Genomic DNA, 57671 nt, shown 5'->3' with positions numbered 1-57671 from the left:
TATATAGTTGCTGAGAAAGACGGGTTATTGGTGTCTACATGTACTATTTCAATCATTAAGAATTTAACTAGAGGAATGCGTTTTTATGGATTGATTGAAAATGTAGTCACGCATTCAGAACACAGAAATCGGGGGCTTGGTAAGAGTGTACTTAAGATGGCCGTAGATATAGCAAAGGATAATCATTGTTATAAAGTTATGTTGTTAACTGGTTCGAAGAAAAAAGAAACATTGAATTTTTATAAGAGTGCAGGGTTTAAAGATGATGTGAAAACAGGATTTATAATAAAACTATAGGTAGTTATCTTGGCTTTAGAAGCCAATTAAACAGTTGGAAGCTGTATAAGAAATTGCTGGAAAATTCATCTGTAAAAACATTAATTAGTTGGCAATTCTGCTTGTGCTGATGAACCTCGAAAAAATGAGACTGTAAAATAATTAAATACTGCCATGGCAATGGCAACATATTTTAAGGGAATCTTTAAAGGTTTCTTTTTTTAGTGCAAAATTGGTGTCCCAAGGTCTGTTACTATACACGAAAGGTTGCTTTCGTGAATAATGTGAGGTGATATTTGATGTTACAAGTTAACAAAACAAAACGACATAAGCGAATTAAAGAATTATTAGATATGTATAATCGGGTTGGAATTTATAAAGATGAAATTACGTCATTAGATTACATACAAGGACAATTGATATTAGTAGTAAGTTGGGAATGTCTTAAATGCTCTAACTGTTATTTGTATGGTGGTAAATGTGGTACAAAAGTAACTACAGTTCCATGTTTATTTTCGAAAAGAGATAATGTGAGGTGACATAATTGAAGTGTAAAATATGTGGTCAAGAAATTAATAGAAATAGTGACAATTGGTGGTGCAAGAATCCAGATAATACATGTTATTGTAAGGGCTTAATGTGTATCAGAATACATAGAAGATTAATGAGGTCAAAAGTGAGATGTTTAAAGAGTTAATAAATCAAGAAAATATAAGAATTTCTTTGCCCCCCTCCTTACTAATAGGGGGGGCTGTAACACAAGTAAGGGTTTAAATATGCTGAATAATCAATGTATTTTATAGATAGCTTGTGTTAGCGGGTACCGAATGATGAAAACTTATGGAGTAAATAATACAAAAATGCACATTGAAAACTGAATATAGCGAAAAATAAGATTTCTACAAAACAATGTATATGATATAATAAAATAAAAGTATATATGACATTGATTTGCGATATTAACGCATTATTAGGAGGAATATGGTGAAATGGATAATTGAAAATAAGGAGTGGCTATTTAGTGGGTTGTTAGTAGCTATCCCAATTGCAATAATAGGGTGGAAAAAAAGCACAAAATCTGTTTCCATGAAACAAAAAATAGGTAAAAATTCAAAAGGTTATCAATCTGGTAATGATATGAAGATAAGCTACAGCGATGGGGAGAACGATAATAATGAGATTAAGCCAAAAGGGTGAAGATGGGACAATTAATTATCAAGCTAAAAACTTGACAATTAATAATGGCATATCATATACAGAAGTTCGACAAATTGCATTAGACATCTTTAAATATAATTTTTTAGAGATGCAACATGAAGCAAAAAGTATTGCACAGGAACGTGCAGAAGAAATTACTGAAACATTTCTTAAGAGAATGGTGGACGAATATCCAGAAGGTATGCAATTAGCCAATACACCAGATTTTCAATATTCTTTATATTTAGTACAGAAGCAATATGCTAGATATGGGGATGAGGAATTGGGACATTTATTAGTTGATTTGCTGGTTAATAGGACGAAGTATGATAATAGATCAATTATTCAAATTGTGTTGAATGAATCATTAGAAGTCGTATCACGACTAACTATAGAACAAATATCAGTTCTTAGTATAATATTTGTGTTTAAATATTGCAAGGCAAGTGTTAATAGTTTAGATGATTTATATCATCTATTTGACAAATATTTTAAGCCTTTAGCTGGGTCTTTGGCAAAAAGCTTGATTTGCTATCAACATCTAGAATATGCGGGTTGTGGACAAGATAAAGGCAGCGGGGAATTTTTTGGAACACTGTTATCTGAAAAATATGGCGGTTTATTTAGCAAAGGCATTGAATTGGAAGAATTCTCTCTAGAAGAGATTAGTCCTATGATGATTGATAAATATTTTGATGCTAGTACAAGAGATGAAGACAAATTCCAGTTAAGTGCTATATCGTGGAGAAATTTTGAGAGAGATAATAATGATTCACTAATTAAAGAAGATAGTGATAAAATATTTAGATTATATATGGATAGCAAATTGACAGATATAGAAATTGAAGAAGAGGTTATACAAAAGTGTGAATTTATGAAAAAAGTTATTGATATATGGAACAACTCTACAATGAGAAAATTTGAACTTACGAGCGTAGGGATAGCCATAGGCCATGCAAATATGAAGAAAACAATAGGTAGTTTTGAAGATTTATCAACATGGATATCGTAGTTAATATTCATAGAAGAAAAATATATTTACATTTTTAAAGGAAATCTTAACAGGTTTCCTTTTCTTATGGAAAAAATAAAAATGTGAGGTGTAAATATGGCAAGTATTTTTAATATTGATACATTGATAATATCTTTCGATGTATTGGATTATGAACACGTAATAAAAAAATATATAGGTATATTGGATGAAGCAAAAGAAAAATCAAGAAAGCATTTATATGCCAATTTAGACACGAAAGAGTACATATCTATAAAAGATATGGAATTTGAAATAATGCCTACTGGTGCAAGGGGTTACGCTTATCTATTACACAATGACTTAATCGAATTAAGGCTCGCAATGTATAGGAGCAACACAAAGAGTTTCTATCCTATTGTTGTAAGATTTAAGTCAGGATTACTGTGGGAGAAAGTGATGAATTCATATTCTTATGTTGCTAGTTTTATAAGGTCAGCATTTAATCACATAATCAATACTAAGGTTAACCGATGCGACTTAGCATTACATATGGATGGATTAAGTTTTAATGTAAGTGACGTAGATTCCTTTGTGGGAAGATTTAGAAAAGATAGTTTACATAGATGTGATAGAAATATAGAATCCTTGTACTTTGGATCTAGGACAACAAATAAATGCCTATGTCGAATATACAATAAAACTAGAGAAGTAATCGAAAAGCGTGACAAGTACTGGTTTTTCGATATATGGGACAAGTCTAAGCTAGATATATTTAATGTTTGGAATATAGAATTTGAACTCCATAGGGATTTTCTAAAGGAATGTAATATTGACTCATGGGATGATTTAAGAAACAATATCAACTCATTATGGAACTATCTAACCAATGAGTGGTTAAGATATGTTGATTTAAGTACAGCAACAAGGCGCGAAAATTGTAAGTTAAACCCTTTATGGATTGAGATTCAAAAAGGTTATGATTACCTAGAATTTAATGGTTACATAGAGCGTTCAGTACAACGTCTGAGGGATACTAGTAAATATGTTCCAAGTGCTGTTGGTTATCTTACTTCATTGTCTGCTCTGCTTAATATTGATAATGTTGATGATGCGATATTGTCATTAAAATATTCTATGCTAGAATATCTATCTAAGAATAAAGACAGTACGTTTAAAGAGGAAGTTGAGAAAAAGAAAAAATACTATTCTGAAATAGAAGTAATTTTATAAAGTGAGGGAAAAAATATGACACTAGATTTAGATAAAGCAGTAAACCTATTCTTAAATGAAAAGGAATGTTTTTCAGCAGATAAGACAGTAAAGTATTATAGAGAAAATCTAAGATACTTTTTCGAGTATCTACAAAGGGAATATGGAAAGTCAACTCATGATATGACCATAGATGAAATTAAGCACACTGATTACAATTTCTATGTAAAGGAATTGAGAACAAGAAAGAAACTTTCGGGTAGAGGAGAAGGTAAAGACAAGTTAAGCAGCGCAACAGTAAAATATTATGCTGATCCAGTGAAGTTTTTCTTCAAGTGGCTATATGAACAGGAATACCTTGAAGCAAATATATCTAGAAAAATGAAGGCTGTAAGCAGAGATAAGAAAATATTAGTACCGTTATTCTTAGATGAAATCAAGTCAATCGACGAACACTGCAATTTGAAATGTTCTACAGGCTTAAGGAATTACATAATGATTCACTTAATGCTCGATTGTGGCTTAAGAATATCAGAAACATATAACCTAAAGATTCAAGATGTATACTTTGATAAGGGATTCTTACATATTAAGGATTCAAAACATAACAAAGATAGAATAGTCCCTTTACCAAGTCATTTAAAAAGTATCATGTACAAGTACATCTATCTATATCGTAAACATTGTGACAATGATTATGTTCTGCAAAATATATCGGGTGACCATTATACTTATGAAGGTGCTAAAAATGTTGTAAGGCGTATTAGACTAAAGACAGGAATTGATAGAATGAAGAACCACTTATTTCGACATACCTTTGCAACGAGTTATGTATTATGTGGCGGTGATGTTGCAAGTTTGGCTGTACTCCTAGGTCATAGTGATATAGGCATAACAAATGGATATTTGCACTTAGCCAACACTTATAAATTAATGGGAAAAGACAATTTCTACAAGGTAGATAGGGTCTACCTAAAAAGACTTAACGACACATTAGTTACCTAAAAATGAGCGAAAAAAAGGACAACGACTGCTAGAAAGCTGATAAAATCGTTGTCTTTTTTTGTGCGCACGCAATAGGACTTGAACCCACAACCCTCCGGTCCGAAGCCGGATGCTCTATCCAATTGAGCTATACGTGCAAAAAATATGATGTTGCTAAAAAACTAATTATATTTCTGGAGTCTAATATCGTCTCCGATTAACTGCAAAGCTGCAAAATCACCTAGGATTCTCGATACGATTCGATCGGAATAGTACTTCGATAAGCCTGATGGGTGAAGATTTGTTGAAATAACTGTTGGTTTTTTTGTTAACAAGCGAGTATTTAAACAGCTGAATAATTCTGAGCTTGTGAAAGAGTTGATTACTTCCGAACCAAGGTCGTCGATTATTAGTAAGTCACAAGTGTAGATATCGTCTATATCATCAAAAGATATTTCTTGATCATCATTTTTGAAGCGATAGGTTTCAAGAAGCTTAAACAATTTAAAAGCCGACAAATACAGCACAGTATAGGAAGAATCTAGTAATTCCTTAGCAATGCAATTGCAAAGAAAGGTTTTTCCGAGGCCTGTTTGCCCAAAAAGAATTAAATTTGAGAACTCTTGATCAAAGCTTTCAACAAATTTCTTACATCTGTGATAAACGCCCTTCATGTTTTCTAAAGGAGAGGTGCCTACACCTTGAAGCTTATCTGAGGAATAATAATCAAAGGAGAAAGTGGAAAAATTCTCTTTTAACAAGATGTCTTTTAAATTAGATTGTTCATAGGCGATATCAACTAAGGATTGTTTTAAGCATAAGCACTTCTTGCTTTCTACATAACCAGTATCTTTGCATATTTCACAATCGTAAATAGGATCTAAGTAAAACTTATTATATCCATATTTTTCTAATAAATTCTGTTTTTCTTCTTTGAGTACTTGAAGTTCAGTTTTTAATGTTTGTAAATGCAAATCTCTATTTTGAGGTTCTTTTATAATAAGCTTAGAGGCGTCAATTCCTCTAGTTGCTATTTTAGCGTCTAATACTTCTATTTTGCTAATTTTTTCTTTAATCTCAATGTGCCTATCGCGTAGTGTTTGCGCATTTTTTGTTCTTTTATAATCATATTCTCGTAATATTGATTTAAATTGAGAAGAAGATAAGGGCATTATTTATAACCCCCTTCAGTATTTTCTTTTAAAACCATTTCCATAGCTTTCTTTTCGATTTTGTCGAAGTCATAATCCCTTTGTTCAAAGTTAATAAACTTGTTATTTGAAGTTATAGGTGTTATAGAACCTTTTGCCTGCGTGGATTTTGAGTTATGTTCTTGATCTAGTAGTTTAATATCTTGTAATGTATGTACTTTCTTTTTATACCATTGGGTTAAGATTTTATCTGTATAGTTAAAAGAACCATTTGGAGCTTGTTTCATAGTACGATTACAAGCCTCAAGAATAATTTCTAAATCGAAGCGATATTCTTCAATCCATTTATCCATTGTTTTGATTTCAAAAAGGACTGGATTTCTATTTGCAAAGCCCAGCGCTTTTTTTATAGCATAGTATTTCTTGTTATAGGTTTCTGTATGTACCTTTGCTTTATCTAATGAATCAATATTATTATCAGCCCATTCTATAGCAACTTTTTCTATATAACGCATATTTCTATGATCATTTGATGCGCAATATTCAATGAGCCATTCTATAACGTCTATAGGTAAGCCTAGCCAATCATGAAAACTAATTAAAGTACCCAAATCTTGTTGATTTAAAATTTTACCTAAGTATCTACCAGTAACATATATTAAGTCCTTATAAGCTGTTGCAGCTACAAAGGCGGATAATTCTTCCATGTTGTATTGAGGCTTTGTTGATAGATCTAAATGAAGAGTATCAACTTCAAGAGGTTTCGATTCAAGTGCAATTGCTACTTCGCTTTCAGGTTGATTGGGTTCTAAAAAAGAAATTGCAGTGATTTCTTTGCCCTTCTCTTCAAGACTCAGGATCTTCATTGAAGCCCAATATTTCAGTGCTCTTATGATGTCAGAATCTGTTAAATGGAGCTGATCAGCGAAATTTGTCGTAGAGAACTCGCTGGTATCATTAGAATCATAACGAAGCAATAGAAGGTAAACTTTAACAAAATCACCATTTGAGTTTGCCATATAGTCGTCGACAAACCAATTAGGAACAAATATGTAGTTTTTATTTGAAGATGGATTGATTTTTATCGTATTCATGCTTTACAAATCCTTTTTCTTAGTGATTATGTTAACCAAATAGCTTGATCATCAAGTAATAAATTAATTATACCATAAATTTTTCGCCTTGTGCTAAATAAAATGACGGATTAAAAATAAAATGTTTGGGCAAGGATTTTATGAATGAAATAAGTCATAACTGATCGGATTAGTATATTTTATAAGAAAAAATACATAAAAAGGACGAATTTTGGCTGTTAATAAGTATGTGCATAATGTGGATAGCATTTTACATAAAATGCCATAATTAAAAATGCTTGAAAATAATGAGCTTATTTTCAAGCATTTTGCTGATAAAGTTGATTTTTTTGGGTGTTTTTATGTAAACCAAGTTATTCACATAAAAAAATACGAACATATGTTAATAAGTATGTGGATAGTGTGGAAAACTATCCATTAAGGAGATCTTCGCCAACAATATAAATATTTCCAGCTCCCATAGTTATCAACACATCGTTAGGAACAAGATTCTCTAATAAAAATATTTCAATGTCATCAAAAGAAGCAAAATAATGACAGTTTTCATTTATATCTTTCATTTGTACTAATAAGTCAGTTGAATGAATATCACCTGGATCTTTTTCTCTTGCAGCATAAATATCCGTGATTATGACATGGTCAGCTATTGACAATGCTTTTGCAAAGTTATTTAGAAAAGCTTTTGTTCTAGAATAAGTATGAGGTTGAAATACAATCCATAACTTATTATATTCAAGTTTTTGTGCTGCTTTAATAGTAGCTTCAATTTCGGTAGGGTGATGAGCATAATCATCGATAACAGTTACTCCCTTTAAAGAACCTTTATACTCAAATCGTCTTTTAGGCCCAGAAAAATTTTCAAGAGAGCTTTTTGATGAGGTGATGTCTATTCCAATCGTATGGGCAGCTGCTATAGCAGCAATTGAGTTATATACATTATGGATTCCAGTTGAGTTAATTTGAATATGATCAACTAGCTTTGCCTTATAATATAAGTCATAGTTGCCGCAACCTTTTTCGTTAAAGCTTACGTTTTTACATGTCCAATCGGAGATAGCTTCATTTGTACCATAGGTAATGATATTGCAATTAAGTCCTTCTAATAAACCTAAATAGTTTTCGATATCACTATTCATAATGATATAACCATTTTCGGGTACATTATTTAAATATCCAGCAAAGGAGCTTCTAATATCATTGATATCCTTGAAAAAATCTAGATGATCTTCTTCCACATTTAGAACAATTGCTATAAGTGGTGAAAATTTTAAAAAACTATTGGCATATTCGCAAGCTTCTGTAATAAAATAATTAGAGCTACCAACTCGAATATTACCATCAAGTATATCAAGTATGCCCCCAACAGTTATTGTAGGATCTAAATTTGCATCTAGCAGGATTTGAGACATCATAGAAGTCGTTGTTGTCTTACCATGAGTACCTGCAACACCAATAGAATGGGTATAATTAGCCATTATTTGGCCAAGAAGTTCAGCCCTATCCATAGTTGGAATTGACAATGCCTTTGCCGACAATAGCTCGGGATTATCTTTAGAAATAGCAGCCGTATAAACGATTAAATCTAAAGAGTTCGTTAAGTTTTCTGCATGGTGACCTATATAAACAGTTATACCTATGCTTTGTAAGTGTTCTGTCATTTTTGAATGTGCTATATCGGAACCGGAAATAGTAAAGTGATTGTTAATTAGTATTTCTGCAAGACCACTCATACTAATGCCACCGATGCCAATGAAATGTACGTTCAAAGGTTTATTAAAATCAATTTTATACATTCTATAATCTCCTAACAATATATATTATGAATCGTTTATCATTTACGAAACAAACATTAATTGTATTATAACCATTATTCATTTATTTTTAAAGGGTTTTCCTTAAAATCCGAACATTTTTTTGAAAAGTAGTTAAATAATTCGTGGAAATAGAGTATAATGTAATTAATTATTAATTGTGAGGAAGTAAAAGGTGAAAATTGTGAATAATAAACTTAACAAGGCAGAAAGACTATCCTATATAACCAAAATACTTGTAGAAAATCCATCAAAGGTTTTTACTCTTCAATACTTTTCTGAAATATTAGATTGTGCAAAATCAACCTTAAGTGAAGATGTAGATGTTATAGGGAAGCTTTTAAAAAGTACTAATCAAGGAGAAATATATTCACTAGCTGGAGCTTCCGGGGGAGTTTACTATGCACCCACTTTTACGAAAGAACAAATGGAAGATGAAAAAATTGAGTTATGTAAAAACTTAAATGATAAAAAAAGAATAATAACCGGTGGATATTTGTATATGAACGACATTTTCTATGATCCTAGAAAGCTTAAAAAGATTGCCAGAGCCATGGTTACTTCTTTTTTGCATCAAGAAATTGATTATGTTGTTACTATAGAAACAAAGGGCATTCCTCTTGCAACTGTGCTTGCAGGGATGCTGAATAAGCCAATCATTATAGTAAGAAAATCAGCCAGACTTACGGAAGGGCCAACTATTCAGATGAATTACTTGGCTGGTTCATCAAGAACAATTAAGACAATGGCATTGCCAATTAGAGCATTAGAAAGAGGAAGCAAAGTATTGTTTGTAGATGACTTCATGAAGGCGGGAGGGACAGCGAAGGGTGTAATTGATTTGATGAAGGAATTTGATGTAAAGGTAGTGGGTGTTTCAGTGGTAATGGCAACGAAGGAGCCGGTAAAAAAGCTTGTTGAGAACTATTATTCACTTATAGAACTAGAAGATATTGATGAGGAAAGAAAAACAATAAAGATATATCCAAAAAAATAGATAATTGTTTATAGTTTGATTGAATAGGCATTCGTGTGATAAAAAGACAGAGTATAAACATTCAATGGGAGGAAAAGGCGTGCAAAAAAAAGAGATTGTTGCAATGTTGTTAGCTGGAGGGCAAGGAAGTAGACTGGGAATTTTGACAAAACATATTGCCAAGCCCGCAGTTGCCTTTGGAGGCAAGTATAAAATAATCGATTTTCCATTAAGCAATTGTATCAATTCAGGAATTGATACGGTAGGAGTTTTAACTCAATATCAACCCTTAAAGTTGAATCGTCATATTGGCATTGGAATTCCGTGGGATTTGGATAGAAGTTATGGTGGGGTAACAATACTACCACCGTATGTAAGCGATGCAAGTGGTGCGTGGTATTCGGGTACTGCAAATGCAGTATTTCAAAATATACCTTTTATGGACTATTATGATCCAGAATATGTTCTAATATTATCTGGTGATCATATATATAAAATGGATTACGAAATGATGTTAAATTGTCACAAGAAAAAAAATGCAGATGCAACGATAGCAGTGCTTAAAGTGCCGTTGGATGAAGCACATAGATTTGGTATTATGAATACTGGGGAAGATAATAAGATTGTTGAATTTGAAGAGAAACCTAAAAACCCAAAAAACGACTTGGCTTCTATGGGTATTTATATATTTAATTGGAAAGTTCTTAAACAAGCACTATTGGCCAATGAAAAAAGACATGATGACAGTGATTTTGGTAAACATATTATTCCATCTTTATTAAAAAAGGGCAATAGTCTATATGCTTATGAATTTGATGGCTTTTGGAAAGACGTAGGAACACTAGAGGCGTATTGGCAAGCAAATATGGAGCTAATCAATATCGTTCCTGAGTTTAATTTATACGAGCCATATTGGAAAATTTACACTAAAAATGCAATTCAACCGCCTCAATTTATAGGATCTGATGCAAATCTGGAAACGTGCATATTAGGTGATGGTACTGAAATATATGGCGAAGTCTATAATTCTGTTATTGGTTCTAATGTAACCATTGGAAAAGGAACAGTCATTAAAAATTCTATCATTATGAGCGATACAAAAATATCTGACAATTGTTATATTGATCGTACCATTATTGCGGAAGAATGCAACATCGGTGATGGAGTAAAGCTTGGTTATGGTGATTATTCTATCAATAAAGAATTACCGAATATCTATGAATCAGGATTGACAGTGATTGGAGAAAAAACATTTATACCTAACAATGTAGTTGTAGGAAAAAATTGTGCTCTTTATGGAAAATTAAACAGTGCTAATTTCTTAAACAATAGATTAGAAAGTGGAGAAAATTTAATATTAGAGGAGGTTGAAGAATGAGAGCCTTAGGTATTATTTTAGCGGGTGGTAAAAATGAAAGACTTAAGGAATTGACATATCAGAGAGCTCTTGCTGCAATGCCAGTAGCTGGAAGTTATCGAGCAATTGATTTCGCATTAAGCAATATGGCAAATTCAGGAGTTAATAAGGTTGCTGTTGTAACGCAGTATAATTCAAGACCTTTAGTAGAACATTTAAGTTCATCAAAATGGTGGGATTTTGGAAGAAAGCATGGTGGCCTATTTGTTTTCACGCCATATATTACTCATGATAATAGCATGTGGTATAGAGGAACAGCGGATGCAATCTATCAAAATATGGAATATTTAAAAAGTAGCCATGAGCCCTATGCAATTATTGCTTCAGGAGATGGCATTTGCAAAATAGATTACAATGAAGTTTTAGCATATCATGTTGATAAAAGAGCTGACATTACAATTATTTGTAAAGAGATCAAAGATGAGAATTTGCATAGATTTGGAGTAGTACAAGTTGATGATGATAACCGTATCATTGAGCTTGAAGAAAAGCCGATTACACCACAAGGAAATATTGTATCTACTGGAATTTACATTATTAGAAGAAGACTTTTAATTGAACTGATCGAAGAAATTGCAAAAGAAGAACGTTACGATTTTGTAAATGATATTATTATTAGATATAGAAAACAAAAGAAGATCTATGCATATATTCATGAGGGCTATTGGAGAAGTATAGCTAGTCTAGAAGCATACTTTAAAACAAATATGGACTTTTTAGAAAAGAGCATAAGAGATACCTTTTTTAGAACTGAGCCAACTATCATGTCCAAGGTTGAAGACGAACCACCAGCTAAATTTAATGTTGGTGCAAGAGTAAGAAACAGTCTATCCTCTAGTGGTTGCATCATTAATGGTCAAGTTGAAGATTCTATGTTATTTAGAAAAGTTTTTATAGGTAAGAATACAATTGTTCGAAATTCAATTATATTAAATGGAACATATGTGGGTGATAACTGCTTAATTGAAAATTGCATTGTTGATAGTAGATCCAACATACCAAATGATTCAGTACACAAAGCCAATGCAGGTGAAATAGAAATTGTTATAAAGCGAGAACCGTTTTATTTGTAAAAAAATCCAATAATAGAAGAAAAAAATTGCTATATGCGGACTCTTGTCGAATGAAGTAAAATAATACCCTAATGACAAAACAATATGTTAAAATTTATTGCTCTCTCATAAAATATCGATTAAAATTGGTGAGAATATACAAAAAAGCATTGATAAAATATTAAGGTTATACTATAATTAAATTGAGAAGTATTTATTTTTAACCTTAGTAAAACAAAGAGAATGTGAAAGGGCACAAGAGGGTTTTAAACCTCGAACATCAAGTTACAGAAAGGGGTTAGCTTATGGAGATTACAGATGTAAGAGTACGTAAAGTTGCAAAAGATGGTAAAATGAAAGCTGTGGTATCGGTAACTTTCGAAAATGAATTTGTAGTACATGATATTAAGATTATCGAAGGGGAAAAAGGGTTATTTATTGCTATGCCAAGTAGAAAAGCTCTAGATGGTGAATTCAGAGACATAGCGCATCCTATTAATTCTGAAACTAGGGATAGAATCCAAAAGTCCATATTAGAAAAATATCAAGCCATCTTATTAACCGACAATGCAATTGATGAAATTGCAATTTCCGAAGATGTAGATTAACTTTTTTTAGGCACTTCTATGCAGAAGTGCCTTTTTTATCAGCGAAGAAAGTTCCGCATAAGGTATAAGAAAAGCGGCTGAAGCCGATTTTCTTTTCCAGTGGAAAGCTTAGATTTCTCACGAAGTATAGAACAAGGAGAGCAAAGATGTTATGTAATACGACGACAAGCGCGTTGTTCTCTAAAGTTTTTTTGTAATTTTTTAACATTGATAATTATGGATAATTATTGTACAATGGGTAAGGCAAAAAAAGTAGAATAAGGAGGAGCTGTTAATGAGTAAGCTAAAAGCAGTGATTTTGGCAGCTGGTGCAGGAACGAGAATGGTATCTGAAATACCAAAAGTTTTGCATAAAGTACTTGATCGATCGATGCTTGTCTATGTTATTGAAGCGGCTAAAGAAGCAGGAGCCGAAGAAGTTTGTGTTGTTGTTGGACACAAAGCGGAAACAGTAATCAATGAAACACCTTGTGAAGTAGAGTTTGTTGAACAAAAGGAACAGCTTGGAACAGGTCATGCAGTGATGCAAGCTGACAAATTTATTGGCGATGAAGGCAATGTGTTAATTCTTTTCGGAGATACGCCACTCATTACGGGAAATACTCTTAAAGGTATGGTGGATTACCATAACACAAATGGGAATTCTGTTACTGTACTGTCTACGTTGGTTTCAAATCCAGAAGGATACGGAAGGATTATTAGAGATAATAATAACACTTTTATAAAAAGTATAGAACATAAAGATGCAACCCTTGAAGAACTAAAAGTAAATGAAATAAATTCAGGTATGTACTGCTTTGATGCAGCCGTTCTTAAAGAAGCCTTAAAGACAATTACACCTCACAATGCCCAGGGAGAATATTATTTACCTGATGCAGTCCTTTACGTTATAGAGAAAAAATTAAAAGCTGATGCATTAATAATTGATTCATATGAAGAGATTATTGGAGTTAACTCTAGAGTGCAATTGGCAGAAGTCTCAAAAATCATGCAAAAGCGAATTAATGAACAGCATATGTTAAGTGGAGTTACAATGATCAATCCTGAGCAAGCCTATATTGGGAAAGATGTAGTAATAGGTATGGATACGGTTATTTATCCTAACTCCTTTCTTGAAGGCAAAACATCTATTGGAGTAAATTGTACGATAGGTCCAAATGCCAAGCTCATTAGTAGTGTAGTGAATGATTATTCTACAATAGATCAATCCACAGTGATTAAAAGTTCAATAGGCGAGCATACAAATGTTGGTCCATATGCATATGTTAGACCTGATTGTACAATAGGTGATCATGTGAAGATTGGCGATTTTGTGGAAATAAAGAATGCCATGATTGGTAACAATACAAAAGTGTCCCATTTGACTTATATCGGCGATGCTGATGTAGGTGAATATGTTAATTTTGGTTGTGGAACAGTAGTGGTAAATTATGATGGCGTTCATAAACATAGAACATCAATTAAAGATTATGCATTTATTGGATGCAATACAAATCTGATATCTCCGGTTAATGTTGAAGAAAAAGCTTATACGGCTGCAGGATCAACAATTACAAAAGACGTTCCTGCCTATAGTTTGGGAATTGCTAGAGCACAACAAGTTAATATAGAAGATTGGGTTAAACGTAAACGAAATAAGCCTTTTTAGTTTTGCATAGGTAATTGGAAAAGCAAGAATGTTTTGCATAGTAATTGGAAAAGCGGCAGTTGTGTAACGAGGATTGTATTTTTACCTAGCCGATTTTCTTGAATAGATTATAGGAGGAATTATCAAAATGACGAGTACTATCAAAAACACAGAAGGCATTAAGATTTTTGCAGGAAGTGCACACAAGGAATTAGCTAAGAATATAGCAAGGTTCTTGGGGTTAGAGTTATCACAATCAGAAGCGGGTCATTTTAGTGATGGAGAAACTTATGTTAAGGTGAATGAAATGGTACGTGGTGTAGATTGCTTTATCATTCAGCCAACTTCTCAACCAGGAAATGATAATTTAATGGAATTACTCATTATGATTGATGCTTTAAGAAGGGCATCAGCGGGTAGAATTACAGCAGTAATGCCTTACTATGGATATGCTAGACAAGATAGAAAAGCTAGAGCGAGAGATCCAATCAGTGCAAGAATGGTAGCTGATTTAATTCAATCAGCAGGTGCAGACAGAATTTTAACTATGGATTTACATTGTGCGCAAATTGAAGGATTCTTTACGATACCAGTTGATCATATGAGAGGAACACCTTTACTCGTCAAATATTATTCTGATAAATTCTCCGAAGATAAAGACACAATTGCAGTAGTAGCTCCAGATGTGGGTAGTGTTAAAAGAACTCGCGCATTTGCTGAAAAGTTAGATGTTCCAATGGCAATTATAGATAAAAGAAGAGCAGAAGCAAACGTAAGTGAAGTAATGCATATAATAGGTAACGTACAAGGCAAAAAGGTAATCTTAGTAGATGATATGATAGATACAGCTGGAACCATCTGTAATGCTGCAAATGCATTAAAGGATCATGGCGCGATAGAGGTTTTTGCCTGTTGTACCCATGGGGTATTATCGGGGCCAGCCCTTGAACGAATTGAAAAATCAGCTATAAAAGAGTTGGTTATACTAGATACCATTGCGTTACCTGAAGAAAAAAAATCTGATAAAATTAAGCAGCTCTCAGTTGCACAAATTTTAGCAGAATCCATACATAGCATTCACTACAATGAATCTGTGTCAAAGCTATTTCACTAAATGATAGATTAAGCCTATTTATAGCCATTGAGTTGCTACAAATAGGCTTTTGTTTTACTATAAAAGTGATTTTGTAAAGCTGTTGGCGTTCACTTGTATTATCATTGAAAGCCGTCGGGAACTATGATATACTACGTTATAATTGTAGAGTTTAATTGGAGATGGTCGAATTATGAATATTCTTGTAGTTGAAGACAATGAAGTAACTAGAAAAAGCCTTGTAAAAACTTTGCAAAAAAACCTTGAAAATTGTAGAGTATTAGAAGCTGCAACAGGCAATAGAGCCATGGAATTATTAGAAAATAATTATATTGATATGTTTTTATTGGATATTGAGCTGCCAGACTTTAGCGGAATGGATATAGCCCAAAATATTCGAGGAATAGAACGATACGAATTAATCCCAATTATTTTTATAACAACCCATATTACTTTCTTGCCTAAAGCATTACACGAGTATCATTGTTATGATTTTATTGAGAAGCCTTTTAAAATGGAAGAGGTTATTGAGGTTATCAAAAGGCTTGCAAAAGGCATAAGTAAAGAGGAAGTATTAGATAAAAGAAAATACCTTACCATCACCAATGGTAATATAACGAATAAAATTCTATTATCTGATCTCTATTTTATCGAAGCACAAGGGAGATTCATTTACTATCATTCCAAACTTGGCTTATACAAGGAAACGAAGACTTCGTTAAAAAAGGTAATGACTCAAATAGAATCCCTACTAGCTAACACCTTTGTTCGATCTCATAAAGCATACATAGTGAATACACAATATGTAAGTAGTATCATTCGTAATAAGCGAAGTGCAAGTAGTATAATATTCGATAGTTATGATAAGGTTGCGTTAATTGGAGAAACATTCAAAGATGAATTGAAAAAGAAATTTGAATGGGGTGACTGGTATTGAAATTATGGAGAATGGTTATCTTTGCTTCCTTAAAAGGTATAGATCAAGCTAATCATTGGAGATATATATTATTAGGATTGACCTTGATTATTATCTGGACGTTAATGGTTATAATTGTTTTTTTTGTGATAGTGAAAGTCAAAGAAGGAAGAAAAATAAATAAAATTTATACGGATTACAATCCTATATTAGAAAGATTAATTGACGAAACAAGAACCAAGCAACATGATTTTAAAAATCACATTCAAGCAATATACAGTATTGCGGAAATGGATAAACACACTAAAATTATCAAATATATTGATGATATTATACTAACCTCAACCAAAAAAAATGAAAATTTTTTAAATACAAATAACGGCATAATAAGCTCTCTGTTATTTAGTAAAAGCTGTGAAATGAATAGTATGGGAATTGAATTTGAGTTTAAATATGATATGCCATTGCCTGTATATCCATTAAAGGATAACGAAATGGTCAAGGTATTGTGTAATCTTGTTGATCATGCAAGAGACGCTACTCTTTTTGCTGAAAATAGCAATAAAAAAATATCGATAACCATGAAGAAGAAAGATCATAATAAAATGATTATGATAACCAATACTGGAATCCCCATATCTCAAGAAATCATTAGCAATATCCTTAAGAAAGGATACTCTACTAGAAGCAAAAATAGTGGATACAAATTATACAATGTAAATAAAATAATAAAAAAATATGGTGGAAAAATCGAAATTGTTAACTCTATCAATATGATTACAGTTATAGTGATGCTTCCGTAAAATGAGTGGGTGAAATGGTCTTTCTAGAGTATGAAAATGTTTTTAAAACATTTTTATACTCTAAAAATACAGTTTTACCCACTTTCTATTGTTTTCATTTTGAAAATGTTGTATAAATGAATGGCGATATGATTTGCTATTGTAATGGATGAGGGTAATAAGAGTATAAATGCGTGATTAGAATCGAAAAGATCGGTCCCGTAAAGTGCGAATTAAAAGCGGGGGAATAGCTTTCGCACAATAATGTTAATGAGGAAGCCTTCAATGTAATGTTTGGGGCTTCTTTAATTTGTACCTTTTACTCATGTGAAGCGAATCTTTAATCCCAGAATAACATTGAACAAACAGTCGCTTTCAAGTATAATAATAATATATTTTTATAAATGACAAATTTGAAGGGTGAAACAACATGTATTTTGTAATAGGACTTGGAAATCCGGGATCACAGTATGATTCTACTAGACATAATATTGGCTTTGAGGTTGTAGAACGCTTTGCCTACGATAACGGAATTAAAATCAATATTAAAAAGCATAGAGCATTGATTGGACAAGGGATTGTTTGCGGCGAAAAGGTAATGGTTGTTAAACCACAAACTTATATGAACCTTAGCGGAGAATGTGTTAATGAGCTACTAAGCTTTTATAAAGAAGAAATAAAGAACATCATCATAATTTATGATGATACAAGCCTTGATCTTGGAGCCTTAAGAATTCGTAGCAAAGGTAGCGCGGGTGGCCACAATGGAATCAAGAGCATTATTAGTCATTTGGGCACAAATGAATTCAATAGAATAAAATTTGGCGTTGGAGAAAAGCCGCCAGGATGGGATTTGGCAAACTATGTGTTGTCGAGATTTAATAAGAATGAACTGCCAACAGTAATTGATGGTGTTGAAAAAGCATCAAAGGCTGTAGAAAAGATTATTGCAAGTGATGTTGAGGCTGCTATGAATGTTTTCAATTAAAGGAGCATTGAAATGGATGATGATAAAGTGAAAACGGAAAGTAACCTAGAAGTATCTGTTAAAAAGAATATACGAAAGCGCCATCTAGGCTCTTTGCTTATTATAGCGGGTATCCTTATTATTGCCATTCCGATCGTAGGAAAGTTCATTACAAATAAGAAGCAACAGGACATGCTTGAGAGCTTTTATCTTGAACTTGAAAATAGAGACATGACACAAGCTGATGCTAATAACAATTTAGATGAAGTGCTTGCGTGGGGAGCAGATAGTGGTAACCAAGAGGAGATTGTTGTTAATGCGGAGAATATTGAACAAGGACAACCAAAGAGCACTACAATAAAGAAAATGCCTAAGACGATTGGAACCATTTTTATTGATAAAATAAATATCAAACTACCTATTGCAGATGGTGTGAATCTTGAAACTTTAAAATTTGCAGTCGGACATATGACTGAATCAGCATCCTTAGGAGATGTCGGAAATGCAGTGTTAGCAGGGCATAGAAGCCATACCTTTGGTACTTTTTTTAATAGATTAGATGAGTTGGATGTAGGTGATTTTATAGTGATTCAAAAGGGAGATGGCACTAAAGTTAATTATGAGGTATATGAAAAGCTTTTTGTAAAACCAAACGATACCTCAGTGTTAAACGGAAGTTCAGAGCATAGGGTATTAACTCTCATTACTTGTCATCCGGAAATAAATCCAGATAGCAGATTGATTATCCATGCTGTAAGTAAAGGCGAATAAAGTGGAAATTTATGGTATATTGAAAAAATTTATGGTATATTGAAAAATATACTTGCATAAAGTTACAATCTGTGGTACACTGATACTGTCAATAAATATAATAATTTAATATAAGCAAATTTTGGTACTTTCACCGATAATAGCAAACCAATCGAAAGGTTGGGACGCAAAGCTACAGGGCCTTTAATATGGCAGCCTAGCTACCGAAAGGGAGTTTTTTTATTTGTTACTTACCGATAAGGGCAAACCTATTGAAAGATAGGGACGCAAAACCATAGGACCTTTCATTTATTTGAATTGTAGCCGGTTGCCGAAGGAGTGTTCTTATGAAAAGCAAGATCAATGTATTTTTATTGACAATTGTATTCATAACAAGCATATTTAATGTTGACATCGTAGCGAAAGATGTTTTGGCGTATGACGTTGACTTTAGTTATAGTAGTAATGGTATTGTCAAAGTTCTAATGAATACTGGGATTAAGATTAAATCAAAGCTAGTTATACAAAGTGGAGAGAAAAAGTACACTTATAATGTTGCCAATGGTAAAGACTATGTGAACTATCCATTACAATTAGGAAACGGTAAATATACAGTAAAAATATACGAAAATACAACTGGTTCTAAATATAAAAATGTTTATTCAGAATCTGGTGACGTTGTAGTGAAAGCTGCAAACGATGTTTTTCTTGCTTCAACCCAACAAGTTCAATGGTTCTCAGATGATGCTGCAATTATTCTAGCTAAAAAGTTGATAGATGATGCTGGGAAGAAAAAAATAGCGAAAACAAAAAACAATTCAAGTAAATTAACTGAAAAAGAAAAAATTGATGTGTTATATTCCTATGTTGTAAAAAATGTAGATTATGATTATAAAAAAATTGAAGAGTTATCCTATGATTACTTGCCAGATATTGATCAGATATTACGGGATGAAAAAGGTATTTGTTTTGATTATTCGGTACTTCTAGCGGCTATGTTAAGAAGCCAAGGGATACCTACGAAACTAATTAAGGGTGAATCAACAACAACTGATGTTTATCATGCGTGGAATGAAATATATATTTCCGGTGAGAAAAGATGGATTACAGTAGATACAACTTATGATGCATATATGTATGATCATCAAAAGAAGTACTCAATGGAAAAATCCAAAAATCAATATACTACCGATTTAGAGTTTTAATTTAATTAGGCCCCAAGCTCTTTGGCATTCCTCAAGTGCCTTGGAGCTTTTTTTTGGGTTGAAATATTTTTTCAATAGACTATAATAGGAATGAGATAGCATAGTTAGATGAATAAGGAGTGACAAGATGAATGGATTGATTAGTCCGTTAATGAAATTAGAGGCTTTTGAAAGTGCTACAAAGAAAATCAAATACGATAAAGAGCCAACATGTATTTCGGGCGTGGCAGATTCAGCAAAAAGTCACTTAATGCACGCACTAGGAAATAAAAACATAAAACTCATAATAACCTATAATGACATTAGAGCAAAAGAAATCGAAGAGGATATGAAGTTCTTTGAAGGAGAGCAGGTAATGCTGTATCCATCAAAGGATATCATTTTTTATAGCGCAGATGTTCATAGCAACGATATTGTTAGAGAGAGGCTTAAAGTAATCAAAAGGATATTAGATGGAGACAAGATTACTGTAGTAATTTCTATTGAAGCATTGATGGATCCCATTATTCATAAGGATATTTTTTTGGAGAATACACTTAGCTTTAAGGTGGGAGGCACTTTAAATATACCTAGTCTTTCGAAACAACTTACCTATATGGGATACGAAAGAAATGATCAGGTTGATGCAAAAGGTCAATTTTCTGTTAGGGGAGGTATTATTGATATTTACCCAGTTAATGAAGATAATCTGTTTAGAATAGAATTATTTGATGATGAAATCGATTCCATTAGATTGGTAAATCCTGAAAGTCAAAGGTCAATAGAAAACAAAGAATTGATTATGGTTTTACCTGCAAGAGAAATCGTTGTAACAGATGAATCCATCAGTTTAGCAATTTCAAGAATAAAATTAGACTCTGAGGAAATGATAAGAAATTTTTCTAAATTAGGACAAGACGAGGAAGCAAATAGACTTAAAAAAGTGACCAACGAAGTATTGGCTAAGGTTGAAAACCTCGGAAACTTTAATGGTATCGAAGGGTATATGAATTATTACTACGAGGAACTTTGCTCAATCATTGATTATTTTATTGATCCAATGGTTTTTGTTGACGAACCCGTTAGAATTAAAGAACGATGGGATTCTATTAAACATGAATTAGAGGAAAGCATTAAAGGCAGATTTGAAAAAGGATACTTGCTAAAGAGGCAGTTAGAGGTAGTTCATGATCTGAATGCAGTCGTTACGAAATTGGAAACGCATAAAAGGGTGCTTATGAGTACTTTAATGCAAAAAATACATTTTATGAAATGGCATACACCGATAGAATTTTCTATGAAGACGATAAGCCCTTATCACAATAACTTTGAAATGCTTAAAAATGACTTGAATTATTTTGTGAAAAATGAGTATCAAATCGTACTTTTGAGTGCTTCTTATACGCGGGCAGAAAGAATGAGCAATCTACTCCTGGAAAATAATATTCAAGCAAAGTTCTCAAAATCCTTAGATGAACCCCTTAAAAATGGGATTGTAACGGTAAGCTATGGAAGTCTTCATAAGGGATTTGAATACCCACAGGCTAAATTTGTAGTTCTTTCAGAAACTGAAATTGGTGGTAAGAAAAAGAAAAAAGCAAGACAAAAGAAATTCAAAGAGGGAAGGAAGTTAGATAGCTTTACTGACCTTAAGGTTGGAGATTATATTGTTCATGAAAATCACGGAATAGGTGTATTTAGAGGGATTGAAAAAATTGAAATAGATGGGATTAGTAAGGACTTCATTAAGATTTCTTATCAAGATGGAGGAAATTTATATATAACCACAAATCAGCTTAATGCAATACAAAAATATATTGGCGTAGAGGGAAAAAAACCAAAGCTTAATAAGCTTGGAACAAATGAGTGGAAAAAAACCAAGGCAAGAGTAAAATCAGAGGTTGAGGTGCTTGCTAAAGATTTGATTGAGCTTTATGCAAAGAGAGAGATCGGAAAAGGTTTTATTTATAGCAAGGATACCTTATGGCAAAGAGAGTTCGAAGAAATGTTTCCATATGACGAAACAGACGACCAAATAAGTGCAATTGAAGATACGAAGAGGGACATGGAAAGCAATAAAATAATGGATCGATTAATTTGTGGTGATGTTGGGTATGGTAAGACAGAAGTTGCAATTAGAGCTGCTTTCAAAGCTGTTCAGGATGGCAAGCAAGTGGCCTATTTGGTACCTACTACGATATTAGCACAACAACATTTTAATAATTTTCTACAACGTATGAAGGATTTTCCGGTAAGGGTAGAAATGCTTTCTAGATTCAAGAGTCCAAAAGATCAAAAGGTGATCATTGAGGATTTAAATAAGGGCTTAGTTGATATTGTAATTGGGACACATAGAATTATTTCTATGGATGTAAAATTTAAAAACCTTGGGTTACTTATTGTTGATGAAGAACAACGTTTTGGAGTATCTCATAAAGAAAAGATTAAGAAGCTTAAAGAAAATATTGATGTTTTAACTTTAACGGCTACACCTATTCCTAGAACTCTACATATGAGTATGGTGGGAATTAGAGATATGAGTACGTTAGAAGAACCACCGGAAGAAAGACATCCGATACAAACCTATGTGTTAGAGCACAACGAACAATTGATTAAAGATGCCATTTATCGTGAAATTGGTAGGAATGGGCAAGTATATTACGTTTACAATCGAGTAAAGAATATTGATGAGATTGCGCATCATATTTCTATGCTCGTGCCTGAAGCGAAGGTTGCATATGCCCATGGACAAATGAGTGAGCGAGAACTGGAAAATATGATGGTAGAATTTATCAATGGAGAAATTGATGTGCTAGTATCTACTACGATTATTGAAACGGGCTTAGATATACAAAATGTAAACACGATCATTATTCAGGATGCTGATAGAATGGGATTATCACAACTTTATCAGTTAAGAGGACGGGTTGGAAGGTCAAATAGAGTGGCATATGCCTATTTAATGTATAAGAAAGATAAAGTTCTTCAAGAGGTTGCAGAAAAAAGACTACAAGCAATTAAACAATTTACTGAATTCGGTTCAGGCTTTAAGATTGCCATGAGAGACTTAGAAATAAGAGGGGCAGGCAATATATTAGGAGAAAAACAGCACGGTCATTTAGATGCAGTTGGATATGATTTGTATTGTAGGTTATTAGAGCAAGCACTTCATAAAATGAGCGATCATCCTGATAAAGAAAAAATTGAAACCACGATTAATATTGATGTGGATGCTTACATTCCTAAAAAGTACATTAAGGACGAAATTAGGAAAATTGAAGCATATAAAAAGATTGCATCCATAGAAAAAGAAGAGGATTATATGGATGTACATGACGAATTGACCGACAGATATGGTGAATTACCAAGAGTTGTAGTTAATTTATTAGAGATAGCGCTCATTAAGGCGTTGGCAAATGAGCTTGATATGATGTCAGTTGAACAAAAAGGGGAAGAATATATTTTTGAGATTAGTAAAGATGCAACACTTAATCCAGAAAAGATTCCGGAATTGGTTAAAGAGTATGGTAAAAAACTTAAATTTACCGTCAATGAAAAGATATGCTTTATACTGTCAGTTAAAAAGGACGAAAAGAAGCAAGTATTCAGACAGATTAAGAATTTATTACAGCGTATAAAAAGTTTGAATGATTAATGAAAGAAAAGTATAATAGTATATGTACAAAGATGTCAATTGTAATGGAATTAAAAAATTGGAGTGTGTAGTATGAAGGCGCAAAAGCATTGGACTAAATGGATTATTGTATTGATCATCATGATAGTTTTTTCTGGCTGTAATGTCACAAAAAATAGTCAAAAGTCCCAAGCTATTGTTGTCATCGACGGTGAGAAGATAATAGCTGCTGAAGTGATGATATATTTTTTACAGGTCAAAGAGGATTTTGAAGAATTAGGAGGAACTGAAGTTTGGGAGATTCCAAAAGAGGATTTTACTGGAGGAATACCACCTGATCAGGTTGCGAAGAAACAGGCATATGATAATCTAATAAAAAATAAGATTCTTGGAAAAAAATCGAGTACCTTAGGAATTAAGTTAGAAGATGCAGTAGTTGAAGATACTAAAAAAATTGCAATAGATTATTATGAAGAAATTCCCGAAGAGATTGTTGATAAGTACGGCATTACAAAACAAATTGTTGAAAATGTTTTTTTGGATTTTAGATTGGCTACAGAGGTTTCTGATTCGATAAATAGTAAGTATGTACCGAGTGAAGAACAAATTGTTGAAACTATGCTATTGGATGCAAATTATTCTAAGCTAATCAATTATGATACAAAAGAAATATTAACCTTATCAGTAGTTCAACATATTCTTGCGAATACGGCAGAATTAAATACAAATGATGAACTGGTACCTTTACCAGAAGAAGCGCAGAAAAAAGCTTATGAAAAAGCACAAGAAGCTTATAAATTGGCAAAAGATGGCCATGATTTTAGTGCATTAATCAACCAATATTCCGAAGAGGCTGAAAAAGACTCAAATGGAGAATATAAGATTTCGATAGTATTGTTAAGTGATGAACTTAAAGCTTCACTTGAAAATCTAAAAATTGGGCAAATTAGTGAGGTAATTAAAACAGAGTATGGATATCATATCTTTAAGTTATTAGCGATAGAGACACCCACAGAGCAAGAGATTTCTGATTATGAAGCCGAATTTAAGCTTTGGGAGGAAACATTAAGAGAAGATGCTATCGCAACCTTAAAACAACAAGCTTTTAATGAGATTTATGAAGAATGGATAAAAGAAACAAAAATAGAATTAAAAAATGAACCATGGGAAACATTGAGTTTATTTTAAAGTTAACAACAAAAAGCGTTCATTTGAACGCTTTTATTATTGTATGGAAAAACCGCGATTAAATATTTTAAACTATAACATGTTTCTTTTGGTAATTATTATATTAGTGTGTCTTCCTCCAAAATGAATATTTTAGTATTTTTGACACATAATAATTATGGACAGTTTAGTAAGACAAATAAGGAGGAAATCACTATGAAAGCTACAGGAATCGTACGAAGAATAGATGATTTAGGAAGAGTAGTTGTTCCTAAAGAAATAAGAAGAACTTTGAGGATAAGAGAAGGTGACCCATTAGAAATTTTTACTGATAAGGACGGCGAAATTATACTAAAGAAATACTCTCCAATTGGTGAGTTGGGTTCCTTTGCAAAACAATATGCGGAGGCATTAGCCCAAACAACAGGACACATTATTTGTATATCTGATAAGGATCAAATAATAGCTGTTTCTGGGGGTTCTAAAAGAGAATTTTTAGAGAAACAGATTAGTAAAGAGTTAGAAGTAGCCATAAATGATAGAGAAACGATAGTTGCAAGTGTTGATGAAAAGAAATTCATTGATATTTTGTTTGATACAAGTGAGAGAGATTATACTTCTGAGGTTATTACGCCGATCATTTCAGAAGGTGATGCAATTGGTGCGGTTGTTTTCTTAAGTAAGGATAATAAGTTGAGGATGGGTGAAGTAGAAACTAAACTGGCTCATTCGGCAGCGGGATTTTTAGGCAAGCAAATGGAACAATAAAGGAGTAGATAAAGCGACGAATACAAGTTGCTTTATTTTTTTATTAAAGGGGATTGCGGCATTCTTGTGAAGATGGTATTATAATTTAACGAATGGAATGCGTAGGTTTTGCAACCTTGACTAAAAGTAAAGTGTAGAGTGGTGAATACGAGTGGAAATAGAAAAATGGCAGTCAAATAAAGAGAAATATGAATTTGATGACTTAAGAAAAATCATTGATATTTTAAGAGGTGAAGGTGGATGTCCTTGGGATATGGAGCAAACGCATGAGTCCTTAAAAAGTGGTACGCTGGAAGAAGCTTATGAAGTTATCGAAGCAATTGATAATAAGGATGTTGCTAATTTAAAAGAAGAGCTTGGAGATGTGTTGCTACATGTTTTGTTTCATAGTAAAATTGCTGAAGATCTTGGAAATTTCAACTTAGATGATGTGATTCATGGAATTTCAGAGAAACTGATTAGAAGACATCCTCATGTATTTTTGAAGGAGAAAGTAGAAACGGCAGATCAAGTTATGTTGCAGTGGGAAGAACTAAAAAAGTCAGAAAAACAGTATTTATCCCATGGACATAAGCTTGAAAGTGTTCCGAAGGCAATGCCTGCACTTCTTAGGGCCTACAAAGTTCAAAAAAAAGCAGCAGAAGTAGGCTTTGATTTTCCGGATTATAAGGCTGCATATGAAAAAGTATATGAAGAATTGAAGGAATTTGAAGAAGCATTAGAGGGTGGGGATAGAAATGAAATTGAGGGTGAATATGGGGATATATTGTTCTCAATCGTCAATATTTCAAGGTTTTTTGAAATAAATCCCGAAATTTCCTTGACAAATGGCATAGAAAAGTTTATAAATAGATTTAAGGGCATTGAAGAAATGGCTCAAAATAAAGGATTTGAATTGGACAAGCTCTCAATAATTGAAATGGATCAGTTGTGGGATGAGTTCAAAATAACACAATAATTATTTATAGAGGAGGAGTTATTCAATGAACAAGGCTGAATTAATAACTGCTATGGCATCAAAGGCTGAATTAAGTAAAAAAGACGTGGAAGCTGCATTAAAGGCATTTATCGATGTAGTATCTGAAGAACTTAAAAACGGCGAGAAAATTCAATTGGTGGGATTCGGAACTTTTGAAACATCTGAAAGAGCTGCTAGAGAAGGTAGAAACCCTCAAACTGGCGAACCTATGAAAATAGCTGCATCAAAAGCACCTAGATTTAAAGCCGGTAAAGCTTTAAAGGATTCTATTAACGCACGTTAATCAAAGCAAAGAAAACAAAGGGGATGTCTCACAGTAGAATTTTTATTCTACTACGGGATATCTCCTTTTTTCATTTATTAGGAAAGTTCTGCATAAGCAATTGGAAAAGCGGCAAATAGGAAACGAGGGTTTTAACTCGGCGTATAAATAACAAAGTTCTTTAACGCGGCGCAGCCTATTTTCTTGTAATTAGGAAATTAAATACAAAAGTCGACAAAAAAATGAAGAAGGTGATAGGATGAGATTAGATAAATATTTAAAGGTATCAAGATTGATAAAAAGAAGAACTGTTGCGAACGAAGCTTGTGATGGTGGCAGAGTATTTATAAACGATAGGGTTGCAAAGGCAAGTGCTACAGTTAGTGAGGGAGATATCATTGAAATTCACTTTGGAAATAAGGTAGTTAAGGTTGAAGTAGTAACAGTTAAAGAAACGGTTAGAAAAGAAGAGACTAAGGAAATGTTTAAGTATATCTAATGACACCGGGATAACACTCTTTATGCATATTTACTTAAAGTTGTCATAAAATATGAAGGAGAGGAGGTTATCAAATATGGAAGATCGCTCATATACCAACCATAGAATAGTTGTAACCAATAGAGACGAAATGTCTATTACAGGGGTATCAGACGTTGTATCCTTTGACGAAACCCTCGTTGTTGTTGAGACGGATATGGGAATGTTGGAAATTAAAGGTGAAGCATTACATGTAAATCAATTAAACTTAGAAAACGGAGAGATGAGTTTAACGGGTGATATAGGGGGAATCGAATACGATGATAAAACAGCATACAAAAGGGGGGGCAAATCCATAATAAGTCGATTATTTGGTTGAGAGTATGAATATATTTGTTATTGATCAATTATACATATTCACATGGGCAGTAATATTTGGTGGATTGCTAGGGCTGTTTTATGATTTTATTCGAATATTTAGAAGACTTTTGCCTCATGAGAAACTAGCTATTGGCATAGAAGACTTGTTATTTTGGTTTGTTGCTGGAATCATTATATTTGGTTATGTATTCAATACGAATGATGGAATCATGAGAGGGTTCATATTTATTGGCTTAAGCCTAGGTGCAATACTTTATTTTGGACTATTAAGCTCTCTAATTGTTAATAAGGTAACTCGTATCATTTCCAAAGTTATCAAACTTATACTTAGCCCCATACGAATACTTACTAAACCCATTCATATTTTTATTAAAAATACAACTAAGGGCTTGAAAAAAAGGGAAAAATGGTTAATAATAAAGACGAAAGCATTTCTAAAAGAAATTCGTTTTATTATTAATAAAATATAATGTAGGTGATGTAATGCAAAAGAGAAGAGTTAAGAAAAGTAATAGGAAGCCTATAGGATTTTTAATATTTGTATTAGTTTTATTAATTGGAGTTGTTTCTGTTGAAGTGTCGGAGCTTTATAAAAGAAATCGGGTGCTTGAAAATGAAGCAAGCTCAATTGAAACAGAGAAGCAAAAGGAATTGGATAAACAAGATTATTTATTAGACTTTAAAGAATCCATGAACTCCACGGAGTACATAGAACAATTGGCACGGGAAAAATTCGGTTTAATTAAACCCAATGAGACCTTGTTTATCATAAAGCCAGAATAAAAAAGTGAATATATAGTAAATACGAAGCTGTTCAGGTTGAACGGCTTCATTTTTATTTTATGGAAGTAGTATTATTTTATTGCCATTGAATTGCGAATGAATATGTTCATGGGAAAAAATGTCTGTAAATTTTTATTATTCATGTTCATGTTTTGACAAATAACCATGTAGATATGTGATTATAATATAAAACACAACTAAACAATAAAATAGTGTAAAGTGTTAAGGGGGTATTACAAATGAATAAGTCAGTCAGCAATACAATGGAAAAAAGAAGAATCAATACAGAAAGAATTGGTTATCTTGCCAAAGGTGCGATTATATGCATTTTGGGATTTATGATTGGAAGGGGGGTAATAGAAGGGATAAGCCCAATGCTTGTAGCTTATTATGGGTGTGTGTTTGAAAATAAAAAGATGCGAATATGGGGATTTTTATCTACGGTACTAGGTCTTGTTTCTGCCCAGACGGTACCTAATATTTTTAAATATTTAGCTATCATAATTTCGATAACTGTATTGGGCACCATAATTGAATTTTTGTATAAGAAAAATATTGGGAATCTAATGGGTGTGATTTGCACAGTAAGTACAATCATTGTGGCAATTGGTGCTCCGTTTTATTTTAAATTTGATCACTTATCGGGTATTACAATCATACTTGAAGGAGCAAGTGTTTTTCTTTTGACTATTCTTTTTAGAAAAGGGATGAGTTTCTTAACAGATATGAATAAAGAGGGAGTAGTGAAAGAAACCTTTATTAGTTTTTCTATTCTTGCATGTGCTGCGACATTAGGTATGATGGGTATTACAGTGATTCAAATATCTTTGCTACAACTAATTGCATTAAATTTACTTCTTCATATTGGATTTCAATATGGAGTTGAAGCATCATCAATTATGGGAGTTGCAATTGGATTAGCAGCTTATTATGCAAAAGCAGAAGGAGTTGTTGATGAGTTTATTATTTGGAGCATTTTAGGCGTTGTTGCAGGGCTTTTTAGAGAGATTGGCAAGGTTGGAACAGCCATTGCATACTTTAGTGCATTTTTGGTGCTAACGCTCTTATATGGGCCAAAGGGTGTAGATTTGAAAACTATGGAAATGCTGATCCTTACGATTGGTCTATTCCTAATATTGCCAACACATAAAAAAGAAAGAATCATACAAAAAGATGCCGTTGAGGAAAATGAATTAGAAAAAATGATTCATCTGAGATTAAATAGGTTTGCACTAACCTATGAAAATATTGCAAAAAGATTTGTTAGAGTAAAGCCACTTCAAGAGCAGCTAACAAATAATGAAATTAATCAATTGATAGATCACGTAGCCGATAAAGTGTGCAAGGATTGTAGTATGTGCAATATGTGCTGGCAGAAGGATTTTTATGATACCTACCGAGCTGTATATAGCGTTTTATCTGCCGTTGAAAGTAAGGGCGAGGTGATGGTGGAGGATATTCCTGTTGAATTTTATAAGCAATGCTTAAAGGTTGATGAATTTGTAATTATGGTAAACAGAGTTTTTGAGATCTATAAAACGAATCTTAGATGGGAAAATAAAATGATAGAGCATAGAGGTTTGTTTGCAGATCAATTTTTGAATATATCAAATATCATTAAAGATTTATCAGAAAGTGTTTCTAAAAGTAGGGAAGAGCAAGGAACATTTCTCAAACGAATTAAAAGTGAGCTAGGTCATTTAGATGTTGTAAATGTACTGATGGATTATAGTGCGAATGAGCGTGAAGAAATAGTGATTGATGTAAAATCAGGAAAGGACATGGGATTTATTAAGGAGCTTCTCAAAACCATTAATAAAATAGGTCCCAATAGGTTTTCGATAAAAGAGGTTGAAAGTATTCCACAAATTGGTATAAAGAGATGTGTATTTACAGAGAAGGAAACCTATAGACTGGTGAAAGGATATGCGAGTATTCATAAAAACGAGCAACCTGTTTCTGGAGATTGTTTTACCTTTATTGACCTTGAAGGTGGACGAGATATTATAGCGTTATCAGATGGCATGGGTAGCGGGGAGCAAGCATTGGTTGAAAGTAAGGCGACGATTGAAATGCTTGAGCAATTAGTAGAAGGTGGTTTTGATATAGATGTTGCGATTAAGACCGTCAATAGTATTCTCGGAATAAGAAACAATCATCAAGCCTTTGCAACCTTAGACATTAGTATGGTTGATAGGTATACTGGAGAATGTAGCTTTATAAAAAATGGAGCAGTGTCCACATATTTAAAGAGAGGCCAACATATAGAAAAAATCAAAACAGATACTCTACCGCTAGGTATGTTTAAGGAGATTGAATTTAGTGCGCTTAAACGTCGATTAAAGGGTGATGATATTGTTATTATGATGTCAGATGGTATTAGTGATTTGCCATATGATAAGGATGATAACACATTATGGTTAGAAGAGCTGATTGAACAGGTTGATTCCTTGAATCCACAAAAAATAGCAGACTTGATTTTAGATGTTGCAAAAGACAGAGCAGGGGGAAGTGCGCCCGATGATATGACTGTATTGGTATTTAGGGTATGGGAAAAGGGAGGGAATTGACAAACATCAATTCCTCTACCGAGTTTTTTGCATATACAATTTGAAAAGCGGCAGTTTTCTTTTCTTGTTGCTTTTTGGATTAAGTATAGTATAATAAGCATACGTATAGTTTGAAAAGGAAAGGGCGCAGTCTATGCTAGATAAGGTGCTTAGAACGATTAAGAAATTTAATATGATAGAGGTTAAGGATCACGTTATAGTTGGACTATCTGGTGGTGCTGATTCTGTATGCTTACTATGGATATTAAATCAACTTAAAGATGTTCTAGATATCCAAGTCCATGCAATCCATGTACACCATGGGTTAAGGGGAGAGGCAGCAGATGATGATGCAAAATTTACCAAGAAGCTATGCGAAGAGTTAAACATTCCGATCGAGATAATATATCGAGAGATTGGTGAAGAGGCTAAGAAAAACAAGATTTCAGTTGAAGAAGCAGGTAGAGTAGCAAGATATGAATGCTTTTATAAAAAAAGAGAAGCTTTAGGCTCTGGCAAAATTGCAATTGGACATCATATGAATGATCAAGCAGAGACTATTTTATTTAATATGATGAGAGGAAGTGGATTGAAAGGTTTAGGTGGAATCAATCCAGTCAGAGGCTATATTATTAGACCTTTGATAGAATGTACAAGGTTTGAGCTAGAGGATTTTTGCAGAGAACATAAGCTTCCCTTTGTGAATGATTTAACCAATGATCTGGAGGTATATACAAGAAATAAAATAAGACTGAACCTAATTCCTTATATAGAGCAAAACTTTAATACTTCATTTGTAAAGCAAATGAATGGGATGGGTGAGCTGATAAGAGATGAGGATGCATATTTAGATAAGCAAGCAGATTGTTTTATTAGCATGATTCCTAATCAAAAGGATAATCATACAATTCATATTGATATTGACCAATTAACTAAACTGGATAGGGTGATCAGAAAAAGAGTATATAGAAAACTCATTTTTAATTTAAGTAAGGGTTTGAAAAACTATGAGAATAAACATATACTTCTTATTGAGGACTTGCTAAGTAAAGACACAGGAAAAAAGCTTTCATTACCTTACGGCATTGTTGTTGAAAGGGTTTATAATGAGCTGTGCTTTAGAATGATCGAAGAAAATTTAGAGCAGTGGGAATATGTAGTGGAAAAAGAGACTACAATTGTTGAGATTAAAGAGATAAATGGTCAATTTGAATTTATAAAATTTGACAATCAGAATTACCATCAATTTTCCCAAAACAGGTATACGAAATGGTTTGACTATGATAAAATAAAATGTAATTTAACAATAAGAAACCGCAGAATAGGAGATTTCATTTGGTTAAATGGAATAAACGGAAAAAAGAAATTGAAGGATTTTTTTATTGATGAAAAAATATCTAGAAATATGAGGGACAAGATCCCCCTTTTAGCAGATGGGTCAAGCATTTTGTGGATCGTTGGGCATCGAATGAGCGAGTTCTACAAAATTACAGAGGACACAAAACGAATATTAGAGGTTAATTACATAAAGGAGGACTAGAATATGCACAATTTAAGAATACTAATTTCAGAAAATGAATTGAAAAATAGAGTTAAAGATTTGGGAGAGCAAATATCAAGGGATTATGAAGGCAAGAAAGTTTGTGTAATATGTGTTTTAAAAGGTGGAGTTATGTTTATGGTGGATCTAGCAAAAGAAATTTCGGTTCCTGTAACAATGGACTTCATGGCAGTTTCTTCATATGGCAGTGAAACAAGTAGTACAGGTGTTGTTAAAATAGTAAAGGATTTAGATGAAAGTATTGAAGGTAAGGACGTTATCATTGTTGAGGATATTATTGACTCTGGAAGGACACTTAGCTATTTAGTACAAATACTAAAAGATAGGAGTCCAAAGAGTCTTAAAATATGTACTTTGCTAGACAAGCCAGAAAGAAGAGTTGTTGATGTACATGTAGATTATGTAGGGTTTTCAATTCCTGATGAATTTGTTGTTGGATTTGGTTTAGACTATAAACAGCTTTATAGAAATCTTCCTTACATAGCAATTGTAGAAGGAACAGAATAATTTTTCATTTTACTATAGCAAGCATTGAAATTTTATATAAAGTATGATAACATAGATAACTATATTAAAAGAATGAATTTCAATGCTGCATGAGACAAATGCTCATTGAGAGGAGGATGAAAGTGAAAAAAAATTTAAAAGGATTTAGTTTTTATGCAATAATCTTAATTGTTTTGCTCCTGGTTCTTTTTTGGACAGAGCAAACGAAAGAACCGATGAAAGAGGATTTCGGATATAACGATTTAATCGAAAAGATAGATCAAGTACAGCGTATTGAGGTATTTCAAAACACAGAAATCCCTACAGGCAAAGTAACGGTTTATTTTAAAGCCGCGGAAGTTGGCGAAGTACCAACAAAAGTCTTTTTTGTACCTAGTACAGCATTATTCGAAGAAAGTATGAAGCAGTATGAAGATGTAAAGGTTGTAACGTCTGACATACAAAAACCAGGAGTATTATGGACTATTTTACCATGGATCGTAATTCTAGGTGCTTCAGTAATATTGTTCTTCTTTATCTTTAGTCAATCTCAAGGTGGTGGTGCTAATCGTGCTATGGCCTTTGGTAAAAGCAAGGCTAAAATGGTAATTGACGATAAGAAAAAAGTAACCTTTAAAAACGTAGCAGGACTTCAAGAGGAAAAAGAAGAATTAGAAGAAGTGGTCGATTTCCTTAAGAGCCCGAGAAAGTTTGTTGAACTTGGAGCTAGAATTCCTAAGGGTGTTATTTTGGTAGGGCCTCCAGGAACTGGTAAAACGTTGTTAGCAAAAGCAGTAGCAGGTGAAGCTGGAGTACCATTTTTTAGCATTTCTGGTTCTGACTTTGTTGAAATGTTTGTAGGTGTTGGTGCATCTAGAGTTAGAGATTTGTTTGAACAAGCGAAGAAAAATGCACCATGTATTATTTTTATTGATGAAATTGATGCAGTTGGTAGAAGAAGAGGCGCAGGTCTTGGTGGTGGACATGATGAAAGAGAGCAAACCCTTAACCAATTGTTAGTTGAAATGGATGGTTTCGGTAACAACGAGGGCGTAATCGTTCTTGCTGCTACAAACCGTGCAGATATATTAGATCCAGCAATACTTCGTCCGGGTCGTTTTGACAGAAGGGTATATGTAGGGAAACCAGACGTAAGAGGCAGGGAAGAAATTTTAAAAGTACATTCAAAAGGTAAACCATTATCTGATGATATCAATTTAAAAGAATTGGCACAAACTACTGCAGGATTTACTGGTGCAGATTTAGAAAATCTATTAAATGAGGCTGCAATTTTTGCGGCTAGAACAAATAGCAAGGTAATCAAACAAGAGGACCTTAGAAGATCCTTCGTAAAGGTTGGCATCGGTACTGAAAAGAGAAGCCGTGTCATCTCTGATAAAGAAAAACGTATTACTGCATTCCATGAAGCTGGGCATGCAATAGTGCAACATGTTTTACCTGATGTAGATAGTGTTCATAGCATCTCTATTATACCAACTGGTATGGCTGGTGGGTATACAATGTCCATTCCTGAAAAAGATGAGATGTACATGACAAAGAAAAAAATGGAACAAGAAATAGTAATCCTATTAAGTGGACGAGTATCTGAAAAGCTTGTTTTAGATGATATTACAACGGGTGCTTCAAATGATATCGAGCGTGCGACTACTATAGCAAGGAATATGGTTGTTCGTTATGGTATGTCTGATGTGCTTGGACCAATACAGTTCGGTGAAGACGATAGCCAAGTCTTTATTGGTAGAGATTGGGGACACACAAGAAATTACGGCGAGAATGTTGCTGGATTAATAGATAGCGAAATAAGACGTATTGTAGAAGATGCATATGAAAAAGCTATGGAACTTCTAGAAAATAATAAAGAAGCTCTTCATCGAGTTGCTGAAGAGTTGCTCAAAAGAGAGAAAATTACTAGAGAGCAATTTGAAAAGGCATTTAGGGGTGAAGTAATTGAGGATGACGTTGATGTTGTAGAGGAAAAATCCAAGAATGTTGAGGAAGCTACAACTGATGCAACGATCATTCCTGAGAGCATAGAGGACAAAGATCCTTCTAAAGAGGATAATCCTTTGAAGTAAATGTAAAACAAAATAATGCTTATAGAACAGGATTAGGATTATTGTAGAAAAATAAATAGTAAAGCATTGAATAAAATATAAACTCAAAAGAGGCTACCAATATAAGGTAACCTCTTTTCTAATCCAGTTGGAAAGTTCTACTTTCCACGAAACATAGAACAAAGCGTAAGATAGCATAAATTATTATGTAACGCGCTGACAAGCGCTTTGTTCTTAGACTATGCCAGTTGAATTGCTTTTAAGAATAGATTCTATAGTTTCATAAAATCTTTCATTGTTGTCTGCTGTGCGTTTTTTGTTTTTTGTATATCCTTTTCCTGCACGTCGAGCTTTATGAGCAATATGACGCTTAAATAACAACTCATCAATGTTTTTGAGGGTATATTTAAACCCGAGGGGATTAATCACATAATTTGTTTTGGTAAGCGCCATAGAGGCCAAACCATAATCTTGGGTAATAATCAAGTCACCCTTATCCATAAAATTTACTAAAGCAATGTCAACAGCATCATTACCCTTTGAAACAACATGAATTTCGAAAAATTCATCTTCAAAGTAATGAGAAGAGTCAACAAAAATATGCACTGCAATATTGTATTTCTTGGCAAGTTCTTTTATGAGTTCCTTTGCCGGACATGCATCTCCGTCAACAACTATTTTCAAAGTTATTCCCTCCAATTTTTTCTTAGCCTGACTTCATCAGGAAGTATTTATATAAGTATAACAAATAACTTTTAGATTTGGTATAATAACATTGTTAGTAAACGAAGTAAGGTATTGTTAAATGTAAATGAAGGGAGCTGCCAGAAATGCAGCAAATAAAAATATCAGTAAGGGAATTAATTGAATATGTCTTGCGTACAGGCGATATTAATGCTGTATTTTTAAGCTCAAAACGCATGTCAGATGGTGTTAAGGCTCATCAAAGATTCCAAAAACAAACAAAAGAGGATTACGAAGAAGAGGTTACAATCTCCTTAGAGACGGAATGTGATGAAACAAAAATCCTTTTGAGTGGGCGAATTGATGGAGTAGTTCATAGAGAAGGTCAGATTATCATTGATGAAATCAAATCTACTTCTAGAAATCTTGAGGATATTGAAATTGGGAATTCGCTTCATTGGGCTCAGGTCTGGATGTACGCATATATGTATGCTATTAAATATGACCTTAAAGAGGTTGGAACCAGATTAACCTATATTGAACTTGAAACCTATAAAATAAAGCAGTTTGAACATATGAAAACAATAAACGAACTTCATAAATTTTTTGAAGAGGTTATGAAAAAATATATCGTATGGGCTAGGAAACAAAATGCATTTAAGGAAGTAAGCAGAGAAACGATAAATAATATAGAATTTCCTTTTGGTCATTATAGAAAAGGTCAAAAGAAATTAATGTCATCTGTCTACAACGCTATTGAAGATAAAAAAGTGTTATTTTCAAGAGCGCCAACAGGTACGGGGAAAACAGTAGCAACCTTGTTTCCAGCTATTAAGGCTCTAGGAAATCAAAAATGTGACAAGCTATTTTATCTGACAGCCAAAACCATAGGCAAGGAGGTTGTTGTTGATACGTTGCAGTTGCTAGAATTACAAGGTCTATTGGTAAAGAGGGTTGTAATTACTGCAAAGGATAAAATCTGCACAAACGATAAAAAAGCTTGTAATCCTGAGGAGTGTATCTATGCCAAAGGGCATTATGATAGAGTTAATAAGGTGCTTGAAGTAATGTATGCAGAACATCATTTATTTGATAGAGAGACGATTGTAAAATATGCGTTGGAATTTTTGGTGTGTCCTTATGAATTGTCGTTAGACTTAGCGCTATTTAGTGATATTGTAGTTTGTGATTATAATTATGTATTTGACCCAAGCGCAGTATTAAAGAGATTTTTCATAGAAGATACCGGAAAATATGTCTTGTTAATAGATGAAGCACATAATTTAATAGATCGAGCAAGAGATATGTATTCAGCAGTACTCGATAAGCAGCGTGTTATGTCTTTGAAAAGAAAAGTAAAGGACTTGGATCAACGATTATATAAGTACTTTACGCTACTTAATAAAGGCTTATTAGCAAGGAAAAAGCTATGTAGTGAGTATGAAGCTGAACGTTATTGTGAAGCTGAAATGCCTACAGATTTAGAAGAGGCTATGAGAGGTATTATCTTTAGAACTGAAAAAATCTTTTCGTTGCATAAGTCTTGGGAACATATGAATGAGCTTTTAGAATTCTATTTTGATAGTTATGACTTTATTAAAAAAATGGAGTTATATGATGAAAGATATGTTACTTATTATGAAGAGACTTCAAAGGGTCTTATTGTAAAATTGTTTTGTATGGATCCAAGCAATAATCTTAAAAGAATGCTTGAAGGGATGCAGGGAGTGGTGTTTTTTTCTGCAACCTTATTACCGATGGAGTATTATGTTAATATGTTAGGCGGAGATAAAAAAAGTTATGGTCTTATTCTAGATACCCCGTTTAGTCGAAATAACCTATGTCTTATTGTTGACCAAACTATATCGACAAAGTTTGTTGATAGAGAAATTTCTATTAAACCTATCGTTGAACGTATATTGCAAATCACACAGCCCAAGAGAGGCAATTACATGGTATTCTTTCCATCCTATAAATATATGGAGGATGTATATTATGCGTTTGAACCTAGATGTGATTCATCACAAGTAGAGGTTTTGATACAAGGACGCGGAATGGATGAAGGAGAGAAGGAGGCATTTATCGGAGCCTTTCATGTTGAAAGAGATAAAACGCTGATTTCTTTTGTAGTATTAGGGGGAATGTTTGGAGAGGGAATAGATTTAGTTGGGGAAAAACTAAGTGGTGCAATTATTATAAGTGTTGGATTACCCCAATTAGGATATGAAAGAGATTTAATTAAAAGACACTTTGAACAAATCAGTGGGATCGGGTTTGAATATGCTTATGTTTTTCCAGGAATGAACAAGGTGATGCAAAGTGCTGGAAGAGTAATTCGAACCCCATCTGATAGAGGGGTAGTGGTATTAATTGATGAACGATTTAATCGACCATATTATTCCCAACTATTCCCAGATGAATGGAGTAGCCCAAAGGTGTTATTGAAGGGCGACAGCATTACAGATATTATTTGTGATTTTTGGGGTGAAAAGTAAGGAAATTAGGGTATTATAAAGAAATGTGTTATATTTGGAGGGATTTTGTACACATTTTTATGTAATATTAAGTAAGGGCTGATTTTCATTGTTTATTTTATACAACTATTTCTTGAAATTTTATAAAAGTTTAGGCACACTTATTTGATAAATGCTGTTATAATAATACTTGTAACCCCCCCCCAATATAAAATATATAGTTTTTGTTACACACATAAGAAGAAGTATTCTCCTTACCCCCCCCAAGGACAGCGGACCGAAAAAGCTGTCCTTTTTTATTTTCTAGGAAACATCTATGTATAAGCAATTGGAAAATCGGCAGATAAGTAACTAAGATTGTAATGCAGCGTAACCGATTTTCTTGTTGAAAAGGAAAGTTCTGCATAAGCAATTGGAAAAGCGGCAGATAGGTAACGAGAGTTTTAACTCAGCGCAGCCGATTTTCGCGTGTTAACATAGTGCTACATGAGCAAGTTTTAAAATTGGTTACATTCTTGTATTGTCAACAGATAAAATATAATATAGAATAGTAATGAATACTAATGAAGGAGGGAAGAAGGTTATTACCTATTGTAGTAACCAATAAAACAAATATGCAAATTGCCTTTGAGCAACTATCTAAAACGCAAAAAATATTAGCTTACGTATCCTTAAGGGAACAAATATTAGACGAAAGAGCAATCTTTTCTGATGAAAGCATTCAATATAGAGAACCTTTAGAACCAAAAGTGAATGAACTTACTAAAGTTAGAATTAGAACAGCTAAATCAAACATAGACGAGGTTTATTTATGCTACTCCGGACGAAGAATTAAAATTGAGGTGGAATATTCAGATGATCTATTTGATTATTATACTGGAACGATCATACCGCTTGATAAACAACTTGAATATTACTTTGAACTTAATGTTGCAAAACTTAAGTGCTATTATAATAAAAAGGGAGTTACAAGAGAACCTGATTCATTTTATAATTTTAAAATAGTACCTGGCTTTAAAACTCCTGACTGGGCTAAGGGTGCTATTATGTATCAAATATTTGCAGATCGTTTTTACAATGGTGACAGTACAAACGATGTGGTAAACAACGAATATATGTACGTTGGTAAACTTGCGAAAAAAGTCGATCAGTGGGAAAAAATTCCTAGTACTGACGGTATACGCGAATTTTATGGGGGCGATCTTCAAGGAATCATTGATAAAATGGATTATTTACAAGACCTTGGAGTTGAAGTTCTATATCTAAACCCTATTTTTGTCTCACCCTCAAATCATAAGTATGATACCCAGGATTATGACTCAATTGACCCTCATTTAGGAAAAATTGTTATAGATGAAGGCGATGTGCTAAATGATAAAAAGATGGACAATGCATTTGCCACAAAGTATATGATAAGAACAACAAAAAAAGAAAATCTAGACGCAAGTAATGAATTGTTTGCAAGCCTTGTAGAAGAAGCCCATAAGAGAAATATGAAGGTTATTTTAGATGGAGTATTCAATCATTGCGGTTCGTTTAATAAATGGTTAGATAAAGAAAAGTTTTATGAAAACTCACATGAGTATGAAATGGGCGCTTTTTCAGTTGCGGATAGTCCTTATTCATCCTTCTTTTATTTTCACAATAAGAGCGGATGGCCAAATAACGGTAATTATGATGGATGGTGGGGTTATGATACGCTGCCGAAGCTAAATTATGAAGGTTCACCTAAGTTATATGATTATATCCTTAAGATTGCAAAAAAATGGGTATCACCACCATACAACGCAGATGGATGGAGACTTGATGTTGCTGCAGATTTAGGGTATACAAAGGAATTTAATCATCAGTTTTGGAAGGACTTTAGAAATGCAGTAAAGACTGCCAATCCTGAGGCATTGATTTTAGCAGAGCATTACGGAGACCCTCACGATTGGATTCAAGGAGATCAATGGGATTCCGTTATGAACTATGACGCATTTATGGAGCCACTAACTTGGTTTCTAACAGGGATGGAAAAGCATAGTGATGAATTTAGACTGGATTTACTGGGTAACCATAGAGCGTTTTTTGATGCAATGACGCATAATATGTCTAGATTTCATTATCAATCGTTACAGGTTGCGATGAATGAATTGTCTAATCATGATCATTCTAGATTCCTAACGAGAACAAATAATAAGGTTGGTAGAATTCATACAATGGGATCTAATGGTGCCAGTGATGGAATTAATTTAGGGGTTATGAAGGAAGCAATCGTTGTTCAAATGACTTGGCCTGGCGCACCAACTATTTATTATGGTGATGAAGTAGGGCTATGTGGATGGACAGATCCTGATAATAGAAGAGCTTTCCCTTGGGGAAATGAGAATGAAGAGATCTTAGATGTTCACAAGACACTCATTCGTTTCAGAAAAGAGTATCCTTGCTTGAAGAGTGGATCAATTAAGTTTCTCTATGGTGAGAATAATGTAATTAGTTATGGAAGATGGGATAAACAACATGAAATTATCATTGCTGTGAACAATTCCAAGGAAGAGAAAACAGTAAAGATTCCAGTTTGGGAAATTGGTATTAGGAACTCGGATACGTTAGAGCAGATGTTTGAGTCGAATGTAGATGGGTTTTCTACAGAGGATAAGTTGCATTTTGTTTATAATGAGAAGTTGATATTGAAGATGATGCCTTATAGTGGGGTTATTTTGAAGAAGAAGGTGTATTAGGGGTAGGAAAGTTAGGGACGGGAATCGTTAGGCGGGTTGTCGTTGGCGGTTGGTAGTTGGTAGTTAAGAGGTAAGTAGATTTGTAAAAATGAAAAAAAAATGATATATACTACCACTAGGATCATAGTGGTAGATTATGGAGAGATGTCCGAGCGGCTTATGGTGACAGTCTCGAAAACTGTTGTGGGTTTATAGCCCACCTGGGGTTCAAATCCCCATCTCTCCGTTAAAAAAGGGTTTAATTCAAAGCAACTCTAAAATGGGCTATGGCAAGATTTATATTCTTGTACAGTCCATTTATATTTTGTGAATATGAACAAAATTAGTTTTCGAACAGTTCTTCTATGGAGAAGCTTAAATCTTTAAAATAATAAGATTTCAAAACATCCTTCAAATTATATACATGATATTCATCAATTTCATTGTCCAAAAACCCATACTGTATAAGGGAATGTTTCTTAGGGTCAATAATCCAATATTCCTTTACACCTGAGAGCATAAAGGTATTAAGTTTATCAATCATATCCTTTGAACGGGTGGCACGTGATAGAATCTCAACGGTCAGTGTAGGCGTACCCATATATAGATCCTTGTCTGTTACTGTTTCATTAAAATCGCAGGCAATTAGTAAATCAGGCTGCATTACATCCGGTGTATCAAATCCTTGTTTAAAAAGATGTACATCAAAAGGGGCGTAAAAAACTTTGCATTTTTTGCCTTTTAAGTAGTTCCTTAAAAGGACATATAAGTTTCCGGAAATATCCTGATGGAAGGTACTTGGAGAAGAAAGAAGATATATTTCGCCATTGATGTATTCCATTCTTAAATCGCTTTTTTCATAAATCTCCATAAATTCTTCATAGGAAACCTTTTTACCGCCATATTGATAATCCTGAGCGGTTTCCTTTGCTGTATAGTAACGTTCAATATCGTTAATATAAGGCGTTAAACGAGCCGCTTTTTTACCATTTTTCAGAATTACAACATCATGATTGTCAATTGCATAGTCTAAATATTTTCCTAAATTTTTTTTGAATTCCGTCGCCGTAATAACCTTCGTTAAATCTTCCATGATATTCTCCTAATAAAAATTTACACAATAAATAAAATCGCACTAATTTATAAAACCACCATAACATATCGAACTAAAAAATGCAATATATAAAATATCGCACGATATGCTTGCTGATATTGGATCGTTAATCCGATGGAAGCATCTGCAATGGTTTATGGTTTTAAGGATTTCGAAATTGTTTTCCATAAGAGCCTAAAAACAGAGGAAGCCACGGAGAGCTAAATGCTTGATGGAAAACTGTTGTGGGCTTGCAGCCACCTGGTTCGAATCCCCAAATATCTGTTAAAATAAAGGGCTTAATTCATAGAAACTCTAAAATGGGCTATAGCAGCATTTGAATATTCTGCTACAGTCCATTTTTATTTGAGCGAATATGAATAAATTAGTTTTTAAACAGTTCTTCTATGGGGAAGTTTAAAGCTTTATTTGCTACTAAAAAGTATGATATAATAGATTTAGCAGAGTTCTAGAAATTTATGAAAAGGCTCGAAGTGTTTAAATGATGTAGGAGAAGTATCTGACAATTATGAACAATCCATGTTAGGGATAATGTGGAAATACTGAGAAGTAATGATACCTTAACAGTCTTTTGGAGGAACAATTTATGACTTTAATGGGCAATGCTGTTTTGAACATGTATTCTATTTTGCTACTCTGTTTGATTTTTTTTCAAGTTTTCAAAAGTATTGACAAGAAAGGCCTTCAACATAGGGTTTTTGTCTGGATTATTATAACGACTATTTTAGCGCTCATTATTGACACTTTCAGTAGATTTGATGGATATCCAGGAACGATCTATTCGGCATTCAATTTTGTTGGTAATTTTGGGGTATACCTTTTAAATCCAATTTTAGGGTCGCTTTGGTTGGTTTATTCACATCTACAGATATTTCATCTTGAAAAGCGCGCTTTGCGTATGGTGCCAATCCTAGTGGGGGTTTCATTGATAAATGCATTGATCGTAATAGGTTCTCAAATTTGGGGATGGTACTATTATATTGACGCAAACAATATATATCATAGAGGCGATTACTTTATGATTTCAGCTTTTATTCCACTCATCTTGATTGGTATTGCGTTTTTCATGGTGATTATGAATCGAGAAAAGATTGAGAAAAAATATTTTTATTCGCTCGTTTTTTTTCCGATATTCCCGATTGTTTTTGTAACACTACAAATCTTGATTTATGGAATCTCTATGGTACTAAATGGTTTAACCATTTCTTTGCTGGTTGTATTTTTAAACATCCAGAATCGAAGTATGGATATTGATTATCTTACAGGGGTGTACAACCGAAAAAGCCTTGAAACGTATATGAGAGATAAAATAAACACATGCACAGGAAAAAAGACCTTTTCTGCAATTCTTCTTGACATTGACCGTTTCAAATTGATAAACGATCAATTCGGACATGGTGTTGGTGATGAAGCGCTAGAAGAAACCGCGAAATTGCTGCGAAACTGTCTTGAATTCTCGGATTTTATTGCGAGGTATGGTGGAGATGAGTTTTATATTATTTTAGATAGATCTAACCAAGAAGAATTAAATGCTACAATCAACAAAATTCGCGAGGCTACCCACCGATTTAATACGCTTAGGGCAAGACTTTATCAGTTGAATTTTAGTATGGGGTTTGCAGTATATGACTTCGAGGCAAAAATGAACGTAAAAGAATTTCAGGCTTATATTGATCAATTGATGTACGATAGCAAAAAAATAGTAGCATAGGCAATAATCAAATCCCCATCTCTCCGTTTGTTGGGAAACGTTGAATATACGCCATTTAAAAGTGCTTATTGAGGATTAATCAATAGGTACTTTTGTATTGTTATTTAAGATGGATTTACAGCAATGAGTATAGTCAAATCAACGATAGTATAAGAATTAAATTGTTAAAAGTAGCAGATGATAGAGTTATATATGACAGTAAAGAAGATATACAAAAGTAGTATGGGATTACAAAATACAATTTTTTTCATGAATAATTGTTTTACAGGGTTTATTGTTTCACAACATATGATATAATTAAGATTACTAAATAATAATGATTATCAGTTGTGATAGCTAGAAACTTTCAAATTATTTGCAAATGCGTGAGCAGAAAAGATAACCAGAGAGGTGATAATTACACACTTATTACAGTAGAAGTAACCATTAACAGCACGATCCGAAAAGCAAGGAGGCGTTTTTATGCAAATAATAATTCCACATTTATGGTTTGATAAAGAAGCGTTAGAAGCCGCTACATGGTATGTTAGTTTGTTCGAAAATTCAAGTATCACTAACGTTGCCACGATTTATGATACACCATCAGGTGACGCGGAATTAGTTGATTTTCAGCTTGAAAATTTTAAATTTTCTGCAATTAGTGCAGGACCTTATTTTTCTCTCAATGCTTCTATTTCGCTCATGGTTGCTTGTAGTACAAAAGAGGAAGTAGATAGATTACATTCAGAGTTTGCTAGCCATGGTTCAGAGCTTATGCCTTTAGATGAGTATCCGTTTAGTAAACGATATGCTTGGGTTAAAGACAAATATGGCTTGAATTGGCAGCTAATGTTAGTTGAAAATGTGGAAGAACATCAAAGGATAAGACCATCACTTTTATTTGGAAGTGATGTTTGCGGCAAAGCGGAAGAGGCAATCGCTTATTACCTTTCTACTTTTAAACAATCCACTAAAGGTTTTGTAAATCATTATACTCCTGAAGATGAAATGAATGAAAAAGCAAAAATCAATTATGCAGAAATCAATATACAAGATACTCAATTAATCTTAATGGATCATGGTGATGGTGGTGATTTTTCTTTTAATGAAGCTTTCTCGCTTATGGTATTATGTGAAAATCAAGAGGAAATTGATTATTATTGGGAAAAACTATCCTTTGTTCCAGAGGCTGAACAGTGTGGATGGGTGAAAGATCAATTTGGATTATCTTGGCAGATTGTACCAAAAGATTTGAATGAAGTACTGATGAAAGGTACAAAAGAAGAAGTAGAGCGTGTCACAAAAGCATTTCAAAATATGAAGAAATTTGATTTAGAAGCTTTAGAAAAGGCACGTCTAAGGTAGAGTTTGTAGGATGTTGATATATCGTATTTGGCTAAGTAGAGTCTTATAAAATATTATGAAGTCTATCGTTTTTATAGTAAAGTTAAATGGATGTAGTCATTGGACATCTATTGAAGATAATACAATACTATTAGATTAATTTAGTAGGAGTCCCTATGTTATTAAAAGATGTAAAAATTGCATTTGCCCTTACTGGTTCTTTTTGTGTGTTTGACAAAGTATTTCCTCAAATTGAGTTACTTGTTAAAGAAGGGGCACTGGTTTATCCGGTAGTATCAGGCGCAGTTGCGAGCACTGATTCAAGGTTTGGTAAAGCATCTGATTTCCTAGAAAGATTAACAAAGATTACTGGAAACCCAGTGATTGAAAACATGGTAGAAGCTGAACCATTAGGTGTGGTTTATCCTGTTGACATTACTATTATCTCACCCTGTACTGGTAATACACTTTCAAAATTAAGTGATGGTGCAACAGATTCAGCGCCTTTAATGGTGGCAAAAGGTCAATTTAGAAATAGTAAGCCAGTTGTTATTGGCATAGCGACCAATGATGGGTTGGGTATTAATGGAAAAAGTCTTGGTATTTTACTTGCTACAAAGAATGTCTACTTTATTCCATTTGGGCAAGATAATTATAAAGATAAACCTAATTCACTGGTATCTAAGTTTGATTTAACCCTACCAACAATTTTAGAAGCACTAAAAGGTAGTCAAATACAGCCCATACTAGAAAAGTATTAAAGGAGGTTATATTATGCCAATTGTTAACATTTCATTATGGCCAGGTAGGACGAAGGAGCAAAAAAGTCAATTGGTTCAGGCTATAACTGACGATTTTGTACATATACTAAATGCTAAGCCGGAATCCGTCCAAATCATATTTAATGAAGTTGATAAAGATAACTGGGCTATTATGGGTAAGCTACAAAAAGACAACTAAAAAATGTGGAGGACGTATTCATTATTATCTTATGTGTGTTGAAGATGCAAGAGCAGTTAGTAAAGGGTTTGTTGAATATCAACAGGCTCTTTTTTTGGTGCTTAAACTAAGAGCCTCAGTATAATCCCCTTACATGAGTCATATTGAAAGCTTTCAAAGCAAAGTTAATAAATATGACTACTATTGAAACAATATGAATTGGAAAAAGCCAATACATATTTAATTAATCAATAAAAGCCTAAATATATGAATAACAATGGATGTAAATGAAATATTATAAACGGTATTGACAAAAGATGAATCTTTATGTATAATCTATTAATGTTAGACGTTTGATATTGAACAGCAACTAATCATATATTCAAAAAAATTCATAAGTAATTGAAAGGAGGGATTAAATGAAATTAGCTACAAGAATAAATTCATTTGCTGGTAAGGGAAAGAACATAATAGAAATTTTGCAACAGATTGCTTCGATTGACGGTATAAATTATGTGGACTTGAATTATCCTGAACACTTTGTTGACGTAGATTTTAGCTTGCTTAAAACGACCCTTGAAGAATTGAATTTGAAGGTAAATGGAATTGCCTTGAGATTTAGAGATGAGTTTATTAATGGCGAGCTTGGAAATCAATCAGATGATATTTCAAAAAACGCGTTGAAGTTGTGTGAAGAGGCAGTACATATGTGTAAAGCTTTGAATGGAAGTTTGGTTACGATTTGGCTTGGGTATGATGGATTTGATTATTCTTTTCAACTGAATTATGCAAATGCATGGCGTAAAGTAGTTGAAAATATGAAAATCATAACCAACATTGATCCAACAATTAATATCAGTATTGAATATAAGCCATTTCAACCAAGAGCATACAGTCTTGTACCAGATATTGGATCAACATTGTTATTAACGAATGATGTGAAAAGTGATAATATAGGAGTAACACTTGATTTTTGTCACATGTTAATGAAGGGTGAAAATCCAGCATATGGGTTATGCCAAACCTTTGAGCGAAATAAGCTATTTGGTGTTCACCTAAATGATGGACAAAGAATGAATGATGATGGATTAATAATTGGTTCTGTTAATTTTATTCAGACCTTAGAATTTATTTATTATCTTAAAAAATACCAATACGATGGTGTCATTTATTTTGACACATTTCCAGTAAGGGAAGACCCGACAATAGAATGTAGAACAAATATTAAAATGCTTAATAAACTCTATAATACAATTGATTCAATAGGTATGGTGGAAATACAAAAAATAATTGATGATAATGATGCGATTTCTGCGCAAGATATTTTGATGAAATGTCTTAAATAATCCAATTAAAAATTTGATGAAAATTAAGGAGGAAGTTAAAATGAAGAGAAAAGGTAATTTGGTTTTTCTTATGGGGATGTTATTGGCTTTAGCACTAGTAGTTGGGTGTACTCAAAAAGTCGATCAACCAGTTAATACGGAAGCGTTTAATCCAGATACAGCCGATGGAATAGATTATAAAGATTTAAGGACTGAGTTTGGTGCGGTTCCTGAAGTGAAAGAAACATTAACTTTAGGTGCAGTGTCAAAGGCGTTTGAAAATGAATATTGGAGAACCCTCAAAGAAGGAATGGAAACTGCACAAAGCAAATTACAGGCTAGAAACTATGATATTACAGTTGACGTTCAATCCGCTCAAGGTGAAGGTGACGAAGAAGGACAATTAGCAGTAGTTAATAATATGGTTAACAAAAAATATTCAGCACTTTTATTGTCTCCTATTTCCGATGGAAATTTAACACCGGGTGTTGAAGCGGCTAAAAAGGCAGGAATACCTGTTATTAATGTAAATGATGGTATTATCGAAGCAGCTGATATATTTGTAGGTCCAAGAGCTATTCAAAATGGAGAATTGGCTGCTGCATGGATTGCTGAAAAACTTGGGAACAAAGGTGAAGTTGCTATTGTGATTGGTATGCCAAAAGCATTTGCTGCTCGTCAGAGAACCTCAGGCTTTGAAAGCTGGATGGCAGCTAATGCACCAGATATCAAAATAGTTGAGAAACAAAATGCTGACTGGGATCGTGCAAAGGCAAAAGACTTAGCAGATACATGGATCAAAAAGAATCCTGATCTAAAGGCTATTTTCTGTAATAACGACACGATGGCATTAGGTGTACAAGAGGCTGTAAATGCTTCTGGAAAAGACATTATCGTTGTAGGCGTAGACGGAATTGGTGAAGCTTATGATTCAATTAGAAAAGGTGAAATGGATGCTACTGTAGATTCCTTCCCTCTTTACAAAGGACAAGTAGCAGTTGAAGTTGCATTAAGATCCTTAGGAGGCCAAAAAATGCCAAGAGTAATTTGGACACCTCAAGCTCTTATTGATGCTACGAATGTAGATGTTCCGGCTGAAACAATCATTGGTTGGGAAGAAATGGAATTTACGAAGTAATTCACATTAGAATAAGGGTAGTTTTCCACTTTGGATGACTACCCTATTTTAAAAAGGAGATAATCTATGAGTAATATTGCTGTTGAATTTAAAAATATTTCTAAAAGTTTCCCCGGTGTGAAAGCCTTAGAGGATGTATCCTTTCAAATTCAAAAGGGGCAGGTTCATGCTTTACTTGGTGAGAATGGAGCGGGAAAATCCACACTATTAAATATTTTACATGGTGTGTTTGGACAGTCCGAAGGAATTGTTTGTATCAAAGGTCAAAAAGTAGAATTCAAAAATACCTATGATGCAATAAAATTTGGAGTTGCAAAAGTACATCAGGAAGTATCCATTATTGAAGAACTTACCATTGGACAAAATATTTCATTAGGCTACGAGCCAAAGAAAGGCTTATTAATTGATTATAAACGACTACATGAAAATGCAAATAAGATTTTAGACAAGCTTGGATGTAAGTTTCGTAGTCAAGACTCAATTAAATTATTAAGTACCGGAGAGCTGCAAATGATTTCTATAGCAAAGGCACTTTTTCACAATGCCGATATTATTTCATTTGATGAACCAACAGCCTCATTAAGCAATAAAGAAGTTTTAGCTCTGTTTAAAATCATTGAAGAGCTTAAAAAAAACAATATTACAATCATATATGTAAGCCATAGATTAGAAGAGATTTTTAAAATTTGCGATCAAGCTACAATACTAAGAGATGGTAAGTTTGTTAAAACTGAAAACATAGCATCCTTAACAAAAGAAGAACTGATTAGGAATATGGTAGGTAGAGATGTTGCACTTTTTGCCAAAAGGCATGATGAAAGACAAATAAAAGATGAAGTCGTTTTAAAGGTTAAAGATTTAGAAATAAAAGATGTATTTAAAGAGATAAGCTTTGAACTCCGAAAAGGTGAAATTTTAGGTTTTTCTGGATTAGTTGGTTCTAAGAGAACAGATGTTGTAAGAGCAATTTTTGGTGCCGACCAAATAACAAAAGGAGAAATATTCGTGAAAGGTCAATTGAAAAATATTTCTTCACCTCAAAAAGCTTTAAAGAATGGTATTGGACTCATTCCTGAAAATAGAAAAACACAAGGCTTTGTGAAATATCTAAGCAATGCTGATAATATAGGTTTGACATGTCTTGAAAAGTTTACAAAACATGGATTCGTAAGCCACAAGAAAAAGCGAGAAAACTATGATTTTTTTGCTGAAGAAATAGATTTAAACCCTAAAAATCCAAATTATTTAACCAACAATTTAAGCGGTGGTAACCAGCAAAAAATAATACTGGCTAAATGGCTCTCCACGAATGTGGATATATTGATATTCGATGAACCTACAAAAGGCGTAGATGTTGGAGCTAAAGCAGAAATATATCGTTTGTTTGAAGAACTGGTTAAAAAAGGAAAATCCATTATCATGGTATCTTCTGAACTCACAGAGATTATGGGTATGAGTGATAGAGTTATTATAATGAAAGAAGGCAGAATTGTTGCTGAGATATCTGAAAGTGAAATGAGTGAGGAAAAGATTCTATATTATGCAATGGAGGGAAAAAAATGAACTTAGTCGAGAAAGTTAAAACACAAAATAAATTAGGACGAGAAGTTGGACTTATTATTGCTTTAATTATTATGATGATAGTTTTCACAGTGATTGATCCAATTTATATGAGTGGAGGTAATGTACTAGATATTATTAAGCAAAGCACCATTAATGGGTTGCTTGCAATTGGTATTACCTTTGCAATATTGACAGGAGGTATAGACCTATCAATAGGATCTACCTTTGCAATTGTGATCGTAAGTGTTGGTAACCTATTGATATCTGGTATGAATCCTGTATTAGCATTTATAATCGGACTACTCATTGGCTTATCATTAGGAGTCATAAATGGTTTAATGATTTCAAAATTGAAGCTACAACCCTTTATTGCAACATTAGGAACTATGAGTATGTATAGAGGGGTTGCATATATCATTACTGGTGGATGGCCAGTACTCAATATACCAAATAACTTTAGAAAAATGGTAGATGGTACAATTATAGGAAGCATACCTGTTTCGGTATTTATTTTATTTGCATTTGCTATTGTTGGGTACATACTGCTAAAACATACACGTTTTGGTAGCTATATTTATGCTTTAGGTGGTAATGAAGAAGCAACAAGACTTTCAGGAGTAAATGTAGCGTATAATAAAATCATGGCTTATGGTTTTTGTGGAGTGGGTGCAGCACTTGCCGGGCTGGTATTGTTAGCACGACTTGGTACAGGAGAACCAACAGCTGGACAAGGCTATGAATTAAATGCAATTGCAGCAGCGGCTATTGGAGGAACCAGCTTGAGTGGAGGTAAAGGTGGTATTGTTGGGACACTATTAGGTGCAATATTATTATCTGCATTAAAGGTTGGACTTATTGTCTCAGGCGTAGATTCCTTTTGGCAATACATTGCAACTGGAGCAATTATTGTAATAGCAGCTTATTTTGAGACTATACAAGATAAGATTTCACAGCTTTCAAGTTGGATAAAAGCAAGATAAATAATTATTTAGGCGGTGAATTATGAAAGAGGAAAAAATTATAACCGTAATTGGTAGTGCGAATTATGATATGATATTGAAACAAGAAAGATTACCTCAAATCGGAGAAACCTACTGCGTGGATAATATTGCATTTAGCAGTGGAGGAAAAGGTGTTAATCAAGCAACTCAATGTTCAAAGCTAGGCGTTAAAACTTATTTTGTTGGAACCATTGGTAATGATTTCTTTGGTGAACATATATCTAATAGTCTTAAGGAATATAAAGTAAATCTTGATTATTTAGAAAAAGTTCGGGGCACAACTGGACTAGGTATTGTAAATGCGTTACATGATGGTAGCGTTTATGCGAACATCGTCTCGGGAGCAAATGGTGAAATTACAATTGATAGATTGAATGTTATTAAGCCGTTACTAGAAAAAAGCTCAATCGTCATTTTTCAACTTGAAATACCAGTGGAGGTTGTAGAAGCTGGAATACGATTAGCAAAAGAATGCGATTGCGTTGTCATCTTAAATGGTGCACCTGCCAATTTAATGAGTGAAAAAGTTCTTAGAAAAGTAGATTATTTTGTTGTCAATGAACCCGAAGCATCTTTTTACGCAAAACAACCCATTTTTGATGAAGAAAGCGCGAGGATCCATGCACATTTATTCGATGACATATTCGATCATTTATTAATCATTACGTTAGGTGCAAAGGGTTCAATTTTATACGATAAAGAAAATATAGTCCATATTCCGGCAAAAAAGGTTCATGCAATAGATACTACTGGGGCTGGAGATTCTTTTATCGGAGCCTTTGCATATAAAATATTAAAGGATAGTAATTATATTGAGGCAGCAAAGTTTGCAACCCAAGTGAGTTCAATTACTGTTACTAAAATTGGAACACAAGAATCTATGCCAAGTATAGATGAAATAACAAAATACTAGATAGAAACCTTGATTTTAATGAAGAACGTGTTATAATTTGTAGTATAAAACAATTCGAGGTGGGCTATGATACCTTATATTAGAAGAAAAAAAATATTAGATGAATTTGAAAAAAAAGAAGTTATATATGTAGAAGAACTAGTTGAGTCTTTAAAAGATAGTTCGCTATCAACGATTAGAAGAGATCTAAGAACTCTCGAAGAAGAGGGTCAGATCGTTTTGTTAAGAGGTGGAGCAGCTAGGCTTAAATTAGGCGTATTTGATTTGCCAATTAAAACAAAAGAATTGTACTATAAAAAAGAAAAGAATATCATCGCAGAGTATGCGGCGTCCCTTGTAAATGACGGTGAAGTGATTTACCTTGATTCTGGAACAACAACCTTTCAAATGATTCATTATTTAAAGAACAAACAAATTACAGTAGTAACCTCAAATACTCAAATACTTACATGTTTATCAGAAACAAAAATAAAGTGCATAATGTTAGGAGGAGAGGTTACCAATACATTAAGCTCTGTTTCAGGGCCCATAACGGATAGACTCCTTTCGGAGATGTTTTTTGACAAAGCATTTTTAGGAACGAGTGGATATAGCTATGATGGTGGAATCAACACCCACGATTTTAGAGAATCAAATAAAAAAAGAATTGTTAAAAACAATTCTAAAAAAACCTATGTATTAGCAGATCATTCTAAATGTGATAAAAGAGCGTTGTCTAAAGCTTTTGAAATAAATGAATGCATCATAATATCAGATAAACTGACAGAAACACTGGAAAAGTATGCAACCTACATTATAGCTGAGGAAGCTAAGGAGTAGGACGTCCTTGGAAACCTAGGAGGAATGATGGGTTTCCAGGGGCGTTTTTTCTAATGCTAGACGGGGTAGTAACAAACCAAAGTTGTAGAGAGGAAAGTCCTCATGCACCAGTAAGAGAACCAATTAAGCCATTATCCCTGGGAATAATGGCTTTTTTATTGTGTGCCCAGCAGGGGCAAGTCTTTTTTTGAGTAAGATATAACCCGTAAAATGTTGAAAACAGTCATATTTTATAACAACTTCTTGCATCATGCAGAAAGGTGATATATACTTTTTGTAAAGATGTACTATAAGTATATACGAATTGATAACTTAAGAAATGTAACAAATAAGTAAAGATTAAATCAATCCGCAGATGTCGGTTTGCTTGCTGATGCTTATAAAAGTTTAAGGGAATAGAAGCCAAATGGGAGACAAATGAACAAGGAGTTAAGTAAAATAATAACGGTGATGAAACTAACTTATGAAAGAGATATATCCATATATGATGAAGCATTTATTATGAATGCTCTAGAACGAAGATGTATTGTAATCGGGGCTATCAATGCTGACCAGTATTGTAACTTCCTAGAAAAAAACAAAAATGAAGCAGATCATTTTTTTGGCTCTTTACACATTACCTTTAGTCAGTTTTTTAGAGATTCCATTACATTTGCTGCGCTAGAACAGAACGTTTTTCATAACATTATAGCTCATAAACCAGAAGGTAGTGAAATTCGAATCTGGTCGGCAGGATGTTCTAGCGGACAAGAAGCTTATTCCATAGCCATGTTGCTTTCTGAAATTTCTGAAGCTAGGGGTCACCAAATCCGCTTTCGTATCTTTGCTACCGATATTTCTAAGGAGGCACTTGCTGATGGAATAGCCGGTGTATACGACCAGCACGCGGTTCAAAATGTAAAACTCAAGCAACTTAATAAGTACTTTACCAAGCAGGGAAACACTTATACAATTATTCCCGAATTGAGGCAATGCGTTAATTTTTCTACCTATGACTTGCTGGATCCATCAACAGCCAACCCGCCAGAGAGTATTTATGGAGATTTTGATATTGTGATTTGTTGTAATGTATTAATATATTACAAACCTAATTTGCAGCAGCTTATTATTAAAAAATTACAGCAAGCACTGTCAACCTTCGGGTATTTAGTGACAGATGAGTCGGAAAAAATGCTTGTTCAAAATTGTGCAAAGGTACAGAATATAGAAATACCCACCACTGTTTTTGAAAATAAAATAGGGAGAGGAGTTTGAAAAGATGAAAAATGTTAGAATTGGAACACAGCTTATAATTGGCTTTACAGTCATACTTTTTTTTGTTATTGTTGTGGGCGTCGTAGCCTATGTGCAAACAGATCAACTCAATCAGCAGACAGAAAATATATATGAGCATCCATTACAAGTTAGAAGAGCAATTGGTGCTCTCAATACGGATGTTTTAAATATTCGTATGATCCAGAAGGATTTAATGGTGGCAAAAACTGATCTGGAAAAACAAGATTATATTCAAAAAATGAAATTGTTTGCATTAGATGCGGAGAAACAATTTGGAATAATTAAAGAGAGATATTTAGGAGCCTCCGCTGATGTGGAACAAGCATATCAAGATTACATCGTATGGAAAACAATTCATGAAGAGACCGATAGGGCAATACTTTCAGGAGAAATTGTAACAATGATAGAAACAGAAGGTTCATCTAGAGAAAAAATGCTTTCTAGCATCAGTAAAATAGATGAATTCGCCATTAATAAAGGAAATGAGCTGTATAGAGCTTCTAATGATTTGAAAAACGAGTTCCACAAGCAGCTCCTAAGCATGATTCTAGTAATAATTCTGCTCTCTGCTATCATCGGCCATAGGGTGCTGCAAAATATCCGTAAGCCATTGAATGCAATGAATGATGCTGTTCTGAGTTTTAATGATGGTGATTTGAAGGCGCGTAGTCTTTACATATCTAAAAATGAGTTTGGCGTTTTATCTGCGTCTATTAATAATTTGGCAGATTTGGTTCAAGAGAATACTATTTTAAGTAAAATGGCATCAAATCTTGCAGAAGCTATGCTGAGGGATGAGGATGCTAGAAAATTCTTTCAGTCGACACTTGGTGCACTCGCAGAACATACAGGATCGCAAATGGCAGCCGTTTATTTATTGAAGGACAATCAACAGACCTTTGAACACTTTGAATCCCTAGGCATGGCTCACAATGCCAAACCATCGTTTGAGGCAAATTGTTTTGAAGGAGAATTTGGTGCTGTTCTGTTAACGCGTAAGCTTCAATACATTCAAAATATTCCGGAAGATACACGTTTTGAGTTTAATACAGTTGGGGGTAAATTTATTCCAAGAGAAATCATCACAATTCCCATTATTTCTGGCAATCAGGTCATAGCTGTTATTTCTTTGGCCACGCTTACTAAGTTTGCAGCTAAATCTATTGAAATGATCGATAATATTATGGTTACCCTTAGTACTCGTATTGAGGGAATATTGGCATATCGCAAAATCAAAGAGTTTAAGGAAGAAGTGGAGCAACAAAACCGTGAATTGACTGCTCACAAATCTGAATTGTCAGCTCAAACTGTAGAGTTAGTACAACAAAATGCAGAGCTGGAAATGCAGAAAAAGCAATTAGATGAAGCTAGCCGACTCAAAACAAATTTCTTATCCAACATGAGCCATGAACTACGTACGCCACTTAACTCAGTCATTGCGCTTTCGGGGGTACTTAACCGTAGACTTGTCAACCAAATACCGGAAGAGGAATATAGCTATTTAGAGATTATTGAGCGCAATGGTAAAAATCTTTTGAAGCTTATTAACGACGTTCTCGACATTTCCCGCATCGAAGCTGGACGTGAAGAAATCGAAATCTCCCAATTTAATGTCAATAACTTGATTGCAGATGTTGTAATTATGATACAACCGCAGTCAAAACAAAAAAATATTGAATTACTCCATGAATCAAGTGGTTTTGATTTATTGATTAGTAGTGATACCGAGAAATGTCGTCACGTATTACAAAATCTCATAGGGAATGCGGTAAAATTTACGGATGAAGGCAAAGTTGTTGTTTCGGCTGTAAAAAATGAAAACAGTGTTGAAATCAGAGTAACTGATACTGGCATAGGTATTGCAAAAGATTATTTAGAGCATATTTTCGAAGAATTCAGACAAGCAGATGGTAGCAGTTCCAGAAGGTTTGGTGGTACCGGATTAGGGTTAGCCATAGCAAAAAGATATGCGAATTTACTAGGAGGTACTATTTCGGTAAACAGCACCCCGGAAGTGGGATCAGAATTTATCTTTTCTTTACCCCGTCAATATAAAGCTGAAAATAGGATAGTACAAGAAGAAGAAAGAGCAACAGAAGTCAAATATCCAACCAAACAACAGCCTCCAAGGCCTATGTCAAATTCTTCTAATAAAACTATTTTACTAGTTGAAGACAATGAATCGGCAGTTATTCAAATTAAGGATTTAGTTGAAGAAATGGGATATGAGGTCTTAGTTGCACACGATGCCGTCGAAGCCTTCGGGATGATTGATCGAGTGATACCCGATGCCATGATACTCGATTTGATGATGCCCGATATTGATGGGTTTAAAGTTCTGGAGATGCTACGAAACGCAGAACTTACGGCACATATCCCAGTACTCGTTCTAACAGCTAAACATATTACAAAAGAAGAATTAAAATTCTTAAAACGAAACAATATTCATCAATTGATTCAAAAGGGTGATGTAGATCGTATGAAGCTTCAAAGTGCAGTATTTAACATGTTATATCCAGAAACGATTGAAACAAAACTGCAGCAACGTGATATGAAACCCATTAAAGGTAAACCAGTGGTTCTGATTGTAGAAGATAATCCAGATAATATGATTACAGCAAAGGCGCTGCTTTCCAATCATTATACTGTAATCGAAGCAGTCAATGCTTATGAAGGGATAGAAATGGCAAAAGAAAATGTACCTCATTTAATTTTAATGGATATTGCATTATCAGGAATGAGTGGAATAGAAGCATTTCTTAAGATTAGAAAGATGTCTGAGTTGGAACATATTCCAGTTATAGCCCTTACTGCAAGTGCCATGGACCATGATCGAGATGCTATTTTATCCTATGGATTTGATGCTTTTGTTGCAAAGCCAATCGTTGCGAATGAACTTTTTGAGAAAATTAGTGAGGTAATCTATGGAAAATAGAGACATTAAAATTTTAGCTATTGATGATAATCAAGATAATCTCATCAGTTTAAAAGCACTGTTAAGGGATGCTTTTCCTAAGTGTGTTGTATTTACAGCGACGAATGGTCAAAAAGGACTTGAACTAGCTATAGAGGTGAATCCAGATGTTATCCTTCTTGACATTATCATGCCAGTAATGGATGGTTTTGAAACCTGTAGGAGATTGAAATTAGACTCTTGGGTAAGCGAAATACCAGTGGTTTTTCTCACTGCAATAAAACAAGATAAAGAAAGCCGAATACTTGCTTTAGAATGCGGTGCGGAAGCATTCCTTGCAAAGCCGATCGACGAAAGCGAGCTCACTGCGCAGATACGTGCTATGCTGAAAATCAAAAATGCGAATCTCCAAAAGCGAGATGAAAAGGAAAGACTTGCTAGATTGGTTGAAGAAAAAACCTTCGAGTTAAAAAGAGCTCATATGGCTACTTTGCAGTTGCTAGAAGATCGTAAGCAAATGGAGCAAGAACTTAGAATTAGGGAGGAAAAATATCGACTGATAGCAGAAAATGTATCCGATGTGATC

At 33.6% G+C, this 57671-nt stretch carries 50 protein-coding genes, 2 tRNA genes and 2 riboswitches (2 of these 54 cut by a window edge); of the genes, 46 read left to right on the top strand and 6 right to left on the bottom strand.

Features of this window, described 5'->3' with window-relative positions:
• From CVU84_06280 to CVU84_06255, 6 genes are all read left to right on the top strand, one after another.
• A protein-coding gene (locus CVU84_06280) for a GNAT family N-acetyltransferase (GenBank protein ID PKM95282.1) crosses the window boundary here: on the top strand, positions 1 to 297 show its 3' portion. Its footprint begins 156 nt before the window's first position; only the last 297 of its 453 coding nucleotides appear in the window; the start codon falls outside the window, past its left edge; its stop codon occupies positions 295 to 297.
• A 278-nt stretch (positions 298 to 575) separates the two neighbouring features.
• Positions 576 to 815, top strand: coding sequence for a hypothetical protein (locus CVU84_06275; protein ID PKM95281.1), 240 nt, complete (start codon positions 576 to 578; stop codon positions 813 to 815).
• A 445-nt stretch (positions 816 to 1260) separates the two neighbouring features.
• Positions 1261 to 1473 carry a hypothetical protein gene (locus CVU84_06270; protein PKM95373.1) on the top strand — a complete coding sequence of 71 codons (213 nt, stop codon included), beginning with the start codon at positions 1261 to 1263 and terminating at the stop codon, positions 1471 to 1473.
• Positions 1451 to 2485 carry a hypothetical protein gene (locus CVU84_06265; protein ID PKM95280.1) on the top strand — a complete coding sequence of 345 codons (1035 nt, stop codon included), beginning with the start codon at positions 1451 to 1453 and terminating at the stop codon, positions 2483 to 2485. Before CVU84_06270 ends, CVU84_06265 begins: the two co-directional genes overlap by 23 nt.
• Positions 2486 to 2581: 96 nt before the next feature.
• The gene (locus CVU84_06260) at positions 2582 to 3676 is read left to right on the top strand and encodes a hypothetical protein (protein PKM95279.1); all 1095 of its coding nucleotides are present in this window, start codon (positions 2582 to 2584) and stop codon (positions 3674 to 3676) included.
• 15 nt (positions 3677 to 3691) lie between these two features.
• Complete coding sequence (locus tag CVU84_06255; GenBank protein PKM95278.1) at positions 3692 to 4660, top strand: hypothetical protein; 969 nt, start codon at positions 3692 to 3694, stop codon at positions 4658 to 4660.
• A 63-nt stretch (positions 4661 to 4723) separates the two neighbouring features.
• Here the strand turns inward: CVU84_06255 and CVU84_06250 are convergent.
• From CVU84_06250 to CVU84_06235, 4 genes are all read right to left on the bottom strand, one after another.
• Positions 4724 to 4797: transfer RNA gene (locus CVU84_06250), tRNA-Arg, on the bottom strand.
• Between the two features lie 24 nt (positions 4798 to 4821).
• A complete protein-coding gene (locus CVU84_06245; GenBank protein PKM95277.1) occupies positions 4822 to 5811 on the bottom strand; it encodes a DNA replication protein DnaC in 990 nt (329 codons plus the stop codon).
• Positions 5811 to 6884 (bottom strand): DNA replication protein DnaD, encoded by a 1074-nt coding sequence (locus tag CVU84_06240; GenBank protein ID PKM95276.1) that lies wholly within the window; start codon positions 6882 to 6884, stop codon positions 5811 to 5813. The genes CVU84_06245 and CVU84_06240 overlap by 1 nt, the downstream gene beginning before the upstream one ends.
• A gap of 410 nt (positions 6885 to 7294) precedes the next feature.
• Positions 7295 to 8677, bottom strand: coding sequence for a UDP-N-acetylmuramate--L-alanine ligase (locus CVU84_06235; protein PKM95275.1), 1383 nt, complete (start codon positions 8675 to 8677; stop codon positions 7295 to 7297).
• A 202-nt stretch (positions 8678 to 8879) separates the two neighbouring features.
• Between CVU84_06235 and CVU84_06230 the strand changes: the two genes are divergently transcribed.
• The 24 genes from CVU84_06230 to CVU84_06115 all read left to right on the top strand — a co-directional run bounded on the left by CVU84_06230 (position 8880) and on the right by CVU84_06115 (position 35211).
• Positions 8880 to 9692, top strand: coding sequence for a pur operon repressor (locus CVU84_06230; protein ID PKM95372.1), 813 nt, complete (start codon positions 8880 to 8882; stop codon positions 9690 to 9692).
• A 64-nt stretch (positions 9693 to 9756) separates the two neighbouring features.
• Positions 9757 to 11049 carry a glucose-1-phosphate adenylyltransferase gene (locus CVU84_06225; GenBank protein ID PKM95274.1) on the top strand — a complete coding sequence of 431 codons (1293 nt, stop codon included), beginning with the start codon at positions 9757 to 9759 and terminating at the stop codon, positions 11047 to 11049.
• Positions 11046 to 12161: a glucose-1-phosphate adenylyltransferase subunit GlgD gene (gene glgD, locus CVU84_06220; GenBank protein PKM95273.1), complete on the top strand. Its 1116-nt coding sequence runs from the start codon at positions 11046 to 11048 to the stop codon at positions 12159 to 12161. The genes CVU84_06225 and glgD overlap by 4 nt, the downstream gene beginning before the upstream one ends.
• Positions 12162 to 12445: 284 nt before the next feature.
• On the top strand, positions 12446 to 12748 hold the full coding sequence (locus tag CVU84_06215) for a septation protein SpoVG (protein ID PKM95272.1): 303 nt from the start codon (positions 12446 to 12448) through the stop codon (positions 12746 to 12748).
• Positions 12749 to 13022: 274 nt separating this feature from the next.
• Positions 13023 to 14396, top strand: coding sequence for a bifunctional UDP-N-acetylglucosamine diphosphorylase/glucosamine-1-phosphate N-acetyltransferase GlmU (gene glmU / locus CVU84_06210; protein PKM95271.1), 1374 nt, complete (start codon positions 13023 to 13025; stop codon positions 14394 to 14396).
• 127 nt (positions 14397 to 14523) lie between these two features.
• Positions 14524 to 15489 carry a ribose-phosphate pyrophosphokinase gene (locus CVU84_06205; protein PKM95270.1) on the top strand — a complete coding sequence of 322 codons (966 nt, stop codon included), beginning with the start codon at positions 14524 to 14526 and terminating at the stop codon, positions 15487 to 15489.
• 172 nt (positions 15490 to 15661) lie between these two features.
• Complete coding sequence (locus tag CVU84_06200; GenBank protein PKM95269.1) at positions 15662 to 16405, top strand: hypothetical protein; 744 nt, start codon at positions 15662 to 15664, stop codon at positions 16403 to 16405.
• Positions 16402 to 17187, top strand: coding sequence for a hypothetical protein (locus tag CVU84_06195; GenBank protein ID PKM95268.1), 786 nt, complete (start codon positions 16402 to 16404; stop codon positions 17185 to 17187). Before CVU84_06200 ends, CVU84_06195 begins: the two co-directional genes overlap by 4 nt.
• 409 nt (positions 17188 to 17596) lie before the next feature.
• A complete protein-coding gene (locus CVU84_06190) occupies positions 17597 to 18154 on the top strand; it encodes an aminoacyl-tRNA hydrolase (GenBank protein ID PKM95267.1) in 558 nt (185 codons plus the stop codon).
• 12 nt (positions 18155 to 18166) lie between these two features.
• Entirely contained in the window at positions 18167 to 18904 is a 738-nt protein-coding gene (locus CVU84_06185; protein PKM95266.1) for a class C sortase, read from the top strand.
• A 131-nt stretch (positions 18905 to 19035) separates the two neighbouring features.
• A riboswitch (cyclic di-GMP riboswitch) is annotated at positions 19036 to 19112 on the top strand.
• A gap of 23 nt (positions 19113 to 19135) precedes the next feature.
• Positions 19136 to 19219, top strand: a riboswitch (cyclic di-GMP riboswitch).
• Positions 19220 to 19230: 11 nt separating this feature from the next.
• The gene (locus CVU84_06180; protein PKM95265.1) at positions 19231 to 20088 is read left to right on the top strand and encodes a transglutaminase; all 858 of its coding nucleotides are present in this window, start codon (positions 19231 to 19233) and stop codon (positions 20086 to 20088) included.
• A gap of 127 nt (positions 20089 to 20215) precedes the next feature.
• Entirely contained in the window at positions 20216 to 23722 is a 3507-nt protein-coding gene (gene mfd / locus CVU84_06175) for a transcription-repair coupling factor (GenBank protein ID PKM95264.1), read from the top strand.
• Positions 23723 to 23794: 72 nt separating this feature from the next.
• Positions 23795 to 24889, top strand: coding sequence for a hypothetical protein (locus CVU84_06170; protein PKM95263.1), 1095 nt, complete (start codon positions 23795 to 23797; stop codon positions 24887 to 24889).
• A gap of 195 nt (positions 24890 to 25084) precedes the next feature.
• Positions 25085 to 25636 carry a stage V sporulation protein T gene (gene spoVT / locus CVU84_06165; GenBank protein PKM95262.1) on the top strand — a complete coding sequence of 184 codons (552 nt, stop codon included), beginning with the start codon at positions 25085 to 25087 and terminating at the stop codon, positions 25634 to 25636.
• A 157-nt stretch (positions 25637 to 25793) separates the two neighbouring features.
• Positions 25794 to 26594 carry a nucleoside triphosphate pyrophosphohydrolase gene (locus CVU84_06160; protein ID PKM95371.1) on the top strand — a complete coding sequence of 267 codons (801 nt, stop codon included), beginning with the start codon at positions 25794 to 25796 and terminating at the stop codon, positions 26592 to 26594.
• 25 nt (positions 26595 to 26619) lie between these two features.
• Positions 26620 to 26898, top strand: a complete 279-nt coding sequence (locus tag CVU84_06155) for an HU family DNA-binding protein (protein ID PKM95261.1) — start codon at positions 26620 to 26622, stop codon at positions 26896 to 26898.
• Between the two features lie 238 nt (positions 26899 to 27136).
• Positions 27137 to 27376, top strand: a complete 240-nt coding sequence (locus CVU84_06150; protein ID PKM95260.1) for an RNA-binding protein — start codon at positions 27137 to 27139, stop codon at positions 27374 to 27376.
• A gap of 76 nt (positions 27377 to 27452) precedes the next feature.
• Positions 27453 to 27734, top strand: coding sequence for a sporulation protein YabP (gene yabP / locus CVU84_06145; GenBank protein ID PKM95259.1), 282 nt, complete (start codon positions 27453 to 27455; stop codon positions 27732 to 27734).
• Positions 27727 to 28206 (top strand): hypothetical protein, encoded by a 480-nt coding sequence (locus CVU84_06140; protein PKM95258.1) that lies wholly within the window; start codon positions 27727 to 27729, stop codon positions 28204 to 28206. The genes yabP and CVU84_06140 overlap by 8 nt, the downstream gene beginning before the upstream one ends.
• A gap of 13 nt (positions 28207 to 28219) precedes the next feature.
• On the top strand, positions 28220 to 28519 hold the full coding sequence (locus CVU84_06135; protein PKM95257.1) for a hypothetical protein: 300 nt from the start codon (positions 28220 to 28222) through the stop codon (positions 28517 to 28519).
• Between the two features lie 239 nt (positions 28520 to 28758).
• Positions 28759 to 31089 carry a stage II sporulation protein E gene (spoIIE, locus tag CVU84_06130; protein PKM95256.1) on the top strand — a complete coding sequence of 777 codons (2331 nt, stop codon included), beginning with the start codon at positions 28759 to 28761 and terminating at the stop codon, positions 31087 to 31089.
• A gap of 133 nt (positions 31090 to 31222) precedes the next feature.
• The gene (tilS, locus tag CVU84_06125) at positions 31223 to 32608 is read left to right on the top strand and encodes a tRNA lysidine(34) synthetase TilS (GenBank protein PKM95255.1); all 1386 of its coding nucleotides are present in this window, start codon (positions 31223 to 31225) and stop codon (positions 32606 to 32608) included.
• Positions 32609 to 32611: 3 nt separating this feature from the next.
• Positions 32612 to 33136, top strand: a complete 525-nt coding sequence (gene hpt / locus CVU84_06120) for a hypoxanthine phosphoribosyltransferase (GenBank protein PKM95254.1) — start codon at positions 32612 to 32614, stop codon at positions 33134 to 33136.
• Positions 33137 to 33252: 116 nt separating this feature from the next.
• Positions 33253 to 35211 (top strand): cell division protein FtsH, encoded by a 1959-nt coding sequence (locus CVU84_06115; protein PKM95253.1) that lies wholly within the window; start codon positions 33253 to 33255, stop codon positions 35209 to 35211.
• Between the two features lie 213 nt (positions 35212 to 35424).
• Here the strand turns inward: CVU84_06115 and CVU84_06110 are convergent, their stop codons facing one another.
• Entirely contained in the window at positions 35425 to 35874 is a 450-nt protein-coding gene (locus CVU84_06110) for a hypothetical protein (GenBank protein ID PKM95252.1), read from the bottom strand.
• Positions 35875 to 36020: 146 nt separating this feature from the next.
• Between CVU84_06110 and CVU84_06105 the strand changes: the two genes are divergently transcribed.
• The 3 genes from CVU84_06105 (at position 36021) to CVU84_06095 (ending at position 41297) form a co-directional block, all read left to right on the top strand.
• Positions 36021 to 38369, top strand: a complete 2349-nt coding sequence (locus CVU84_06105; GenBank protein PKM95251.1) for an ATP-dependent helicase — start codon at positions 36021 to 36023, stop codon at positions 38367 to 38369.
• Positions 38370 to 38962: 593 nt separating this feature from the next.
• Positions 38963 to 41071 (top strand): alpha-glycosidase, encoded by a 2109-nt coding sequence (locus CVU84_06100; GenBank protein PKM95370.1) that lies wholly within the window; start codon positions 38963 to 38965, stop codon positions 41069 to 41071.
• Positions 41072 to 41209: 138 nt separating this feature from the next.
• Positions 41210 to 41297: transfer RNA gene (locus CVU84_06095), tRNA-Ser, on the top strand.
• Between the two features lie 96 nt (positions 41298 to 41393).
• Here the strand turns inward: CVU84_06095 and CVU84_06090 are convergent.
• A complete protein-coding gene (locus tag CVU84_06090) occupies positions 41394 to 42143 on the bottom strand; it encodes a prevent-host-death protein (GenBank protein ID PKM95250.1) in 750 nt (249 codons plus the stop codon).
• Between the two features lie 607 nt (positions 42144 to 42750).
• On the opposite strand from CVU84_06090, the gene CVU84_06085 reads away from it, so the two are divergent.
• From CVU84_06085 to CVU84_06025, 13 genes are all read left to right on the top strand, one after another.
• A complete protein-coding gene (locus CVU84_06085) occupies positions 42751 to 43875 on the top strand; it encodes a hypothetical protein (protein PKM95249.1) in 1125 nt (374 codons plus the stop codon).
• Positions 43876 to 44337: 462 nt separating this feature from the next.
• Positions 44338 to 45219 carry a hypothetical protein gene (locus CVU84_06080; protein ID PKM95248.1) on the top strand — a complete coding sequence of 294 codons (882 nt, stop codon included), beginning with the start codon at positions 44338 to 44340 and terminating at the stop codon, positions 45217 to 45219.
• 155 nt (positions 45220 to 45374) lie between these two features.
• Positions 45375 to 45959: a dipicolinate synthase subunit B gene (locus tag CVU84_06075; GenBank protein ID PKM95247.1), complete on the top strand. Its 585-nt coding sequence runs from the start codon at positions 45375 to 45377 to the stop codon at positions 45957 to 45959.
• 13 nt (positions 45960 to 45972) lie between these two features.
• Complete coding sequence (locus CVU84_06070; GenBank protein PKM95246.1) at positions 45973 to 46158, top strand: 4-oxalocrotonate tautomerase; 186 nt, start codon at positions 45973 to 45975, stop codon at positions 46156 to 46158.
• Between the two features lie 398 nt (positions 46159 to 46556).
• Positions 46557 to 47483, top strand: a complete 927-nt coding sequence (locus CVU84_06065) for an AP endonuclease (protein ID PKM95245.1) — start codon at positions 46557 to 46559, stop codon at positions 47481 to 47483.
• A gap of 40 nt (positions 47484 to 47523) precedes the next feature.
• Entirely contained in the window at positions 47524 to 48600 is a 1077-nt protein-coding gene (locus CVU84_06060) for an RbsB protein (protein ID PKM95244.1), read from the top strand.
• Between the two features lie 66 nt (positions 48601 to 48666).
• Positions 48667 to 50163: a sugar ABC transporter ATP-binding protein gene (locus tag CVU84_06055; protein PKM95243.1), complete on the top strand. Its 1497-nt coding sequence runs from the start codon at positions 48667 to 48669 to the stop codon at positions 50161 to 50163.
• Positions 50160 to 51143, top strand: coding sequence for a ribose ABC transporter permease (locus tag CVU84_06050; GenBank protein PKM95242.1), 984 nt, complete (start codon positions 50160 to 50162; stop codon positions 51141 to 51143). The genes CVU84_06055 and CVU84_06050 overlap by 4 nt, the downstream gene beginning before the upstream one ends.
• 22 nt (positions 51144 to 51165) lie before the next feature.
• Complete coding sequence (locus CVU84_06045; GenBank protein PKM95241.1) at positions 51166 to 52077, top strand: ribokinase; 912 nt, start codon at positions 51166 to 51168, stop codon at positions 52075 to 52077.
• 66 nt (positions 52078 to 52143) lie between these two features.
• The gene (locus CVU84_06040) at positions 52144 to 52896 is read left to right on the top strand and encodes a DeoR/GlpR transcriptional regulator (protein ID PKM95240.1); all 753 of its coding nucleotides are present in this window, start codon (positions 52144 to 52146) and stop codon (positions 52894 to 52896) included.
• Between the two features lie 417 nt (positions 52897 to 53313).
• Positions 53314 to 54150 (top strand): hypothetical protein, encoded by an 837-nt coding sequence (locus CVU84_06035; protein PKM95239.1) that lies wholly within the window; start codon positions 53314 to 53316, stop codon positions 54148 to 54150.
• A gap of 4 nt (positions 54151 to 54154) precedes the next feature.
• Positions 54155 to 57106 carry a hybrid sensor histidine kinase/response regulator gene (locus tag CVU84_06030; protein ID PKM95238.1) on the top strand — a complete coding sequence of 984 codons (2952 nt, stop codon included), beginning with the start codon at positions 54155 to 54157 and terminating at the stop codon, positions 57104 to 57106.
• Positions 57096 to 57671, top strand: the beginning of a protein-coding gene (locus CVU84_06025; GenBank protein PKM95237.1) for a hypothetical protein. Its footprint extends 1905 nt past the window's final position; the window shows 576 of its 2481 coding nt (coding positions 1-576); it begins with the start codon at positions 57096 to 57098; its stop codon lies off the right edge, out of view. Before CVU84_06030 ends, CVU84_06025 begins: the two co-directional genes overlap by 11 nt.

It is taken from the genome of Firmicutes bacterium HGW-Firmicutes-1, from assembly GCA_002841625.1.
GTDB lineage: Bacteria > Bacillota > Clostridia > Lachnospirales > Vallitaleaceae > HGW-1.
Note: the sequence above shows the minus strand (reverse complement) of the source record. Positions and strands in the feature narration are given on the sequence as shown.

Bases quoted from the DNA above. Each gene is read 5' to 3' on its own strand.
- CVU84_06275 (PKM95281.1), top strand. From the start codon at position 576: ATGTTACAAGTTAACAAAACAAAACGACATAAGCGAATTAAAGAATTA.
- CVU84_06265 (PKM95280.1), top strand. From the start codon at position 1,451: ATGAGATTAAGCCAAAAGGGTGAAGATGGGACAATTAATTATCAAGCT.
- CVU84_06260 (PKM95279.1), top strand. From the start codon at position 2,582: ATGGCAAGTATTTTTAATATTGATACATTGATAATATCTTTCGATGTA.
- CVU84_06255 (PKM95278.1), top strand. From the start codon at position 3,692: ATGACACTAGATTTAGATAAAGCAGTAAACCTATTCTTAAATGAAAAG.
- CVU84_06245 (PKM95277.1), bottom strand. From the start codon at position 5,811: ATGCCCTTATCTTCTTCTCAATTTAAATCAATATTACGAGAATATGAT.
- CVU84_06240 (PKM95276.1), bottom strand. From the start codon at position 6,884: ATGAATACGATAAAAATCAATCCATCTTCAAATAAAAACTACATATTT.
- CVU84_06235 (PKM95275.1), bottom strand. From the start codon at position 8,677: ATGTATAAAATTGATTTTAATAAACCTTTGAACGTACATTTCATTGGC.
- CVU84_06225 (PKM95274.1), top strand. From the start codon at position 9,757: ATGGGAGGAAAAGGCGTGCAAAAAAAAGAGATTGTTGCAATGTTGTTA.
- glgD (PKM95273.1), top strand. From the start codon at position 11,046: ATGAGAGCCTTAGGTATTATTTTAGCGGGTGGTAAAAATGAAAGACTT.
- CVU84_06215 (PKM95272.1), top strand. From the start codon at position 12,446: ATGGAGATTACAGATGTAAGAGTACGTAAAGTTGCAAAAGATGGTAAA.
- glmU (PKM95271.1), top strand. From the start codon at position 13,023: ATGAGTAAGCTAAAAGCAGTGATTTTGGCAGCTGGTGCAGGAACGAGA.
- CVU84_06205 (PKM95270.1), top strand. From the start codon at position 14,524: ATGACGAGTACTATCAAAAACACAGAAGGCATTAAGATTTTTGCAGGA.
- CVU84_06200 (PKM95269.1), top strand. From the start codon at position 15,662: ATGAATATTCTTGTAGTTGAAGACAATGAAGTAACTAGAAAAAGCCTT.
- CVU84_06190 (PKM95267.1), top strand. From the start codon at position 17,597: ATGTATTTTGTAATAGGACTTGGAAATCCGGGATCACAGTATGATTCT.
- CVU84_06185 (PKM95266.1), top strand. From the start codon at position 18,167: ATGGATGATGATAAAGTGAAAACGGAAAGTAACCTAGAAGTATCTGTT.
- CVU84_06180 (PKM95265.1), top strand. From the start codon at position 19,231: ATGAAAAGCAAGATCAATGTATTTTTATTGACAATTGTATTCATAACA.
- mfd (PKM95264.1), top strand. From the start codon at position 20,216: ATGAATGGATTGATTAGTCCGTTAATGAAATTAGAGGCTTTTGAAAGT.
- CVU84_06170 (PKM95263.1), top strand. From the start codon at position 23,795: ATGAAGGCGCAAAAGCATTGGACTAAATGGATTATTGTATTGATCATC.
- spoVT (PKM95262.1), top strand. From the start codon at position 25,085: ATGAAAGCTACAGGAATCGTACGAAGAATAGATGATTTAGGAAGAGTA.
- CVU84_06155 (PKM95261.1), top strand. From the start codon at position 26,620: ATGAACAAGGCTGAATTAATAACTGCTATGGCATCAAAGGCTGAATTA.
- CVU84_06150 (PKM95260.1), top strand. From the start codon at position 27,137: ATGAGATTAGATAAATATTTAAAGGTATCAAGATTGATAAAAAGAAGA.
- yabP (PKM95259.1), top strand. From the start codon at position 27,453: ATGGAAGATCGCTCATATACCAACCATAGAATAGTTGTAACCAATAGA.
- CVU84_06135 (PKM95257.1), top strand. From the start codon at position 28,220: ATGCAAAAGAGAAGAGTTAAGAAAAGTAATAGGAAGCCTATAGGATTT.
- spoIIE (PKM95256.1), top strand. From the start codon at position 28,759: ATGAATAAGTCAGTCAGCAATACAATGGAAAAAAGAAGAATCAATACA.
- tilS (PKM95255.1), top strand. From the start codon at position 31,223: ATGCTAGATAAGGTGCTTAGAACGATTAAGAAATTTAATATGATAGAG.
- hpt (PKM95254.1), top strand. From the start codon at position 32,612: ATGCACAATTTAAGAATACTAATTTCAGAAAATGAATTGAAAAATAGA.
- CVU84_06115 (PKM95253.1), top strand. From the start codon at position 33,253: ATGAAAGTGAAAAAAAATTTAAAAGGATTTAGTTTTTATGCAATAATC.
- CVU84_06105 (PKM95251.1), top strand. From the start codon at position 36,021: ATGCAGCAAATAAAAATATCAGTAAGGGAATTAATTGAATATGTCTTG.
- CVU84_06100 (PKM95370.1), top strand. From the start codon at position 38,963: ATGCAAATTGCCTTTGAGCAACTATCTAAAACGCAAAAAATATTAGCT.
- CVU84_06090 (PKM95250.1), bottom strand. From the start codon at position 42,143: ATGGAAGATTTAACGAAGGTTATTACGGCGACGGAATTCAAAAAAAAT.
- CVU84_06085 (PKM95249.1), top strand. From the start codon at position 42,751: ATGACTTTAATGGGCAATGCTGTTTTGAACATGTATTCTATTTTGCTA.
- CVU84_06080 (PKM95248.1), top strand. From the start codon at position 44,338: ATGCAAATAATAATTCCACATTTATGGTTTGATAAAGAAGCGTTAGAA.
- CVU84_06075 (PKM95247.1), top strand. From the start codon at position 45,375: ATGTTATTAAAAGATGTAAAAATTGCATTTGCCCTTACTGGTTCTTTT.
- CVU84_06070 (PKM95246.1), top strand. From the start codon at position 45,973: ATGCCAATTGTTAACATTTCATTATGGCCAGGTAGGACGAAGGAGCAA.
- CVU84_06065 (PKM95245.1), top strand. From the start codon at position 46,557: ATGAAATTAGCTACAAGAATAAATTCATTTGCTGGTAAGGGAAAGAAC.
- CVU84_06060 (PKM95244.1), top strand. From the start codon at position 47,524: ATGAAGAGAAAAGGTAATTTGGTTTTTCTTATGGGGATGTTATTGGCT.
- CVU84_06055 (PKM95243.1), top strand. From the start codon at position 48,667: ATGAGTAATATTGCTGTTGAATTTAAAAATATTTCTAAAAGTTTCCCC.
- CVU84_06050 (PKM95242.1), top strand. From the start codon at position 50,160: ATGAACTTAGTCGAGAAAGTTAAAACACAAAATAAATTAGGACGAGAA.
- CVU84_06045 (PKM95241.1), top strand. From the start codon at position 51,166: ATGAAAGAGGAAAAAATTATAACCGTAATTGGTAGTGCGAATTATGAT.
- CVU84_06040 (PKM95240.1), top strand. From the start codon at position 52,144: ATGATACCTTATATTAGAAGAAAAAAAATATTAGATGAATTTGAAAAA.
- CVU84_06035 (PKM95239.1), top strand. From the start codon at position 53,314: ATGAACAAGGAGTTAAGTAAAATAATAACGGTGATGAAACTAACTTAT.
- CVU84_06030 (PKM95238.1), top strand. From the start codon at position 54,155: ATGAAAAATGTTAGAATTGGAACACAGCTTATAATTGGCTTTACAGTC.